Consider the following 44,758-nt stretch of genomic DNA (forward strand, 5'->3'; position numbering starts at 1 on the left):
ACTACGAGGGGCGCCAGTACGTCGGCCTGGTGCGCCACCTGGTGCTGAGCCTGGTGGTACTGGGGTTCGTGTCGGTCCACACGGATCGGCTGCGGGGGGAAAAACCCGCGGGTGACGATGGAGCAGGTCTGCCGGGCGCTGTCTACCCAGAGCGCTTCGGGGGTCGGCGGGGCACCGGCCTCGATCCGCACCTCCGCGCGAAGCGTGGCGTGGACCTTGTCCCACACCCCGGCCGGTCGCCAGTCGCGGAACAGGCCGTAGACCGCTTGCCAGGCCGGGAAGTCGTGCGGGATCATGCGCCACGACCCACCCGCCCGCAGGTGGTAGAAGATGGCGTCAACCACCTCGCGCCGATCAACGGTGACCGGGTGACCGCCCTTGGGCGTGCCGGACTTGGGCCGGGGCAGCAGTGGGTCCAAACGCTCCCACTGCTCGTCCGTCAGATCCGTCGGGTAGAGGCGGATCAACTGCCCGTCCTTCAATGTCTCCGGCGGTTCGACCGCCGGCGTCAGCCAGTCGAAGCCGGTCGAAGCCGGTCCGCTTGTGCTTGGCGGGCTGCGCCACGATTGACGACATGCATCGCGAGGGCGATAGCGAAGGATAGGCTGAGGCGGACCCGTGTGCAAATCGGTTCGGCCCTGTACCACTGGAGGGGAAAACGCGGTTCGGTTCGCCGGGTGCCGGCCTGGAGTCCTGCCGCGGTCGCCGTCCTCTTATGATGACCGCGGCCCGCCACGCTATTGGCTGCCGGCGCCGGTCACCCGGGCGCGGATGGAGTACAGCCCCTGGCGGGCTGTAATGAACAGGGTCTTGCCGTCCTTTCCCCCGAAGCAAAGGTTCGACGGGCGCTCCGGCACGGCCAGTTCGGCAACCTTCGCGCCCGATTTGTCGTGCACGTAGACCTTGTCGCTGCTGAGGTAAAGGTTCCCCTCCGAGTCGAGCGTCATGCCGTCCGACACGCCGTCGCAGAAGTGTTGGCACTTCACGAGGCTTCCGTCCGTCGCGATTTCGTAGGCGTAGATCTTGCGGCGTCGGACGTCGGAGACGTACATCTTTTTGCCGTCGGAGGTGCCGATGATGCCGTTCGGCTGGTCGAAGTCGCCGTCCACGAGCCGGACCTCCCCTTTGGGAGTGACGTAATACACGCCGTTCTTCTCCTGCTCTTGCGGCCCGCGCGTCCAATAGCTCCGCTTGTAGAACGGATCGGTGAAGTAGGCTCCCCCGTCGGGTCGCACCCAGACATCGTTCGGCCCGTTCAACAGCTTCCCCCCGTGGTCCTTCGCGGCGGTGACGTGCTCCTTGGTCGCGGTGTCGATTTTCCAAAGCTCGTTCTTCTCGTCGGCGCACGCCCAGAGCTTTCCGTCGGGGCCGAAGCAGAGACCGTTCGACCGGCCGGACTTTTCAAGGAAGGTGGAGAGCTTGCCATCAGTGGACCATTTCAGAATGCGGTCCGAAGGCTGGTCGGTGAAATAGATGTTGCCTTGGGCATCAGACGCTGGCCCCTCGGCGAACTTGAACCCGTCGGCGAGTTTCTCGACCTTGGCATTCGGCTCGAACGGGCTGGCGGCGGGATCGACAGCGAGTTTCAGTGCGGCGACCGCACGCGGCCTCCGCAAATTCACGTCTTTGTCGTTCGGAAAGACGTCGGCCGCGATTACCCGCATCGGGCTGGCCGAGTCGTCGCGGAACCCGCGGCGGTCGCCCTGGGCGATGACCTTCCCTTCGGCATCCTTGACGACGATCCAGACGTTCCCCTTGGCGACACAACAACTGACCTCGACGCACTCCTTTGTGTCGGTCCAGATGCGGTACCCGATGCCGATCATCGTGCCCTTGGAGTCCTCGCGGAAGTACGTGTCGTCGGAGCAGAGTGCGGCGATCAACCGGGCCGCGGTGGCCGGATCGACCTCGATCGCTTCGCCCTTGATGACACGCCCGCCCGCCGTGTCTTCCTTCCCGACTTTGGTGGCATCGACGGGGCCGACCCGGAACGCTTCGACTTTGGTGGCCCGCTGCAGGTACTCGGCCGTCTTGTCGCCGATGAACTTCCGAACTTTCTCGCTCGGGGCGGGCGGTTCGGCGGCAAGGGTGAGGGTGACGGCCCCCAGAGCGAACGCGCAGACCGCTGGCGTAAATCGGATCATGGGGTCGGTGTCCTTGGAGTGGTTCGGGCGACGCAATCACGCGAGGAGGTCGGGCAGCGGCCCGGATTGATCGACGCCCTTGAGACCGGGGTCGCTGACGCCGAACTTGTCGCGCGGCTTGCCCGCCGCGTGCAACAAGGTGCAATAGAGCGACGCCAGCGTGCGGTGCTCCTTCGCCTTGTACTGTGGGAACTGGAGGTGGCGGCCGTTGGTCTTGAGTTTGCCGCCGAGGTTGCCCAGGAGGATGACGGGCCACTCGTACAGCGCCGGGTGGTGGTCCTCGCCCGAGTCGCTGATGTACACGATCAGGGTGTTGTCGAGCATGGTGCCGTCCCCCTCCTTCACGCCTTCCAACTTCTTGGCGAGGCCCGCGATGAGTTTGACGTGGAACTGCCGCAGTTCCGTGAAGCAGTCCTCGGAGCTCGTGCGGCCGTAGGCGTTGCCGTGGCCGATGCCGTGGAGGTCGGGGATGTTGAACTCGGGGAACTTGCCGAACTGCTGGCCGCCGCCGCCGGAGGTGAGGGTGAGGCAGTTCGTCATCCCGGCGACGAGGGCCGCCGCGGCGATCTCGAACTGGGCTTCGAGGATGATGCTGGAAGTGGTCGAGGCCGCCTTCTCGCCGAGGTTCGGCGCGTTCTTCTTGAGCTCGCCCGCTTTCGCAAGGAGCTCCTTTTGCCGCCCGTGGAGCGATTCGAACGCTTCGAGGTACTGGTCGAACTTCTGCCTCTCCTCCCCGGCGAGGGCGTCGCGGGAGCGCTTGACGTCGGCCGCCATGAAGTCGAGCAGGTCGGTCTTCTGTTCGAACGCGACCCGACCCGCCCCTTCCGAAACACTGCCGAAGAGGGACTTGAACGCCAGCGACGGGGAGCAGACGATCGGGATCGCCTTGCCCGGCCCGGCCGCGGAGACGCGGTAGTTCAGAATGTTTTGGGCCCCGTCGGGCATGCCGATGGCGACGTGCGGGAAGATGCCCGGCAGGGCCTCGCTCATGGCCGAGTCGATCGTCTGGAGCATCGGGCCCTTGTTGGCGGGGCACGCACCGAGGCAGCCGTGGTTCGCCGAGTGGTCGCTGACGGCGATGCGGCCGGACAGCCCCTGGACCAGTGCGAGGCGCTCCTGGAACGGGGCGAATCCTGCAATGGCGGGGTGCAGGGTTCGACCCTTGAGGCTGGTCTCTTCGAGCCTCTCGTTCGTCGGGCGGCCGTGCTTCGGCCGGGTCACCCCTGACGGGACCAGGTGCTTCGGGCTCATGCCGTTGCTTTGGACCACGAAGACGACGCGCCTCGGTAGCTTCTTCGCGTCGGTCCCCGCCGCGTGAGCGGCGAGCTGGCTCAGCACGGGCGTGAGTACGGCGGCACTGGCCCCGTACCCGGCAAGTTTCAGGACGTCGCGTCGGGTGGTTTCCGCGTTCATTTCGACTCTTTCGTAGGGGGCGTGTTGGTGCGATACAGGAACGAATCGGAGGTCAAAAGTGAGACGAGCAGCGCCTTGAAGCTCCCGCCGCTCTGCAGGTACGCCCTGTCCGCCTCCTGCAACACCGCTGCGTCGCTCATCGTCTCGTTGCGGCCGAGGTAGAAGCGGAACACGTGGCGGATGAACACCTGGCGTGCCCGGTCCGAGGCCGCGAGTTTCCTCACCAGCTCGTGGGGGTCCTTCACCGGACCGTCGAGCTTGGGGTCGCCGCTGTCGGCGATGGCGCCAGCGGTACTCAGCGCCACCTGCTTGTACACGAGCCCGAGGGACTTGCCGCTCTTATCGACGTTCCTCTCCGTCGCCTCGACATCGACGACTTCCTCGGTCGTCTGGAACCGGCCGTAGTGGTCGAAGTTCTCGAACGGCAGGGCCAACTCGTCCATTTTGTTGTGGCACTTCCAGCACTCCGCGGCCTGCGTGACGCTCAAGCGGTCGCGGTACGTGCGGTGCGGGTCGTTCGGCACTTGGGCCACGACGCCAATGGGCAGGTCGGGCACAGTGCCGCCCAGGAGCCGCTCGCGGATCCACCGCCCCCGGCGCACCGGGTCGTTGTCGAAGTTCGTGCTCCACGCCGTCAGCCAACTCGGTTGCATCAGGATGCCGAGGCGGGTGCCGGGGGGCAGCGTCATCGGCTGCCGGGGGTCCCACTTCTCGACGCCGTAGACGTACTCCACACCGGGGATCGGCGTCAGGGCACCCGTCTTGCCGTCACGCTTCGGGGGGATCACCGCACCCGGCTTCGGCTCCTCGGCCTTCGTCACCTTGTTCTTGCCCGTGGAATAGTTCACGAACGACTTGTCGGTTGTGAGCAACTCGCGGAACACGTCCTTGTCGGCGGCGAGGATCGAGAGGACCAGCCGGTCGGTGTCGGACACGTACCAGTACGGCTCGTGGGCGAAGGTTCGCGGCTTGTCCTTGAACACGTAAAGTGCCTGGTCGTACTCGAAGTACTCGCGGAAGAACACCAGCACTCGGGGCTTGCTGAGTTTCGGGTCGTCGAGCATCCGCCGCACGTGGTTTGCGACCTGAGCTTTCGTCGCGAGTTCGCCCTTCGCGGCGGCGGTCACCAGGGACGAGTCGCGCCGGTTGCCCAGGGCCAGGCTCAACGCCACGGCGATTTCCTGGGGCGCGAGCATCCGGCGGCCGCTCCCCGCACCGAGTTCGCTGCGGAACAGGGCGTCGGTCCGCAGGAGGACGGCTTGCAGCATGGTGCGGATCGCGCCCGGACGATCGCCCCGTTGTTCGCACCGCTCGTACAACTCGATCAACCGCTTGACTTCCTCAGCCCCGGCGTTCCGGCCAACGGCCGTGCGGTACTGGAACTGGATCGCGGTCTCCAACTGTGCCTTCGTCGGCGGGGCGGTCGGGTCGAAGAGCGTCACGAACTCACGCACCGAGTTCCCGCCGCCGGTCACTTTACCTTCCTTGACCGTGTAGATCGTTTGGGCGGCGACGATCGCCTCGGCGTTCCGCACGAGGATCTCCGCACTCGGCTCGTCGATCGTGTACAGCCCGGCGAAGTCCTTGATGCCCCGCTCGGGGATCACGGTGAACGGCTGGACGACGCCCGCGGGCACCTTGCCCCGCGCGAGGTCGGCCACGAGGCCCATGTACGCGCCGGGGCTCAGCCGCCAGACGCGGGCGGCTGAGCCCCCCGCCTCGGCGACCGGTTGGCCGAACAGGAGTTCGTGCGGCACCAGGTTCCCGTGATTCGGCAGGCGCGGGCCGCGGCCGCCGCCGTGGCGCGCGACCCACGCCACGACCTTCCGCGCGGTCGCGGCGTCGGGGCGGGCTTCCTTGGGCGGGGGCATGAGCCCGTCGCGGATTTGTACCGCGACGGCCAACCACCGCTCGCCGCCGGTCGGGCCCGGGTCCGACGCCAGGTCGTCGAGCCGGACGTCTCCCAGCTGCTTCTTCGTGTTGTGGCACCGCACGCAATGTTCCCGGAGGAACGGGGCGACGGTTTCCACGAAGGTCGTGTCCGGTGCGGCCCCTGGCGGGGCCGCGCCCAGCGAGGGCGGGGCGGCTGCGGTCCAAGCGGCCAGAAGGAGCGGGATTCTGAGGTTCATGGCGCGGCACCCGAATCGGGAGTTTTCGGCTGGTTAGAGATCGGTGCAGCGGGGACAGACATCGTGCGCGAGCCGGACGTCGCCTCGGGTTTCGACTCTCGCGCAGGGACGGACCCAGCGAGCCGGTCTTGCAGCCTTGGCGTGTCGCACCGATACCGGCGGCCGTTTGTACGGTCGCCCGTGCCGTGAATTAGGCGCGGAAAATTTCGAAATTGGGGGGGGGGCGAACACCGTCCCCCTCGGGAGCGGTGGGCGGAGCACGCCGTACGAAACGGTCACGGGCTCGCTCGTCTCGATGATCCAGTCATGGGTCGAGCCGTTTCACGCCGCCCGAGTAAAGTGTGGGAACGCCAGTCGCCCGAGCGGGCCCGCACTCGTCCACATTCAGAACGCCAAAGGCCCACAGTCAGGATACCGCAAGCTCGGGTCAGCGAGTTCACAATCGAGGGGGCACCGCACACGAATCGCCCGCGGAGGTGATTTTTTTGGTAGTTCTCGCGCCTAATTCTCTCGATCTGCGACCGTACTGACTGTCCCGCTCTGCCCTCGGCAAGCACGGCGCACGTTGCCGCCCCCGCTGGAATTCCTCGCCGCAGTCTCGAGGCCAGTTGCAGCATGGCTGAGATGTCATCGCGTGCCGCCGCACTGCTCATGCGCCACTACGCGTCCCTGTACGGGTACGTGTTCGTGCTACTCGGCAACCACCTGGATGCCGAGGACGCCCTGCAGGAGGTCGCGGTGGTCGTGGCCCAAAAGTTCGGCGGACTTGATCACGAGGACAATTTCCTCCCGTGGGCCCGCGGCATCGCGCGGATCGAGGTGCTGTCCGCCAAGCGCCGCCGCTCTCGACTACCGCCGCTGGCCGACCCGGACGCGATCCAGGCGATGTCAGACGCCGCACGCGACGTGGACCGGGCGACCGTGTGGTCCGAGCGGCACGCGGTCCTCTTGAAGTGCCTGGGCTCCATTCCGGCCAAGAGCCAAGAACTCATCCGGTTGCGGTACAGCGACGAGTGCCCCGACATCGAAACCCTTGCCCGGCGCGTGAACCGGACCGTGTCGGCCACCTACGGACTGGTCAAGAGGATCCGCCAAGTGTTGCGCGAGTGCGTCGAACGAAAGCTCGCGGAGGGCAATAATGCTACCTGACCGCGGCGACGACCTGATTGCCGACTACTTGGACGGCCGACTCGAGCCGGAAGCGGCGGCCGCGTTCCGTGACCGAGTCGTCTCCGACCCCGAACTTGCTCGCGCGCTCTTCGTCGCGGCCGTCGATGAGGCGTTTCTCCGCATTCGGGCGCGGGGCGAGGGTGAGTCGCGGCCCAAGGCCGCGGGGCGGCGTCCCCCGTTGCGTGGTGCGGGGCGCGTCGCAGGCGTTGCGGCGATGGCGGCTTCGCTCCTCTTCGCCTGCTGGGCGATGTGGCCGTCGGCGGCCGTCGAACCCGTCGCGAACGTCGAACGCTTAACCGCCTGTGAATGGTCCGATGGGGTGGTCCCGAGCGGCCCCGTCTCGCGCGGGCAGTCCTTTAAACTTCGCACGGGTGTCGCCGAGTTCGTCACGCGGGGTGGCGTGCGCACCGTGTTCGAGGGGCCGGCCGCGTTCCAATTCGAGGGTGCGGGTGTCGTCCGGCTGACGTCGGGCCGGTTGTTCTGCGACGTGCCGAAAGGTGCTGAAGGGTTCAGCGTCCAGACCGCGAACGGGCGGGTGGTCGATCTCGGGACGCGGTTCGGCGTCGAGATCGACTCCGGCGGGGAGACGGAAGTTCACGTAACCGCGGGCCGGGTGCGAGCGGAAATCTCGGACTCGGTCACGCGGCAGGAACTCCACGCCGGCCAGGCGGGGCGGTTTCGTTCGGGTGGAGCGGCCGTCACGCTGGTCCCGTACCAACGGGCGAAGTTCGCGACCGCGAGCGGGCTGATCTACGAACCGTTCAACTACCCGCCTCGGTTGCCCCTCGTCGGCCAGGGCGGGTGGTTCGACCGCGACGCGACGCTGCCGCTCCCCAACATCGGGGCGCGGGACATCCGCCCTTACCCCCCGCTGCCGGAACCGCGGGGGCGGGGGTTGGAACTGAATCGCGCCGCGGGGCGCGCCAGCCGGCCCGTCGGACGACCGTGGCCGGCCCCGTTCGCGTCCTCGCTCGTGTGGATCGACGACGACTTCATCAGGGGCATGAGGCCGAGTCGGGGCGGTGCGGTGGGCCTCCTCGGGTTCGGGCAACCGGACCCGGCAGGGGCCGCGGTCCGCCTCGTTGTGAAGCCGGGCACAAGAGATGCGAACTTCGGCCTGCAAACTGGGGAACAAACTCTCTGGTGCCCGAGGGCGTGCAAGCACCACGAGACGCACTTCGTAGTACTCGAAACCGGTCGGTCCGCCGCGAGGCTTTGGGTCAACCCGTCGCCCGTGGCCTTTGAAGCGGACGGCCCCCCCCCCGCCGACGTCGAGGTTCCGTTCCCCGCGCCGCCGAAGGTCGGAACACTGTGGATCGGTCAACCCGGAACGCCGGCGTTCGCGTGGTGGCAGGTCGCTGAACTTCGCGGCGGCTACAGTTGGGCCGACGTCACGCCGCGGACCGCGGGCCAGTAACGGGATGCGCGGGACCGAACGGGGGCCGGTGCCGCTCCCGAGGAACCTGACCCCGGACGAGGTGGCACCCGAACCTGTAGTTTCCGCGATTACCTGAGCGTCAAGCCGCAAGGTTGAGTACCCATTCGGCGAGGTTGCGGATTTCCGTGCCGTCAGCCCCGGCTGGCAAAACCGCTTCGATCTCTTTCGTCAGCAACTCCCGCTGCCACGCGCGGGGCTTGTCGACGTGGCTCGGGCGACGCAACGTGTCGTCCCACGGACTGGCACTGCGGTGCGACACCAAGCCCTCCTTGTCGCGGCTCCAGCGTGCATACCTCCGTCATCGTGATCGTCCACAGGCACACGTGGAACGAACCCACGCGCGCCGCCCGGCACGCTTCGCCAGCGAGAGCCTGTCCTGAACGTACTTTCGGCGTCGGCCCGCCTGCCCGCTTCCGCCACCGGCACGGTCCACAACGCCGAGTCCTTCCGCAACCGGCTGTCGCTTGATAACTGTCCGTTGGAGATGGTGGGCCGCCCGCGGGCGGTGCCGGAGTACACAACCCTGGCAAAGAACCTGTGGAGCCACTTCGAGCATTGGTTCGCGTTCGTTCTCGATCCGCGGATCGAGCCCACCAACTGGAGGGCCAAGCAGGCGATCCGGCCGGCGGTGGTGAATCGTAAGGTTTGGGGCGGCAACGGGACCGACGTGGGCGCGCACGCCCAGAGCGTGTGGATGTCCGTGTTCGAGACGTGCTGCCGCCAGACACGGTCCGTGGTGGATCACCGCAGTCAGACGTTACGAGCCTTCGGCAACCAATTGCTACCCCCCGTGCTGCTCCCGACGCGCTAAACAAGTACGCCGGTCGTATCCAACTGGTGACGGTGCGTCGCCCGCGTGCGAGGATGGCTCCGAGGAACAGGCCAGCCAGCCGCGGAGCGGACCGGATGTCGAGCGGGGCGGCGAGGGCCAAAAACCAGTGGCAGAGGCGGCGTGCCGTGTGCGAGAATGTCATGGCCGAGTCCTCCGGGGCGATGGACGGGTGGTGAGGCCATCCTTCTCGGGCGGGCCGGCACTCGTCTACCTCCTCAAGGCCCAAGACTCGGACTCAGGGCATCGCGGGAACTACAATTGGCGCCCGTGAATCATGAGGATAAGACAACGATAGCTAGAAGTATTAATGTCGCTACCATATATAGTCAACGATCCATAGTCAGCGCAAACTCGAGATCATGCAATCCCGCCACCGGAACATTCGCTGTCATTGTTGATTTTGAGTGATAGCGTGCGGGGAGAGGTTCAGGAACGGATTCCGGTCGTTTCGCTGTGCGGAAGGAGACTTCATGGCGACCGGGTCTGGCCCCCGGTGCATCTGGCCACAATTGCCGAAGGACAAATCGCCCCTGAGAATCGGTCACGGCCGCGGAGGCGCTACCGGGCTCGCGGACTTGGGGATCGGGGGACGGCTGGAACGTTACTTCAATGTTCGCGGCGGGTTTGCCGTCCAAGGTGACTCGTCCCGAAACCGGCACCAAGACGGGAGCAGATTCGCATCCCGTGCCGGCCAACGCCAAGCCAATGAGGAGATGTCGCATTGTCAATGCTCCAGGAATCAGGGAATAGTTGGGCCATCATTTCCCGCAATACTACCCATTGCCGCGAAGGCATTCATATTGATTCCGAGTCCAAAAGCCCGGACGGACCCGTCACACAGAACGAAGTTCACCGAGCCGTTGGAGTGGTAGCTCCCATAGCCACGGTAACATTGCGGTGATGCCGCCGCATTTGGAGCCGAATAACAGGCGACCTGGTCGTTGATCAGTGTTTTGACGTTTGGGATCGCCGCTCCGATAGCGTACGGCCCGAAGCCGTCGGCCCAGAACACCCGTCGGCCAGGGTTGCTTCGGGTCGCGTACTCACCAACGAGTAAGGTATTTGAAGTGCCATCCGAGATGTCGACTAATTTCTCTGGTGGGAGACTGTAGTTGCAGGTGTTCACCACGATGTGCAGTGGTCCGCGAAAGTCACGCGGAGCCGCTGTGGCCCCGGTGGACCCGCTGTATGTCGCCGGTGTCGGCAAGCACGTCACGAAGTTCCCTGAGCCGGTGGCTGCCGAGATGGTGTCCCAGAAATAGTTATTGAGATCGGAACGGCCCCCCATTGCCTTGTAGTTTCCCGGCATGAACGCCGTGGTGACATTCGCGGGCGAGGCGGGAACAGTTGGTTGCGGTTGAGTACTTGCCGGGTCGGACGGGCAAAGATAGGCCTGGACTTTGGTTGCAACGAACCCCGCGTTGACTGGTGCCGTCACTCCGAGGTCCGGCACTTCAGTGTAGGAATTCAAGACGTTCTGCTGTTCAAGATACGGCAGGATCACTGCGGCCCAGTTTGGCTTATTTGGCACTGCGTTCGAGCCGGAAACGTAGGTGTCACCCCCGGGTGGGAGTGCGCCTCTCGCGTCGTGGTAGTTGTGGATCGCGAGCCCGATCTGTTTCAGATTGTTCTGACACTTCGCTCGCGCTGCCGCTTCCCGGATTCTGTGAACCGCAGGCAGGAGGAGCCCGATTAGGATCGCAATGATGGCAATTACCACCAATAGTTCAACGAGTGTGAATGCCTGGGAACGGATGTGCGTCATTTAATGCACCTCGGGTGGGGCTCGTTTTGGTGGTGACGCTTTCCCCTTGTCTCTGATGTTGCCTGCATTCGCGCGGATTGGACAACTTTCTCCGAGAACACTTTTTCCCGTCCAGTTCGTCCGGCATCCGGCAATAGACTGTGTGGCCGGGTGCAATCAGTCAGTTCGCACCTCATTCTGACGTGCTGCTGCGTGATTTGCTCTTGCCATCGCCCTGATTTGCGACGCGGAGCGGAGCGGCGTAATCGAATTGCTGGTCAGAGGTGACCTACCAACCCATTTCCAGGCAACAACAGTGTCGATCGGCAAACTGCCGCTGGTATTGAAAGGGAAGTACCGGCTGCTTTCCGAACTCGGGGTCGGAGGCACCGGTGCTGTCTACCTGGCTGAGCACATCGGTCTGCGGAGGAAGGTCGCGGTCAAGATCTTGCCCGCTGGGTTCGCCACAAACTCCGTCGAACTGGCCCGGTTCCAGCGGGAAGCCACGGCGTTGGCGGCCCTCGATCATCCCAATGTGGTCCGGGCCCACGACTGCGACGAGCACGATGGGGTGTATTTCTTGGTCATGGAGTATGCGGAAGGTGTGGATTTGTACCAATACGTCGCCCGACACGGCCCATTTTCTCCGGATGGGGCGGTGACGGTCATCGCGCAAGCGGCGGCGGGCCTGCTCCATGCTCATCGTGAGGGGTGGGTCCACCGTGACGTCAAACCGAACAACTTGTTCCTCGATGCGACCGGCCGGGTCAAGGTTCTCGACCTTGGACTCGCCCGAATCTTTTCGTTGGAGAGCGGCGACAATTTGACCGGCCGGTTTGATAGTGGCGCGGTGATGGGGACGGCCGACTACATTGCCCCTGAACAGGCCATCGACTCGACGACGGTTGATCACCGGGCCGACGTCTACTCGCTGGGTGCTTCGTTCTACTTTCTACTCACCGGTCAGCCGCCGTTCCCGAGTGGGACACTCGCCCAGAAACTTCTCGCGCACCAGATCCGTGAGCCCAGGCCGATCCGTGACATCCGGCCGGAAGTTCCGGAGGCGATGGCTCGCCTCGTTCATCGGATGCTGGCGAAGAACCCGATCCACCGGCCCCAGTCGCTGGAAGACGTAGTCGTCGAACTCCGCGCGCCTGTGTCTCCGGGTTCGCCGAGGGCCCAGCTCTCGGATCCCGTCCAGAGCACCCTTGTTGTCGCGGACTCGCCGGAAACCGTCCTTGACCTCGCCCGGCGGAACGCGTCGCCTGTTCCCGAAGTTGCGGTCCCGCTGGTCCCCGCCATGCCGCCGCCGCTCAGCAGGGTCCGCGGGCGTTCGGCGGGCCGGGTGTGGTGGGTCGCAGCGGCGGTGGGAGCGGCGGCCATCGCGGGGGGTTCCAGCGTCGTCGTGCCTGCCGACCTCGGGAGGCCCGCGTTGCTGGAAATGCCCCCGCCAACTCATACTGTCCCGCACTCGCCGCCGACTCGGGCTGTGATCGGAGCTGAGCCCGCGACCGCGCGCACCGTTTCGGGTGGTACTCAATTCGATCTGAAGGGTTCAGCGTTCGCCAAGTACGAGTCCGACTCGGAAACGGGCCGCCCGTTTCCTTGCGTCACGAACGTCCAGACGCCGGCTGGAACCATCGTCGTCGCGCGGGCCTGCTTCTCTCTCCAAGCCATAATTGAAGAGGAGAACAAGACGATCCAGGATGTTCGCGGGATAGGACCGATCGAGCGACTTGCTGAGCCCGCAGTCGGAGTGCGACACAAACTGGAACTGCAGAAGACCTCGAAGTCGATCGCGGTTGGCGTAACCGACATGCGAACCGTTCGAGTGACAAGCGTCGGCACGGGGCGGTTGCTGGTGATGGAGTCTGTGTTGATCGGGCCCGCCGGCAAGGGTGTAAAGAGCAGCCCATTAAATGGCTTGGTCGTCACTCTCGCTCCGACGGAGGGCAAACAATGGATGTTTCGACTCTGGCCGAACGGCACCTCGGACGTTTCGGACGTCGGCTGGGGCGTGGCTGGTCAATCCGTGATTGCCAAGGTCGGCGGTGACGACAACGGTTCCGGCGTGGCGATCTTCGTGCACCCGGACAACACACTGCGAACGCGGCTTACAACCAAGGTGGAATCAGCACAGATGGTGTTCAGGGGGAACCTGGGCCAGGCGTCCCCACCTCCCGTGAACGGGCTCTTCGGATTTGGGACCGCACCAATGAGGATGGCGTACGGCCTCTTCACGTTTGATCGGGCTACGAACGGTACCGGGGATATCCGTGCCGCGTATGACTCCTTTCTCTCGCTCGCGCGGGAGTAGTCAAGGCCTGCCACTTGCTCCTGAGCGCATTTCGCTGAACGCTGAACGTGCCCGATTTCCTTGTCCAATCGATCTGGTGAGCGGCAATACACTGCTGAGGCCGGCAACATCATTCTGTATCCTTCTTCCGGTACGACGCGATGCGATTCATGCTCCACTTCGCCCTACTCTTCGTCGCCGGGTCCTCGGGTGTGTCCGCTGCCGATCCGTCCGAGATCAGTCAGGCGCTCGCAAAACATTGTGGGGCGTGTCACGCGAGTGGAAAAAAGAAGGGACAGTTCTCGATCGAAGGGCTCAACCCGAACGCTGTCCAAAAGAACGCAGAGGCCTGGAAGCGAGTCGCGGAGCGGATGGATAGCGGGGAGATGCCCCCGGACGACGCCCCTCGCGTTGATCCGGGCGAAATCAAGAAGCTGGTCGCATCAGTTACCGCATCACTGAAGTCTGCCGGGTCGTCGGTTGAGGGACTCGGCGGTGGCCCAACCGGGAACCGCCTCGATCACGCCTTGCTTTTCAGCGGGAAGGCAACGGCACAACTCGACAACCCGCCGCGGCTCTGGCGACTGAGTCCGGGAATCTACGCGACTTGGGTTTTGAAGCATCACAACCCTGTGTCGGCTCCCGGCCAGGCGATGACACCGGCTGGCGGGGACGGCTTCCCGGACCGTTCCGGGTCACTGTCCATCGACGAGGGCACGTTGGCGGTTGTGCTGCGGAACGCTCAGCAGATCGCGAGCAAGTCGGCGGCGAGTGCCGCCGCCAAACCGAACTCGGCCTCGCGCCCTGCGGTTGAGTCCGCGATCCGAACGTTCGTGGCCGGTCGCCGCTTCGGGTCCGTTTCAGACGAGCAAATGAGCCGTTACTACGGACTCTACGAGAAGGCCACGGCGGTTGGTGGGCACGAGGCAGGGCTCAAAGCCGTCTTCGTCGCGGTCCAGCTCCAGCCCGAGGCACTGTTCCGCCTGGAGTTCGGACTCGGTTCGCCTGATGCTCGCGGCTATCGGATGCTTGGCAGCCGGGAACTTGCGTATGGAATCAGTTTCGCGTTTGGCGATGCCCCGCAGAAGTCGATCTTTGATGCGGCCGCAAAGGGCTCGCTCGCGACGCGCGACGATGTGGCCCGTGAAGTCCGGGCGATGCTGTCTCGTCCGCCCAAAGACAACCCCCGCGTCCTCCGCTTCTTTCGCGAGTATTTCGCCTACACGACCGCCACCGATGTGTTCAAGGAAAAGAACGAAGATCACAACCCTCAGCAACTCGTGACCGACACGGACAACCTGATCCTGTGGGTCCTGGACCGCGACCGCGACGTGCTCAAGGAACTGCTCACGACCAACACGGCATTCGTTGCCAGTGGGATGGCCCCCCACATGCGGGAGACCGCGGACAAGTTCAAACGGGGCCAGATCTACCGCTCGTACGGGCTGACGGCCTGGCCCGACAAGCAACCCGTGGTCCTTCCGGAAAACGAACGTGCTGGGATTCTCACTCAACCGAGTTGGCTCGTTGCCATGAGCGGCAACTTCGACAACCACCCGGTTCAACGGGGCAAGTGGATCCGCGAGAAGCTCCTGGGCGGCAGCGTTCCGCCTGTCCCGATCACGGTGAACGCCCAGGTGCCTGATGACCCGACCCACACCTTCCGGCATCGTTTAACGGCCGTAACCAAGTCCGAGTTCTGCTGGCAGTGCCACAAGAGGATGAACCCTCTGGGCCTGCCCTTCGAGCAGTACGACCACTTTGGGCGGTACCGTGTCGAGGAATTCGTCGTTGACCCCACCAAACCTGCGACACCAGCGAAGAACAAGAAACTTCCACCGATCCCGGTGCTGAAGGGCCTTCCAGCAGACACGACCGGGTCGATCGACGGGACCGGTGACGCGAGGCTCGACGGGCCGGTGGACACTCCGGTCGCGATGCTCAAGAAACTCGCCGACTCGCCCCGAGTGCGGCAGGTCTTCGTGAGACACGCCTTCCGGTACTGGATGGGTCGGGACGAAAACCTGGGCGACGCTCCAACCCTGATCGCCGCGGACCAGGCCTATGTCAAAAGTGGTGGCAGTCTGAAGGCCTTGTTGGAGTCCCTCCTGACAAGTGACTCGTTCTTGCTTCGCACCCCCCCACCCGGAGTCTCCCCATGATGCTCATCGTGCTCGCGATCGGGCTCGGAGCTCCACCTCCCGTCGTGCCAGACGAGTTGGTACCCTTGAAGGCGAGAGTAAGTGGGCACCTTTCGACACGGATGCAGACCTTGTCCTTCACGGCTCCGGAACCACTGACAGACGCTCAGTGGCGCGCTGTTTCAAGTGCTTCTGTCAAGGCTATCGCGGCCACCGGCCGCGGCGTCAATGACGATGCGCTTGCCCGCCTCGCAAAGCTGCCGATCGAAGCCCTCGCTCTGGAGCACGCTCGGCCGACCGACGAAGGGGCGGCCGCGTTTGCAAAGATGCCGAGTCTCAAAGTTCTCGTGATGTCCCACTGTACTTTGACCGCGAAGGCCGCTGAGCACCTCTCGAATCATCCCTCGCTGGAAGTGTTTTCCGACGACGGGAAGGTCGGTGGTGACGGGATGCGGCAGATCGCCACATGCAGGAAGCTTCGATCCGTTCGGCTCGTTCATGGGGCTGCGAACGACGCCAGCACAGCCGCACTCGTGAAGCACCCCGCACTCGAGACACTGATTCTGCAACCGTCGAACACCTACGGCGTGACGGACACTTCACTGGCATCGGTGGCGACGATACCAGGACTCACGGAACTGACAGTGACGCACACCGTCCTGACTTTTGAAGGGGGATTGAAGCACCTCCAAGCACTCCCGAAGCTTCGGAAGTTGACTCTAACAGATGTTGCCGTTTCCGCCGAGGATCTTGCAAAGTTGACGGCCGCGGTACCGAAACTGGTCGTCTCCCACACTCCGATGACTCCGAGCACGCGGAAGCAGTGGGACCATGCTGCCGCGAAACGCCTCAAGACGAACAAGTGACACCACCAACCCGTTCCGGAGAGCCCATGTTGCGCTCGCTTCCCATCCCCAGGCGGGACTTCCTCAAGGGCATTTCGCTCGGTGGCAGTGCCGCTGTCCTGGGCCCGATGCTGAACCAACTCCAAGCCGCTTCAAAGGGCGAGCCCCCACCACGACGGGTCGTGTTTGTGATGGTCGGGAACGGGATCCTGTCCCAGTCGATCACCCCGCCCGACATCGCCCGCCCCACTAAATTGTTGTCCGGCAAGCAGATCACGGATGCGGAGAAGTTCCGGAGCTTGCCCCTTGCGGACCTCAAACTCCCGGCGGACTTTGAGCCGTTGGCCGACTACAAGGACCGGTTGTCAATTTTGCTCGGGCTCTCCGGACGAGCGTGCCAGGGGGGGCACTCCAACAACTTCGGAGCACTCGGTGTCTACGGTGCGAACTCGGGACCGGCGGGCATCACGGTCGATTGCGCCCTCGCAAAATCGCTCCCGGCTCCGTTCCCACACCTCGGACTCGGCATTACACGCAATCCGGATGATGGCGTGGTGTACAACGTGTCCGCCTGGGATCGCGGGTCGGCCGCACCGATCCAGTGCAAGCCGACTGATGCGCATCACGCGCTGTTTGGGAGTGTGAGCCCCGCCGGGAAAGACGACTTCGCAACGCTCCCCTGTGTCCTCGATTTCATGACCGACGATCTGAAGCGTGTCGAATCGAACCTGGCGGGGCCGGAACGCGAGAAGTTGCAAGCCTACGTTCATGCCCTCGAGGGAATCGGCGGGCGGCACTCGGCGATCCGCGAGAAGGATCCGGTGTTGCGAAAGCTCGCCCCGGCCCTCGGTCCGAAGTACACTTCCGCGACGGAAACCGACAAGCTCGAAGCCCATGCTGAACTCGGGACCGCAGCCCTCATCGCCGGCCTGACGAACGTCCTGGTGATCGCGGCCGGTTGTGGGAACCCCTACTTCGAGGTCACCTACAAGGGCCTCGGGATTGGGGTGAACATGCACACGATCGGCCACGGCCAAGGGGAAAAGGACAAGTCCGCCGTTGCGTTGACGGGCATCATTCGGCGGTTCCAACTCGGGCTCGTGGCCCGCCTCGCGGATCGGCTGAAGGCCATCCCGGAAGGCACTGGGACGATGCTGGACAACACAGCGATTGTCATCCTCAGCGATGCCGGCGATGGTCACCATGCCGCGAACTGGGAATACCCGATGATGATTCTCGGCGACCTGGGCGGCCGGCTGAAAACCCGCGGCCGCTATATCGAGTTCCCCCACTACGGTCGCGCCGGGCACCGCACCATCGCAAGCCTCTACTGCACACTCTTGCACGCGGCCGGAACCCCGCGGGACAAGTTTGGCGTGATGGATTCCGAACTGGAGCCGGCGACTCAAACGGGTCCCATCTCAGAACTGCTGAACTGACCCGTCTGGTTCAGCTATCCGTGGTGAGCCGATTTCGTTGCACGGCGGAGTCGGTCACCCGCGCGACCGCCTCCCGCTTCGGGTCCGGCGGGTCGAACAGGCTCAGTTGGAACCCCCGCGCCCGCCGCAACTCCGGGGCGACGACGTGCATGTGGGTCGCCACCCCGCGGGGTCGGTACGCCCGCCGCAGCGCCGTCCGAGCGCCGTCGAGCAGCTCGTCGAACCGGTCGGACGGGACGGGCAGCTTGCACAGGCCGGCCGTGGACGCGCCGTCCCCCCACGCGAGGCGGACGCCGAGCGCGTCGGTGCGGACGTGGTGGAAGTGCAGCTCCTCGGTGTGCCGCACGCACCACGCCCCCAGCACCGCCGGGTCCTCGACGTTCCCCATGAGGCTCCCGCCGCGGGCCAACACCTGATGGGGCGCCCGCTCGGGGCGGATGGGTGTCACCGGGTGCCCGTTGAGTTCGAGCCACAGCTCGTGCCCGGTCTTCGTCAACAACTGCTTGATGAGTTTCCCGTCGGCGAGGGCGAAGTCGAGGCAGGTGTGGATGCCGTACGGCGCGAGCCGCGCGGCCCGCCGGCCGCCGATGCCGCTGATCTCGGTCGCCGGCATCGTGGCCAGGAGCGCCCGCTCGTGGTCCCGGTCGGTCACCGTGACCGCGCCGAACGGCTTGGCCGTGTCGCTGAACAACTTCGCGAGGGTCCGCGTCCGGGCCACGCCGATGGTCACCGGCAGCCCGCACGCTTCGAGGACGTGGTCCCGAACGGCGAGCGCCGCGTCGTGGAGGGACTGACCGGCCCGCGGGGCCTGGGCGCGGAAGAAGAACTCGTCGATGGAGTAGTATTCGAGCGGGCCGAAGTGCCGGCCCACCGCCTCCAGCATCTTCCGCGACAGGACCTCGTACCAGTAGAAGTCCCGCTTCACGTACACCCCGTGGGGGCACAGCTTCACCGCGTCCCAGATGGGCGTGCCGGTTTTGACGCCGGCGGCCCTCATCTCGTAGCTCTTGGCGATGACGCACGCCCCGTTGTTCCCCAGCACCCCGACCGGCTTGCCCACGAGGTCCGGGTGGACGCCTCCAACGGCACGGACGTCGGGGGCGCCGTCACGATGGAGTGCGGCGACGAGTGCCCGCTGGTGAGGGCGACCCGCCGGGTGGCCGGCAGATCCCCGACCCGCGGGACATGGCTCCCGAACAGTTCCGCGGCGTCCGGGACCTCATCGAGCAGAAGGTGAAGGAAGTGATCGCGACGCTGTGAGCCGCCGAGGTGAGCCGCCGTCGGCTCCCCTCGACGCACCGGCACGTCGGCACCCCCCGGTGTCGCCTCACCGGGGGCGCCGCCCGCCCCGGGACGGAATCAGAGGTCCAGTTCCTTCGGGCCGAACACGGCGAAGAACCCGTCGGACGTGCCGCCGCCGAACTGCGACTGGACGGGGTTGTCCGTCCAGATCGGGTTGGCGTCAGTCCGCCCGCCGTACACCAGCCGCGTCTGCGACTCGCCGGGCAGCGTGCGGGCCGCGACCGACAGGCCGCTCCCGCCGCCCACCCGCGTCACCAGCAGCCGCGTCTTGAAGTCCGCGGACATGACGTAGAGGAACGCGCCGCCCGTGTAGCTCCCCGGGGCCAGCGGCTCGAACGTCACGGGCATCCCGGAGGCCGACGCCCCGGTCAGGTACACGCGGCCCTGCTCGTCGGCCTGGATGTCGCCCCCGGCGTTCAAGTTGATCGAGTTCCCCCCGCCGGCGGTGAGCCGGTTCACCAGTTGCTGCTGGAGCAGGACGGCCCCGGTGGCCGGGTCGTACTTCGCGAACACGGTCTTGTGCTCCGACTTCGTGTTGTAGAACTGGTGGTACTTGTCGCCCCCGACGATCGGGGCGGGCTTGTTGATGTCGAACGGGTCGTACCGGAAGATGTGGTTGCCGCCGGCCGCCTGGTACGCGACGTACAGCTTCCCGTCGGCCCCCATGTCCAGCCGCAGGCCGCGGGTGTCGGCCATGTTGTTCGTCGGCCCGGTCCCGCCCTGCCGCGGGTCGTCCACCTGCGCCGCCGTCCAGTCGTACGCCTTCCACTTCTGGGTGCCGTCGTACCACTGCGACCGCAGGTACGAGATCTGGACCGGGTTGCCCGACGGGCCGTTCGTCTGCCGGAACCCGGTGGTGAACACGCTCCGGGTGGCGTCGTCGACGGCCACGTCGTAGGTGCCGCGGCCGCCGTGCGAGCCGAACGACCCGAGCACGGTGCCGGCCGGGTCGTACACGGTCACCGTGCCGGCGTTGGTGAACCCGGTGCCGTTGGCCGCGAACCCCGACCCGCCGAGGGCGGCGACGATCCCGGACGGGGCCGCGTCGATCCGGTCGGCCCGGCCGGCCTTGGTCCAGAGCACCACGCTGGCGGTCGGGTCGAGCTTGACCACCCCGCCGGCCCCGGTCGCCAGGTAGATGTTCCCCTGGGCGTCGGTGGACATGTCGGAGATGTTGGCCGCCACGCGGGTGACGGACAGCACGGTGCGGCCGTCGCCGCTGAGCCGGACGACCGCGCCGCGGCTCTGCGCCGTGGCGCCGTTCAGGAGGATCGGGGTGACGCCGCCGGGGTTCGCGTCGCCGATCACGGCGCCCAGGACGGTGGTGCCGTCGGCGCGGATCGCGGTCCCGCGGACGCCGTCGTCGGAGGCCGCGCCGCCGAGGTAGCTCGACGCGAGCGGGGTGAACGGGCCGGCCGGCACGGGCGTCGGCGGGGCGACGGTGACGGACACTTGCGCGGTGGCGGTGCCGCCCCTGCCGTCGGCCACGGCGTAGGTGAACGTGTCGGTGCCGCTGAACCCGGCCGTCGGGGTGTACACGACCTTCCCACTGCTGACGGCGGCGGTGCCGTTGGCCGGGGTGCCGACGGACGAGATGGTCAGGGCGTCCCCGTCCGGGTCCGAGTCGTTCTTGAGCACGTCGACGGTGACCGCGGTGCCGGCCGCGGTCGAGGCGGTGTCGTTGGCCGCCACCGGCGACCGGTTCGCGGGTGGCGGGGGCGGAGGGGGCGGAACCGGCGGTGCGACGGTGACGGTGACCTGGGCGGAGGCGGTGCCGCCCTTGCCGTCGGAGGCCGTGTAGGTGAACGTGTCGGTTCCCGAGAACCCGGCCTTGGGGGTGTACACCACCTTGCCGTTGCTGACGTCGGCGGTGCCGTTGGCCGGGGTGCCGACGGCAGAGACGTTGAGCGCGTCGCCGTCGGGGTCGGCGTCGTTCTTGAGCACATCGACGGTGACGGCCGCGCCCGCCGCGGTCGACGCCGCGTCGTTGGCCGCCACCGGCGGCCGGTTCGCCGGCGGGGGCGGCGGTGGCACCGCGTCGCTGTACAGGAACCGCTGGGGGACGCCCTCGAACGCGGCGTCCCCGGGCTTCCGCCACTCGAGCCGGGCCACCGCCTTGCCGCCGTTCTCGTAGTACTCGACCTCGATGCTCACCCGCTGGCCGACCGTGAGGGTGACGGGGGCACTCTGGTCGTACCGGGCGGCGTGGTTGTTCCACTGGTCGAGCACCACCCTGCCGTTCACCTTCACCCGGACGCCGTCGTCGGAGTACGTGCGGAACACGTAGTCGCCCGACACCGGAACCTGGATCGACCCGGCCCACCGGACGCTGAACGTGTCGGCCCCGATGCCCACCGCCGGCGACCCGTACCCCCAGTTGAAGTCGATCGCGGCGTCCGTGCGGGCGGCCGTCGGCCCGGTGAAGTCCTTGTTGTCGTAGTACGTCGCCCCCAGCCCGTTCCCTTCCGCCGTAACGGCCGGCGGGCCGTCCGTTACGGCGGGGGCGAGTTTGGCGGGTACGACCCGCTCCTCCAGAGAATTGAGGTTCAACCGCGTACCCTTGGCCATTTTGACGTCTTGGACTGACATGCTCGACGAACTCCGAACAAGGGAAAGGAATTGAGTACCGGGCGGCCGCCGGTCCCGCGCCCGACTTGTGGCCCCCGCAATCGCTGGGGGCGCAGAGCCGAACAAAGCGAGCGCCATCCGGGCGATTTGCACGCGGCCAGTTGACACCGAGGGCGATCAGACGTGAGAGGCACAGCGACGACACGAACTCAGCTCGGGAACTATTCGCCCGACTGTTGGATAGGGGGTGATGCCGATGCGCTGTGAAACTGAATTCATAAATACGGCACGCGATGCGACTTGGTCAACCAGAATTCAGAATTTTTGCAGCATTCCACGGCAAATATTCCGAGAGAGAGCACACGGACGTCGAATGGGCACAGCGGTCACCTCTCGGCCCGGGTCGCGGCTGTCGCTCCAGCGGAGGAAGGGCCGGACGCGGCCGCTGGGGTCGTCGTGTCCCGGACCGGAAACCCCACGGGGTCGATGACCCCCGATCTCACGAGACGATGACGTCCTTGCGGGAGAGCAGTCAGCGGACCGACTCGGGCTCGGCTGCGATGCCCCGCTTCTTTGCGGATGTGGGCCAGTGGAAGGTAAACGCGACTTGTCGTGGTCGGCGATCGTCTCCTGTAGGCCGCGGGCCTTCGCGTCGAACGGGACGGCTGGCCAGGACTCACGGTTCTGGCGAGCGCGCAGAGCGGTAACGTGGGGCTCGATCCGGGAAGTGTGCTCGGTTCGGCCCGTTCGGGTCACGGCAGGAGCCAGCGCTCGCCGAAGAGTCCGGCCCGGATCACCTCCTCGTCGAGCGCGTCGGACGGGTTCGCCGGGGCCCTCGCACCGACCTTGAGCACGGCCCAGTCGCCCAGCCGCGGGAACAGCAGATAGTTCAGCGACGCGAGTTCCTTCTCGCGGAACGTGTGCCCGCTGTTGATGACGACGTACCGCCCGGCGGCGAGCGGGTTCGGCTGAATCAGCAGCGGGGCGTGATCGGCTGCGGCGTACTTGTCCCGGCCGAACGCGAGTTCTTTCTCGGTCCACGTCAGCGGCAGCTTCGGCAGCACGCGGGCGATCAGCGCGTTGCTGCCGGGGTCGCCGAAGAGGATCAGATTGTACTTCTTCACGTCATCGTCGGTGACGGCGGTGTCGTCCTTCACCGGCAACTCGCCCCGGAAATAGCGGTGCCACTCGTGGGCGAACCGCTTCAGGCTCGCGTCGGCCCACGCCTGCACCGCCGGGTTCCACGCCCTGCCGGTCCCGCGGACGCACAGGAACGGCGTCGTGAAGGCGTCGTCGATCGGCCCCTGCACGCCGGGCCGCTTGCCGCCGAGGGTCGTCGCGTCGAGCGTGCCGAGGTACGCCCACGTCCCGTCCTTCTTGCCGATCACCTGTCGCGCAGGCGGCGCGTTCACTCCCCTCGACGGCAGCGCGACGTCCGTTCCGCCGACGCGCAGCTTCGGGTTCGCGCCTTGCAGCACCGGCGGGAGGAGCGCGAAGCGGGTCACGTTCTTCGGCTCCTTCACCGCCACGGAGCCGTCGTCCGCGACCGACGCCTCCAGTTCCGCCCGTGCGTAGTGCTCGCCGAGGCCCAACACGCGCAGCCAGTGGCAGTCCGCATACTTGAGCGTCCACGTCACGAACCGCAGGTGCTTCGGGGAACGGTCCACGCCCTTCTCGGCGAACTCCTTGATGCGCCGCATCTGCTCGGCGTGCGTCTTCGGGTCGACCACGTGCCCGGTGCCCGGCGAGATCAGGTTGACCATCTTCAGCCCCTCGCGCTCCATCGCCCGGCCCATCAGCACGTGCGCCCCGAAGAACACGTCCTTCTCGCCCACGCACGCGACCGCCGGCACGACGCCCGCGTTCGCGGCGTAGTCGACCGAGTCGAGCATGTGCAGCGCCTTCTCCTGGTGCGCCGGGAGCGGCCCGACCTTCACGAAGGTGGCGAGCGGCGTGTTGGAGAACGCGTGGGTGTCGACGTACCCGCAGTACGGACCGAGCGCGACGAACGCGTCCGGGCGCTTGAGGCCCAGGTGCCACGTGCCCGACGCGCCCATCGACATGCCGCGGAGTACGATCCGGTCGCGGTCGATCGCGTAGTTGCGGCACACGGCCTCGATCGCCTCGAACACGTCCGTCTCCCCGGCCCAGCGGTAGCCGTTCTCGACGCGGCCGAGCGGGTGCAGTTCGATGAAGTTCGCGTCCGGCGGGTTCCCGGCCGGCGCGTCGCCCTCGTCGAAGCGGGTCATGAACCGCAGTTCGCTCAGGCCGACCGGCGTCGTGCTGCCGTGGAGCACCACGTCGAGCCGCGAGGGCTTCGTGGGGTCGTACCCCGCGGGGACGACGAGGCCGAACGGCTGCACCGAGCCGTCCACCGCGGACACGTACCCGCGGACGACCTTCCCCTTCCGGCCGGGCCAGGCGGGTTTGCCCGCGGCCACCGCGTCGGCGCGCTCGGCGCAGCGGGCGAGCGCCTTCTTGACGAGCGCGACGTCCGCCGGTTCGAGTTTGGTCTCGTACTTCAGCGCCCACTCGACGCCCTTGCGGAACACGTCCGCGTCGGCGTAGAGGTCGGCGTTCCCCGGCTTCCGCAGGGAGCGGAGCCGCTCGTCCAGTTTCTTCAGGTCGCGGGCGATGAGCCCCGCGTCCCCCGCGGAGAGGCCCGCGGGCGGTTCGGCGGGTGCCGGAACCGCGCCCAGACCGGCGAGGAGCACCAGGGCCGCGGGGGTCACTCGAACGAACTGGGACATCACACGCCCTCCGGCGGAAGCAAGGCGGTTGGGGATCGAGTTGCTGTTCCTGCCGTCGTACTCGCCGAACCTGAACCTGATCGAGCGCCTGTGGAAGTTCACCAAGAGGAAGGCGCTGCGAGGAAAGCACTACCCTGACTTCGCGACCTTCTTGGGAGCGATTGATGACTGCCTCAATCGCATCCACACCGACCGCCGTGAGGCTCTTGCCTCGCTGAGGACCCTCAAGTTCCAGACGTTCGACAACGCCTCATTCCTGGCCGCGTAGAGAATAACGAGCGAGTCCGGCGAGGAGTCGCGGGAGACGAGGCCCGCCCGCTCCCGTCGGCCGCGCCCACGCGGGACGTCCTGACCGCCCTCCGCGGTCGGCTGGCCGCCGACGCCCGGATGGCGGAGGTGGGCCGTCGGGACGGCTCCGGGGGGCCGACGTTGTGGAAGTTGAGATGCACGTGCGGGGCGGGCGGGTCGTCCGCGGGGCTCGGAAACCCCTCACCGGCTCGACCTTCAGGGACGGGACCGCCCGGACAGGTCCTGGTCCGCGGCCCGCTCGTTCGTCACCCGGCCCGCAGCCCGGTCAGCGTCCCGGTGCTCGACGCGAACTTCTCGGCGGGGATGCCCATTCGCTGGAGCATCGACACGTACAGGTTCGGCAGCGGGTAGTTCTTCTTCGCGTCGAACTTGAGGTGCCCGGCGTGCTTGAACCCGCCTCCGGCGAGCAGGACCGGCAGGTTCCGGTTGTCGTGGCTCGCGGCGTTCCCCATCGGCGTGCCGTACAGCACCATCGTGCGGTCGAGCAGCGTCTCCCCGCCCTCGGCCACGCCGGCCAGCCCGCCCAGGAACTGTGCGAGCACCTTGAACTGGGCGGCCTCGATGGTGAACAGTTGGTCGAGCGCTTCCTTTCGGCCGCCGTGGTGGGTGATGCTGTGCGTCTCGTCCTTCACGCCCGGCAGGTCGGCGACGATGCTGAAGGTGTTGACGAACAGCGTCACCACGCGCGTGCTGTCGGACTCGAACCCGAGGCGGGCGATGTCGAGCATGAGGCGGATCTTGTCGATGAGCTTCTTGTTCTCGGTGACGTCGGTCGGGGCCGGGGCGGTCGACTTCGGCTTCGGCTTCCGCTCCCATTCCTGGCCGAGTTCGAGTTGCCGCTCCAGATCGCGGACGGCGGAGAAGTACTGGTCGAGGCGGTCCTTGTCCGCGGGGCCGAGCTTCTTGCCGAGCCGCTTCGCGTCGTCGGAGACGAAGTCGAGCGCGCTGCGGCCGCGGCCCAGGTCGGCGACGCGGGCCTCGACTTCGGCCGGGTTCCCCTGAACGAACATCTTCTTGTACAGCGCGGCGGGGCTCTTCTCGCTCGGGACCTTCACGCCGCTGCGCGAGAAGACCATCCCCTGCGTCCCCTCGGCGTTCACGTCGAGCACGAAGGACGGGAACCGCGTCACCGGCCCGAGTTGCTCGGCCGCGTACTGGTCGAGCGAGATCGAGTTGCGGAACCCGGCCCCGCCGGGGTGCGGGGCCGCCGACAGGAACGACCGCTCGGCCTCGTGTGCGCCGTCCACGTCCGGGTGCGACACACCGCTGAAAACCGTGAGCTTGTCCCTGTACTCCTTCAGCAGTTCGAGGTACGCGGTCGGCTCGTAGTCGGTGCCCGTTTCGGCGGGGAAGAAGTTCTGCGGCAGGATGCCCATGTTCGTCTGGATCGCGATCATCCGCCGCGGGACGGCCGGCTTTTCGGCGGCGAAGGCGGGCCGCATCGCGTCGAGCATCGGCAGGGACACGGCGACGCCGGCTCCGCGGAGGAACGCGCGACGGGACAGTGCGGGCATGGGGAACTCCGGTGGAGGTCACTTCGTGAGGAAGAGCGGGCTCTGGATCACTTCCGAAATCAACGTGCGGACCCGCGGGTTGTTGCCACCGGCCTTAATCAGAATCGCGTCGACGGCGTCCCGGTCCGCGAACCCGACCTGGGCTCCGGTGGCGTACGCGACCAACTGGTTCGCCAGGTTCCGCGACACGGTCTTCGGGTCGGCGAGGATCAACGCCTGGTACTCGCGGAGGTCCGCGAACTTCTTACCGTCCGCGAGTTCGCCCGTCGGGTCAACGGGCGGGCCGGCCCGGAACGAGAAGTGAGCGTGCGCGCCGAACTTGCCCTCCGGCCCCAGCAACCCGGGGAACAGCTTCGCGAACTCGGGCGACTTCTTCCCCTCGGTCGCGCGGTACTCGCCGCGGAAGCCGCCGATCACGTCGTAGCTCTCGAGCGCGAAGCCGGGCGGGTCGAACCGCGCGTGGCAGCCGGCACACGCGGCGTGGTCGCGGTGCTTCGCGAGTTGCTCGCGGATCGTCGTCGCGCCCTTCACGTCGGGCTCGACGGCCGGCACGTCGGGCGGCGGCGGCTGCGGCGGAGTGCCGACGACTTTCTTCATCACCCACGCGCCGCGCTTCACCGGGCTCGTCGTTGTCCCGTTCGCGGTGACCTTGCACACTGCGGCCATCGTCAGCAGCCCGCCGCGCGGGTTGGCCCTCTGGTCCACGTCGATCCGCCGGAACCGGGTGCCGGACACGCCCGCGATGCCGTAGTGCTCCGCGAGCCGCTGGCTGACGACGTTCACGCTCGTGCGGAACAACTCGGAAGCGGCCATGTCGCGATGGAGCACTTCGCGGAAGAACTCGGCCGGCTCGCGGCGCATCGCGTCTTCGAGGTACGGGTGGAACTCGGGGTAGAGTTGCTTGTCCGGGCTGGTCGCGTCGAAGTCCCGCAGGTCGAGCCACTGGTCGAGGAAGTCCTGCCGGAACCGCTCCGCTTTCGGGTCGGCGAGGAGGCGGTCGGTCGCGGCCTTCAGCCCAGCGGGGTCGCCGAGTTTGCCGGCCTTCGCGGCGGCGAGCAGAGCGTCGTCGGGGCAGGAACTCCACAGGAAGTACGACAGCCGGGACGCGAGGGCGTAATCGTCGAGCTTCCCGGTCGGTTCGTTCAAGAACAGGAAATCAGGGCTGAGCAGGGCGGTCTTGTAAGCCGACTTCAGCGCGTCCTCAAAGCAGACGCCGTCCCTGGTCCGGGCGTCGGCGATGCCCGCGTAGCGCTCGATCTCGGCCTGTGTCACCGGTCGGCGGAACGCTCGCGGGAGGAACCGCCCCAGCATGCGCCGAGTGTCCGCGGGCGCGTCCTCGGCCACCGTCGTACCGGGGACGAGCCGACCGGGGCCGTTCGCGGCCGACGGGGTCGATTGCCGCGGCAGTTCCCGCTTCGGCCGCGGCTGATCCGCGGGGAGTTTCGCGAGCGGCACGATCGGCAGCGTGCCGAACAGGACGCGGTGGCTCGGCGGCGGCCACTCGTCGTAGAGCGGGCCTTCGATGGTGAGCTTGTCGATTGCGACGCCGTGGCCGGTGTACCCCTTGATCTGCCCCTGCCCGAAGTAGACGTGTGCGTCGAGGAACGAGGCACCGGCCGCCCGCAGGAAGTTCTGCGGCGTCGGCTCGATGTCGATGACCGCTTCCGAGAACGTGGGCTTCAGCGAGGGCGCGTCGAAGAACCCGACAACCCGGCTGCCGATGTACACTCCGACGGCCCCGGTGCGCGGGGCGGGTTTGACCTCGCCCTTGTCCCACCAGTACGACCACGCGGAAACGCCGACGCGGTAGCGGCCGGGGTGAACGGGGGCGAAGTTGAACCGGCCGCCGAACGACTCGCCGAACGTCCGGGTCATGCCGACGGTGGCCGGTTCCTTGAACGCGCCGTCCTTCTCCGCCTCGCCGAGCCCCTTGTACTTCCCGCCGAACGACCACTTCCCGCCCGGGTACGGGCCGTCTTCCTTGGTCGCCGACGGCATCGGGAACCGGGACTCGTCGTACTTCTGGTCCGGGGTCAGCATGATCGCGTCGCCGCCGCTCATCAGGATCTTGTAGTCGTACTGGTGGTTCGCGTAGAGCGTCCGCCGCTCCACTTCCGGCGGAACGGCGTACTTCGCGGTGGCGGCTTCGAGGGCCTTGTCGATGGCCTCGCTGTACTTCGCCAGCAGGATGGGGAACACGTCGAGGGCCGCGGCCAGTTTCGTGTACCCGCCCACGCGGCCGTCTTCCGGCAGCAGGTCCTTCACCTGAAGCCAGGGCAGTTCGAGCAGGTCGCGCAGGGTGTTCTCGAACTCGGTGCGGTTCAGCCGGCGGACCGTGGACCGGCCCTCCGCCTCGTACCGCTTCCGCTCCCGGGCGACGACGCCCTCCGACACCGAAGAGAGGAACTTCTCAACGTCCGCCTTCTCCGGTTGCGCCTTCTTCGGCGGCGGCATCTCCCCGGCTCGAACGCGATCGTGCGCCCGCACCCAGGCGGACACGGCGATCGGGTCGCGGGGGTCGGCGGCGAGTTTCGTCGCGTCGAAGCCGCCGCTGGTGTTCGCCCCGCTGTGGCACCCGGCGCAGTGCGTCTCAACGAACTCGCGAACATCAATCGGCGGCGCGTCGGCGGCACCCGCGACGGGGGCGGTCGCGGCGACCACGAGGAGCGGGAAAAGCACAGACCGCATTGAGGGGCTCCGGACAGCAGCGCGGGTCGGGTTCAGTTCGGCAGCACCTTCGCTTGCCCACAGTCGCGGATCGCGAGGTACTTGAACAGGGTCGTGTCGAGTCCCTCGTTCAGGAACCGGACGCTCCCGTCGGCGAAGACGATCAGGCACCCACCGGGGTGCGCCGAGCGGACCGGCGTGTTGACCGCGGCGTTCTCGATCCCGGCGTAGTCGGAGTCGCCCGCCGGGCAGATGCGTGTCCCGAGTGGGGCGGTGATTGTCGTGGTGTTCGTGGCCAGCGTGCGCGTCTGGATGTTCACCCCGTCCTGGCCGACCCACCCCTGTGTGCCCATCCACTGCCCCTGGTGCCCGCAGGCCCGGCACGGCGACTTGTACCCGGGGGCCGGGGAGAGGGTGATCGCGTAGTCGGACTGCTCGCCGAGGAGCATGACGTTCGTGGTCCCGTCGGTGATCTCGGTGATCTTGATCCTGCTGTTCATCGTGAGCACGCCGTTCGTCGCGGCCTGGCCGAACGGGTTGGGTGACGTTGCCGCTCGCTTGGGCGTCCGCCCCGGGTCGATGTCCGCGCCCGCGATCGCGACGTAGCTGTTCTGGAGCAGGAAGTCGCGGTAGATGACCGGCACGGGGTTCGACGGGCAGATGTACGTCCTGGGGTAGAACTTGTTCATCACGGTGCCGACGGCCCCCGCCCCGCCCACCTGCCACCACCCGTAGGAGTCGATGGTCGGGTCGAGCTTGCGGTACACGGTTTCGTACTCGACGTAGGGCAGCACGCGGGTCGCCCACGAGATCCCGATCCCCTTCCCACTGTCGTAGACCGGCCCCTTCGCGTCGCTCGTCGGCGGCACCTTCAGCGGCGCGTTCCCGTCGGCCCCGGCCGGGAAGTACCCGACCGAGTCGTGGTGGTTGTGCAACGCGAGCCCGAGTTGCTTGAGGTTGTTCTGGCACCGCGCCCGGGCGGCAGCCTCCCGCACCTTCTGGACCGCGGGGAGGAGCAGCCCGATCAGGATCGCGATGATCGCGATCACGACCAGGAGTTCGATCAGCGTGAACGCGCGTCGGGGGGTGCGGCACATGGGCGGGGACCTTTCGGGCGGGACGGGACCACCGGCGGGTTACTTCTCGGGAATGTCGAAGTCGAACACGTTCGGGCCCCTCCGGACGTCGGCGGCCAGGCCGCTCTGCTCGGGGTCCGTGTACTTCGCGGGGATCGCGAGCGGCTTGTTCAGTGGGTCCGCGGCGAGCACCGCCACCTTGCAGGGGCCGATCCGCGCCCCGTCCCCCAGCGCCCTCGAGGTGAGCTCGTAGGTGCCGTCCTGGTTCGTCGCGCCCCCGGCCGCGACCCCGGACTGCGGGACGAACATCACGATCGCGTTCGCAACGGGCTTCCCCTTGTGCGTCACCCGGCCGGTGACCGTGCCGTTGACGTCCTGGGCGCACCCGAGGGCGGAGAGAATCAAGCCTGCGAACAGGAGTCGCGAGAGGGGGGGCACGACGGGCCTCCGGTGGGTACTACCGACTGTACCGCGGGCCGGGGCGGGGTGCCATCGCACGAACGTGCGAGGCAGGCGAATTCAACCGAGGTTCTCGCGCACGGCCCTTGCGACCGCCTGGGACCGGGTGTGGACGCCGAGCTTGTCGTAGACGCTGCGGATGTGCGTGTGAACCGTGTGCTCGCTCAGGCCGAGGTCGGCCGCGACCTGCTTCTTGGACAACCCGCGAACGAGCCGGGCCAGAACCGCCCGTTCGCGGTCGGTCAGCCCGTAGTCGACCGCGGCCGGGGGCGCGCCCGGGGCGGCGAGCATCCCCAGCACCCGCTCGGTGACCTTCGCGTCGAGGGTCGCCCCGCCGGCCCGGACCGCCCGGATGCGGGCGGTGATCTCGTCCACCGGGGCCAGTTTCAACAGGTAGCCGCTCGCCCCGGCCCGGACCGCACTCGCGATCTTCTGGTCGTCCTCGAAGACCGTCAGCACCACGACGCGGGTCGCCGGGGCGACGGTCCGAATCTTCGGAATCGCGTCGAGCCCGTTCATTCCGGGCAGCCCGATGTCGAGCAACAGGATCTCCGGCACCGGTCCCGTGGCGCCCGCCGCGATCGCCTCCTCGGCCGTGGCGAACGCCGCGGTACACACGAGGCCCGGGGTCGCGTTCAGTTCCCGTGCCAGCGCGCGCCGGTAAGCCGGGTTGTCCTCGACGATCCACACGGTCGTCGAGTCAGTGGGAAGAGTCACGGCCGCCTCCGGTCGATCAGTTGCCCTTGGTGGGGCAGGCATTCTTGCCTGCCTCCAGCCGCCCCCGGAAGCAGGCAAGAATGCCTGCCCCACCGGACAGAGACCAAACCACGCGATTCGGAGTCACGTTCGCCCCCCGTCGGGTACGCTGAGCCGCACCGTCGTCCCGCGGCCGGGTTCGGACTGGATGTCCGCGCGCCCGCCCGCGGCGACCGCTCGTGCCCGGATCCCGGCGAGCCCGGAACCCTCGGTCGATGCGCTCGGGTCAAATCCCCGACCCTGATCGGCGACTTCCAGCGACACGACCCCATCGGCGCGCCACAGTGTGACCGCGAGCGCGGCCGTTCCGGAGTGGCGGACGGCGTTGTGAACCATCTCCTTGAACGCGAGGAGGAGCGTCCGCTGGGTCGTCAGCGGCAGGTCCGCGAGGGCGGCAGCCGGGGGCAAACTGAAGGTCACCTTGAGGCCGGACGTGAGCCCGGCAACCGCTTCTCGAAGGCGGGTAGGGAAGTCGCGGTTGGCCCCGCCGGGCCGGTTCAGCAGCCAGACCAGGTCGCGCAGGCTGGCGGCGGTTTCTTCCGCGATCCGCGTGACTTCCTGGAGGTCCTCGCGGGTCTGGGCCGGGTCGTCGCGCCACGCCGACCGGCCGAGGAGGATGATGCTCCCGAGGTTGCTCCCGACCTCGTCGTGGAGGTCCCGGGCGATCTGGAACCGGAGCCGCTCGGCCTCCCGCCGGCGGGCGAGCCGGGCACGAGCGGCGAGTCCAACGGCGAACAACGCGATCGCCCCGCACCCCGCAACCGCTGTGGCGATCACCCGGTCGTAGGCCGCGATTCGCGCCGCCTCCCACGCCGCATCGACGGCCCTCGCCCGGACTTCCCGTTCGGTCCCCCGGGCGACGCGGTCGGCCCACTCGGGCCAGTCGAGCAGTTCGTACTCGCTCGCGAACCCGTCGGTCAGGGCGGCCGCGGACCACCCGCCGTCCTCGATCGAATCCGACGCCGAGACGGGTGCCCCGCGGGCGACGTTCTCCCCGCCGCTGGCAACCTGAAGTTCGGCGAGCGCGAAGATGTAGTCGTCGCGGTCCCGCCTCCAGAGTTCCGTCGCCGTGATCCGGACGTACCGCCCACTCACCGTCCCGCCGGCGGGAACCACGACGAGCCCGTCGCCGGGGTTCGGGACGCGGGTCGTGGTCGCGTCCCGGAGCACCACGGGGTCGGCAAAGTCCGGGGTCGCCGCCGCCTCGACCCGGTAGTGTTGCGGGAACCCGACGCCCCCGCGCCCGGGCAGGTCCGGCGGGCGGGCGGGGACCAATCGAACTTCGTCGATGGGTTTCACCGCACCCAGGTCGACCTGGACCCACGCCGCCTCCGTGGCCCTCCGCCGGGGGCGACAGGAGTACCCGAACGAGCCGGTCCGGTTCGTGCCGAGCGGCAACCCGAACGGGCTCTGACCGTCGACCAGCGCCCGGGCCGCCCAGTAATCGCCGGTCTCGCAGGAATCGAACGCCGTGACCGGCCGCACGGCCGCGACGTTCCGCTTCCCGGACACGACGACGAGTTCCGCAAGGGACAGGCAGTGCCAGCCGTCCTGCTCGACGAGTTGGGTCGCGGTGAACCGAACCTTTCGGGCGATCACCCCACGGGCGGGCAGCACGACGGGCCGGTCGACCGGGAACGGGTAATCGGCGGCCGTGTGGTCGGCGATCGTGACCGGTTCCGACCAGTCCCCGAGGGCGGACAGTTCGACCCGGAAGCGCCTGGGGAAGAAGAAGCCCGGGTTCGGGTAGAGCGGCGGAGAGGCGGCCGGGAACACGATGACGGTGTCGACCGGCCACGGGCCGCCGAGGTCGACCTCGACCCAGCGCCACTGGCTCGCCGACCCCGCGACGCCACTGTGGTAGCCGAGGGAATTCGGGCTCCCCGCGGTTAACCGCAAGCCCGTCGGCTCGCGATTGAGTTCGGCGCGGCGGTCGTCGAGGACCCGAAACTCCGGACTGACGACCCGGGCCATCGAGTCGATCCACCCCGCCGACAGGCCGGTCGCCGGGTGGAGCAGGCCGCAACCGAGAACGAGTCCCATCCGAAGGGCACCGGACATGGGCTGTCCCTTGGGTGTGAAGGCGAACCCTGGCAACCTATCCGGACCGCCCGCATTCGACAGGGCGTCACGAGAGAAGGTTGTGCGAACGCCCTGCGGTCCGGCGCGCCCGTCCCGGAGGGCCGGCCCCCAAGGGGGCCCACAGCCGGCCGAGCGGCGGTCCCGGGAGGGGTACGGGTCGGCGGGTCAGGGCCGGACGTCCGCGAGCTTCACCCCGCTGCGGTACGGGTTGGTCTTCCACACGGGGCTGACGTCGGCCCTCTCGGGGATCATGGGTTCTCCGGGCGGGTGACCGGCCGGCGTCAGGGGGCGGGGGGGGGCACGTCGGCGACCGTCAGCGCAGCGTCGTCAAACACCACCGCCCCCGTGGGGCGGCGGGCGGCGTAAAGGATCAGTTGCACGGAGACGGCGGCGGTGCCGGGCGGGACGACGGCCGCCAGTCGGGCGTGCTCGAACCGGCCGGGGACGGGGCGGCCCGTGAGCAGGTGCTGCTTGACGAACCCGAACTCGCGGTCGCGGGCGTCCAGGAACACCACCTTCAGCCCGGCGAACTGTCCGGGCGAGATGGGGTCGTCGGCCGGGGTGGCGGCCCAGACCGAGGCCACCACCAACTTGCCGCCGAGGTCGCCGGTCCGGACCCACTGCCGGCAGAGTGGAAAGGTGGCGAACCCGCGGGCGGACACGCGGAGCCCGGGACCGGCCCGGCCCCCCGTGTCGGGGGCCAGGTGGCCCTCGGTCCCGCCCCAGGTGTCGGCGGCCAGGCCGCGGTCGAACCCCGGGTCGCTCAGCCGGTTCTCCCCGGCCGGACCAGGGGCCTCGGCCGAAGGGCCGGCCCCGCCGAGATCGGCCAACTCGGCCGCCGTCAGCGCGCGAACGACCAGTTGCCCGTCGGCCCGGACCTCGGCGGACTGGCCCTTCCGCAGCGACGGCCCGGAGGCCGACCCGACCCGCACCTCGCCACTGACCACGGCGACGCGGGCGGTCCGGTCCGGCCGGGTCTCGACGGCGAACTCGGTCCCCAGGTCGATCACCTCGCCGGCGGGCGTCTCGACCACCACCCGCGACGCGGGCGTCGGGCACCGGCAGAACACCCGGCCGAGGTCCACGGCCACCCGGCCGCGGGCCGGGAACCGCACGGCCGCAGGCCCGCGGGCGACGACGGTCGCCCCGTCGGCGAGGAGGAACTCGGCGGTCCCGGCGTCGAGTTTGAGCGCGACCCCCGGGAGCTGTCCGGCGGACAGGGCGAGGTCCACGTTCGGGTCGGCCCAGACCGCTCCGTGGGCGGCCACCAGGGTCGCGTACGGAGCGGGCGCCGTCTCGGCCGAGGTGTCAGGACCGGGGCCGGGGGGCGGGCGGAGCAACATCACCAGGGCCACAGTGGCCGCCAGCGCGGCGACCCCTGCGATCGCCCGTTGCCAGCCCCGGCGGGCAGTTCGGGGAACGGCCGCCGGAGTCGGGGCCTCCGCCCAGCGGCGTTCCAGCGAGGCGTGCAGTTCGATGTACCGCGCGTACAGTCGTCGGGCCTCGGGATCGACTTCGAGGCGGGCGTTCAGCTCCGCGAACCGCTCGTCGGTGATGGTGCCCTCGACCACTTCCGAAAACAGCGCGGCCAGGTCGTGCGGGAGCGGGTCCACCTCGGCCATCAGTTATCGCTCCTCTGCCAGGGTGCGTGTTACGCAATCCATCAGGCTCTTGCGGATGCGCTGGAGCGACTTGTAAAGGGCGTTCGCGGTCTGCCCGGTCCGCCCGGCCAGCGCCGTGACGTCGTCCTCGGCGGCGTACCGGAGGCGGACGAGGTCGCGGTCCCCCGGGGGGAGCTTCCCGAGGCACCCGTCGAGGGCCTCGCGCCGGGCGTCGGCCCCCTCGGAGTCCGCCGGCCACTCGACCGCCAGCGCCTCGACCACCGCGTCCGAGAAGAGGCGGCGGTGCGTCCTCTGCCGGCGGCGGAAGTTCAGCACCTGGTGGTACGCGAACCGGCACGCCCACGGGAGGAACGGGCGGCCGGGGTCGAAGCCCCCGAAGTTCTGCCACAGCGCCGCGGCCGCCTCCTGGACCACGTCCTCGGCATCGGCCGGGGACGGCAGGAGCGTGAGGACGTACCGGTACAGGTCGCGCTCGTGCCGCGCGAACAACATCACGAACCGTCGGGAGCCGTCGTCGTCCACGGGCGCCTCCGGGCCGCGGCGCGGGGCCGCACCTCTACATGGTTACGACGCGACCGCACCTGCCGGGAAATCTCGCCCCGCCGGTCACTTCTTTGCCGGCCGAAGGGTCAGCACCCACACGTCGCGCCCCTCGGCGTCGAGCCTGGGCGGGTCGAACGACTTCGGCCGGTCGGGGCCGAGGGCCACGACGAGTTCGCCCTTGTCGAACTTGAAGATCCCCTTCCGCGACACGGTCTTCCCCCTTTGTCGAGCAGATCCAACTCCCGCCCGCTCACCCGGAACTTCCCCACCTCCTCGTACCCCCCCGCGTCCGTCACGCCCATCGCCGTGACACTCACCTTGCGGAAGACCAGCCGGTACCCGCCGTCCTGATCGAAGGTCACGAGGGTGAGGTGGGTGCCGCCGCCGACCAGGGGCACGCCCCCCTCCGCGGCCTTCACGACCGCCCAGCTCCCGTCCAGCTTCGGTTCCGGGTCGGGCTTCTCGGCCCGGGCGTGAATGACTCCGGCGGCGGCAACGAGCACGAGGGGCAACGCGGTTCGCATGGAGAACTCCTGTGGGCGGCGGATGAGCGCCGCGGGTGTCCACACATTCTGGTCGCACGGGGGGACGATCCGCCGCGTTCCCCGCCGGCCGTTACATTCCGCCCCGCGTGAAAAATGGCAACGTCGCGGCAGGTCCGCCCGCCCGGTGACCAATTCAAGAAGCCGGCATCGCACCCCCTACCCCGCCCCACCTCCCCACCGGAGTCCGCGACCATGCCCGACCTGCTCCGCCGGGCCGACGACCTGACCCGTCGTCGGCTCCTCGCCCGCGCCGCCCACTCCTTCCTGGGCGTCGGCCTGCTCCCCGGTGCCCTGACCGCCGCCGAACCGGCCCCCGCCGCGCGGCCCGGCGCCCCGGCCCGGCGCGCCAAGAACGTGATCTACCTGTACATGGACGGCGGGATGAGCCACGTCGACACGTGGGACCCGAAGACCGGGGACGTCGCCGGCCCGACGAAGACCATCCGCACCAGCGCCGAGGGCGTCCAGCTCGGCGAGTACCTGCCCCGCACGGCGAAGGTCATGCACCGCGGAGCGGTCGTCCGCTCGCTCACCTCCACCCAGGGGGCGCACGAGCAGGGCAACTACTTCATGCACACCAGCTACCAGCTCCGCGGCACGATCAGCCACCCGGCGATGGGGGCGTGGCTGAGCCACTTCCAGGGGGCGGGCAACCCGGCGCTCCCGGCGATGGTGTACGTCGGCAACGCGAGCCGCCACCCCGGCGCGGGGTTCCTGCCGCCCGCGCACGGCCCGCTGTTCGTGAACAACCCCGCCAACGGCCTCCGGGACATCGAGCGCCAGAAGGGCCTCACGGCCGACGGCCTCCGGGAGCGGCTGCGGCTGGCGGCCGACCTCGACGCCGAGTTCGTGAAGGAGTTCCCGAAGCAGAGCGGGGTCGCGGCCCACGCCGGGGCGTACGACGGCGCGGTGAAGATGATGGCGTGCAAGGACGTCGCGGCGTTCGACCTTACGCAGGAGGCGGCGGCGACCCGCGACGCCTACGGGAAGGAGCCGTTCGGCCAGGGGTGCCTGCTCGCCCGACGGCTGGTGGAGCGCGGCGTCCGGTTCGTCGAGGTGAGTCTGCACGGGTGGGACACGCACGCCGGGAACTTCGTCGCCACCCCGGACCTGAGCCGGCAACTCGACGGCGGTCTCGCGAGCCTCGTCGGCGACCTCCACGACCGCGGGATGCTGAGGGACACGCTCGTCGTCGTGGCGACGGAGTTCGGGCGGACCCCGAAGATCAACACGAGCCTCGGCCGCGACCACTACCCCAAGGCGTTCTCGGCGGCGCTGTTCGGCGGCGGGGTCGCCCCCGGGGCCGCGTACGGCCGCACCGACGCGACGGGCGAGGAGGTCGCCGACGACGCGCTGACTATCCCCGACTTCAACGCGACCATCGAGCACGCCCTCGGGCTGCCGCTCGACGAGGTCGTCATGTCCCCGACCCGGCGGCCGTTCAAGGTCGCCGACAAGGGCAAGCCGGCCGTGAAGCTGTTCTCCTGACCCCCACACCCCGAGGCTGCCATGAAGACGATTCCCGGCGGTGTGACCGCCTGCCTGCTCCTCCTCGCGGCCGCGGCCGCCCCCGCACCGGCCGCCGAGGCCGCCCTTCCGGCCCGGTCCGCCCGCGCGGCCGCCGCCGAGATCGACGCGCTCCTCGAAGCCCACTGGAAGGCGAACGGGGTCGCCCGGAACGAGCCGATTTCCGACGAGGTGTTCGTCCGCCGCGTCTACCTCGACCTCGCGGGCCGCGTCCCGACCGGCGACGAGGCGACCGCGTTCCTCCGCGCCGCGCCCCCGGACAAGCGGGCCGCCCTGATCGACGACCTCCTCGCCCGCGAGAGCTACGCCGCCCGGTTCTTCCACCTGTGGGCCGACGTGCTGCGGTACAAGTCGCGGTCGGTCAACCAGGCGAACGTGATCGAGGCCGTGTACGGGACGTACATCCGCGAGAGCCTGCGCGCGAACAAGCCGTACGACCGGTTCGTCCGCGACATGCTCGGGGCGAAGGGGTACGCCTGGGACAACGCCGCGGTCGGGTACTACCACCGCGACCCGGACATGCCGCTGGACAACATGGCGATCACGTCCCGGATCTTCCTCGGCACCCGCATCGAGTGCGCCCAGTGCCACGACCACCCGTTCGACAAGTGGAAGCAGACCGAGTTCTACCACCTGGCCGCGTACACCTACGGCACCAGGTCGGTGAACGAGCCGTTCGCCGTGGCGCGGGCGGCCATCCGGGCGCGGGAGCAGGCGATCCAGGCCGACTTCCTCAAGGAGAAGGCCGGGGCCGCGGACGGCGGGGCGGCCGCGGCCGAGAAGAAGAGGACCCGGCTCGACGCGATCGAGACCCGGGGCATCGCGGGGGTCATCAAGGGGTGCGTCGGGCAACTGTTCAGCCCGGTGGGTCTCGACCGCGACGCGGGCCGGGTGCTCAAGCTCCCGCACGACTTCAAGGAGAAGGACGGCAAGCCGTTCGAGGCGATGAAGCCCGCGACGCCGATGGGGGCGGCGGCCGAGGTCGCCCCGGGGCAGGACCCGGCCGCGGCGTTCGCCGACTGGGTGGCGTCGCCGAAGAACCCGCGGTTCACCCGCGTGGTCGTGAACCGCCTGTGGCGGGAGCTGTTCGGCGTCCCGCTGACCGAGGCGTTCGACGACCTCCGCGACGACACGAAGGCGATGGTCCCCGAGGTGGAGGCGCGCCTCGAGCGGCTCATGGTCGCGAGCGGCTACGACATGAAGTTCTTCCTCGCCGCCGTCGCCAACACGAGGGCGTACCAGTCGGCCGCGGGCCGCGACGAGTTCGCCCGGGGCGGCGTGTACCACTTCACCGGGCCGGTGCTGCGGCGGATGTCGGCCGAGCAGGTTTGGGACTCGGTCGTCGCCCTGGCGAGCCACGACCCGGACGCCCGCGACCGCGACCGCGAGGCCCGCGACGAGCGGCGGGTCAACGTCTCGAAGATGGCGTTCGAGGCGTACCTGGAGTTCGACGGCGAGAAGCTGCTGGAGATGGCGGCCGCCCGGCTGGTCCGGGAGCGGGAACTGGCGAAGCGCGAGCTGGCGATCCGCGAGGCGATGGTGGTCGCGAAGCGGAACGGCGAGACGGAGAAGTTCCGCGACCTCGCCCACCAGGAGGGCGACATCTCGCGGCAGCGCGGCGAGGCGCTGGCCCGCGGGTTCATCATGCCGCTGCTCGACAACCTCGCGAAGAAGAAGGGCGGCCCCGACGCCGCACCCGTCCCCGACCCGACGTACCAGGTCCACCCGAACGCCCGCGTCCTGACGAGCGAGACTTGGCGGCGGATGCACGTCCCGGGGTACGGCCCGGCCCCGAAGACCCAGGCGGAGAAGGACGCCGAGGCGAAGGCCGAGCGGGATCGGCTCGGGAGCCTCGCCGCAAAGCTCGGGTTCACCGGGGCCGACCGGGTCGGGTTCGTCGCGTACTGCGAGCGGGGCCGGGGCGAGTGGGTCCGCGCGTCGGAACTGGAGAGCCCGGCCCCGCGCGGCCACTTCCTGCGGACGATGGGGCAGAGCGACCGCGACTTCGTGGAGAACTCGAACCGCACGGCGACGATCCCCCAGGCGCTCCTGCTCCTGAACAGCGACCTGATGACGGACCGGGGCGTGCTGTCGCGGTACTCGCCGCTGATGGCGTTCGTCAACCGCGCCGGCACCCCGGAGGCCCGGGGCGACGCGGTGTTCCTCGCGGTGCTGTCGCGGAGGCCGACGGCCGGTGAGCGGGCCGCGTGGGGGGCTGCCGCGGCCCGCGGCCTGACCGTCGCCGACCTGGCCCACGCGCTCCTGAACACCAAACAGTTCGTGTTCGTGCAGTAGCCGGCGGGCGTCCGCCGTGGCGATCACAATGTGTGCCCCCCGTGCGCACGCGCACCGGCGGCAGATGAGGTGCCCACGGCGGACCCGCGCTCGGCGGGCATGCTCGGCTTCTTGGGTGCGCTTCGCGGGCGCGGCCGACGTCCCGGTCGCGGCGGGCTACTCGGGCACCGAAACCTTGAGCGATGCACGAGCTCACGCGGACGGCGGCCCGCTCGCACCGGTGACGTGCGGGCTGGCCAGTACGGCTGGCTCCGCTCGACTTCCGCCTCTCTCACTTTCTCGGCAGCGTCCGCACGAACGTCGCCGCCCGCTCGACCCACGCCTTCAACTGGTCGTCGTCCTCGACGCCCTCCGGCTCGACCGCCACCCAGTTCCGCATCGGCCTGCCGGTGATGTCGAACGCCCGGACGTGCGGCTCCCGGAGCGCCGCCTCCCCATCGTCGGGGCCGAGGCGGGCGATGAGCCGGTCCTTCCAGACCCCCGCCAGCACGTTGCCGTCGAGGAAGAAGCAGAAGCAGCCGAACAGCGTCCGTTCTTCGACGCCCCTCGTGCGGGCCAGGGCGTCCCGGATGCGGGCGGCGAGGGACTCGTCGTAGGCCATCGGCAACCCCGTTCGCCCGGTGCCCCGGGACGTCTCTTGACTCTGTAGTATACTCCAGGCTGTAAGATGGGGCTACCGTCGCTCGCTGCGGGGGCGTACTCGATGAAGGCCATGAAGATCGGCGAGGTCGCCCGGCTCTCCGGGACCGGGATCGAGACGATCCGCTTCTACGAGCGGGAGGGGCTGCTGCCGGTGCCGCAGCGCCGGCCGTCCGGCTACCGGCAGTACGACGGGTCCACGGTCGAGCGGCTGGACTACATCCGGCGGGCCAAGGAACTCGGCTTCACCCTCGCCGAGATTCGGGACCTGCTGGAGTTGTCGACCGCCGCCACCGACTGCGAACACGTTCGCGGCCGGGCCGAGGCCAAGATCGTCGACATCGAGGCGAAAATCCACGCCCTGCGGCGGATGAAGCGGGCGCTCGGCAGGGTCGTGGAGCGCTGCCGGGCGAAGGGTTCGACCGACAACTGCCCGCTGGTCCACAAGACCCGGAAGCGGGCGGCGGAATGACCGAGAGGACGGCATGAAACGACTCTGGATCGCCTTCACCCTGGTCATGGTCCTGTCGTTCCTCGTGCTGGGGTGGATCGGCACCCGCATCCACCAGGAGATGCCGCCGCTGCCCGCCCGGGTCGTCACGACCGACGGCACGGTCCTGATTGCCGAGGGCGAGGTTCAGGCGGGCCAGAACGTCTGGCAAGCCCTCGGCGGCATGGAAGTCGGCTCGATTTGGGGCCACGGCAGCTACGTCGCCCCCGACTGGACCGCCGACTGGCTGCACCGGGAGGCCACCTTCATCCTCGACCGCTGGGCGAAGGCCGAGTTCGGAACCGAATACGCCACGCTGGACGGCGAGCGGCAGGCGCAACTCCAGGGCCGGTTGGCGAAGGTCATGCGGACGAACACCTACGACCCCGCCACCGGGACCGTCACCGTCGCACCCGTCCGTGCGGAAGCCTTTCAGGCGAATCTCAAGCACTACAGCGACGTGTTCGCCAACGGCAAGTCCGAGTACGCCATCCCCAGGGGGGCGGTGACCGACCCCGACCGCTTGAAGAAACTGTCGGCCTTCTTCTTCTGGACCGCATGGGCGGCGAGCACGAACCGGCCCAGCGAAGGGGCCACGTTCACGAACAACTGGCCCTACGAGCCACTGGTCGGCAACCGGCCCACGGGCGATACGGTGGTGTGGACCGGGGTGAGCATCATCGTGCTGTTGGCGGGCATCTCGGCGATGGTGTGGTGGTACGCCGCCCGCCGGAGCGAGGAGGAAGTGAAGCCCCTGCCGGAAACCGACCCGCTGGGCCGGTGGGTCGCTACGCCGTCGCAGCAAGCGACCGTCAAGTACTTTTGGGTCGTGTCGGCCCTGATCCTGGTGCAGATGTTGCTCGGCGTGGTGACGGCCCACTACGGCGTCGAGGGGAACGGGTTCTACGGCATCCCGCTGGCCGACTGGCTGCCGTACAGTGTGACCCGGACGTGGCACATCCAGATGGGGCTGTTCTGGATTGCGACGGCGTGGCTGGCGGCGGGGCTGTTCATCGGCCCGCTGGTCAGCGAACACGAACCCAGGGGACAGCGGCTCGGCGTGAACGTCCTGTTCGTGGCACTATTGGTGGTGGTCGTCGGGTCGCTCACCGGGGAGTTGTTGAGCGTCCACAACACGATGTCGGACACGGCGTCGTTCTACTTCGGCCACCAGGGGTACGAGTACGTCGACCTCGGGCGGGTGTGGCAGATCGGCCTCTTCGTGGGCCTGCTGCTGTGGTTCTTCCTGATGGTCCGGGCGCTGCTCCCGGCGCTGCGGAAGCCGGGCGAGCAGAAGCAACTGGTGGCGCTACTGGCCGTGGCGAGCGCCGCCATCGCCCTGTTCTACGGGGCCGGCCTGACCTGGGGCCACCACACGCACCTGTCGATGGTCGAGTACTGGCGGTGGTGGGTCGTCCACCTGTGGGTGGAGGGCTTCTTCGAGGTCTTCGCCACCACGGTCATCGCCTTCTTCTTCATGCGACTGGGCCTCGTCCGCCCCGGCGTGGCGGCGGCGGCGGCGCTGCTGTCGGCCACCATCTTCCTGTCGGGCGGGATCATCGGCACCTGCCACCACCTGTACTTCTCGGGGACGCCCACGGTCGCCCTGGCGTGGGGGTCGGTGTTCAGCGCCCTGGAGGTCGTGCCGCTGGTGCTGCTGGGGTTCGACGCTATGGAAGACCTGCGGCGGTCCCGGCTGACGCCGTGGGTGAAGCAGTACAAGTGGCCGATCTACTTCTTCGTGGCCGTCGCCTTCTGGAACATGATCGGGGCGGGGCTGTTCGGGTTCATGATCAACCCGCCCGTCGCCCTGTACTACATGCAGGGGTTGAACACGACGCCGCTGCACGGCCACGCCGCCCTGTTCGGGGTGTACGGGATGCTCGGCATTGGGCTGATGCTGGTGTGCCTGCGGGCGCTGATTCCGGGCCGGGAGTGGAAGGACGGGGTGCTCCGGTTCTCGTTCTGGTCGCTCAACGGCGGCCTGATGATGATGTGCGTCCTGAGCCTGCTCCCCGTGGGCCTGATGCAGACGTGGGCCTCGGTCGATCACGGGTACTGGTACGCCCGCAGTTCGGAGTTCCTGCAGACGCCCACGATGCAGTGGCTCCGCTGGATGCGGGTGCCGGGCGACACGGTGTTCTTCCTGGGGGCGGTCGCCCTGGTCGTCTTCGTGGCCGGGCTCAAGACGGGCCACTCGTTCCGCAAGGCAGACGCGCCATGACCTCGTGCGACCTCGACACGTCCGTCCCCGATTGGGTCATCGAACACCCCGAGACCCTGGCGGTGTTTCAGCAGTTGGGCATCGACTACTGCTGCGGGGGAAAGTCGCTGGGGTACGCGTGTCGGGAGCAGGGACTGGCCGCCGAGGCGGTCCTGGCGAAGCTGCTCCGCTGCATTGAAGACGAGAAGCACCCCTGACGGGTGCGGTTCTTTGAAGGAGGCGAAGGATGGCAGTTGCTCACGCGCGGCCCGGCGAGGTCATTGACGTTCGCCCCCTGGGACCGGCCCTGGCGACGGCCAGCACCGGCACGCTGCTCAAGACCGAGAAGGTCGAGGTCATCCGCCTCGTGATGGCCGCGGGCAAGGCGCTGGCCGAACACAAGGCCCGTGGCGAGATCACCGTGCAGTGCCTCGAAGGGAAGATCGCCTTCACCGCCCTCGGCCGGACGCACGACCTCGCGGCGGGCCAAATGCTGTACCTGCCAGCCGGGGAACCGCACTCGGTCCGGTGCCTTGAAGACGCATCCCTGCTGCTGACGGTCGTGCTGGGGACATCGGCCCACCGGGAGCCCGCTACGGTCCTCCCGGGAAGTCCCTCCGCGTAGGTCCGCAACGTGGAACTCGAACCCACGCGACGTGGCATCAGAACCCGTTCGGGTCGATGACCTGGCCGTCGCGGCGGTCGCCCAGGGCGTTGAGGACCGCGGTCGTGGTGCCGTACTTGACCCCGCGGACGGACCCGTCGGCGAACGCGGCCGTGACCCCCGAGATGTGCGCCGACCCGATCTGGTGCTGGTTCGCAGAGGTGCCGTCGCGGTCGAACGGGTAGCTCGTCAGGCAGACGTTGTCGTTGTCCCACCCGACCGCGTACCCGGTGTCGTCGTAGCTCGAACCGGTCGCGTACTGGGTCGGGTTCAGCCGCTTCTCGGCGAACACCATCGTGTTCGAGGTGCCGTCGGAGACCATGTCCATGCGGCACAGACCGGTGAGCGCGACGCCCGGCCCCTGCTCGCCGAGGTAGTTTCGCACGATCACACCGTAGTACGGGCCGCTGCCGTGGTACTCGCCCCCGGGGCCGGTGACGGCGCAGTAGTCGATGACTCCGCGGGTGCCGTGGCCCGTTGTGATGGTGGTCGGGGCGCGGCGGCTCGGGCAGAAGTACCCGGAAATCACCTGGGCCTTCAGGGTGGTGTCGTTGGTGATGCGGTAGACGTTCTCCTGCTCGAGGTGCGGCAGGATCTGGAACGCCCAGCCGAGTTGCTGCGCCGGCGGGGCCGCGGGCGCGCCGCCGACGAGCGTGAGCGGATCCGCCCACCGGTTCCCGCCGGTCGGGAAGTAGCCCCGCGCGTCGTGGTGCGAGTGCGTGGCGAGAGCGATTTGCTTCAGGTTGTTCTGGCACTTCGTGCGGGCGGCGGCCTCGCGGACCTTCTGGACGGCGGGGAGGAGCAACCCGATGAGGATCGCGATGATGGCAATCACGACGAGCAATTCGATGAGCGTGAACGCACCGCGGCAGGCACGGGAGAGGGACATGAGACACCTCGGGCGGACGTGGGGCGATTGAGCAGGTCGTGTGGAGTACCGGACCTCGCGGTTGATTCGAACCGGTTCGCGCGGGCGGCAACCATCACACCTGTGTAATTATGCCCGAATCTCCCAGCGGTTCAACTCGAATCCCGTGGGGATCGAAACCGGAACCGCACGCCGGGGCGGTTGACCAGACGGGGTGTACCTGTGGATTTGGTCCGCTGGCCCGGCGAACCCTGAGCGCCAGCGAGGGGGTGAGGCGCACCCCCTCGC

At 68.3% G+C, this 44,758-nt stretch carries 34 protein-coding genes and 2 pseudogenes; 16 read left to right on the plus strand and 20 right to left on the minus strand.

Annotated elements, in window-relative coordinates:
• Positions 1-137, plus strand: a pseudogene (locus ACTIGN_RS26020) (IS701 family transposase); the annotation flags it as partial.
• Between the two features lie 132 nt (positions 138-269).
• Here ACTIGN_RS26020 and ACTIGN_RS26025 read toward each other — a convergent pair.
• The 4 genes and pseudogenes from ACTIGN_RS26025 to ACTIGN_RS26040 all read right to left on the minus strand — a co-directional run.
• A pseudogene (locus ACTIGN_RS26025) lies at positions 270-647 on the minus strand (transposase); the annotation flags it as partial.
• A 90-nt stretch (positions 648-737) separates the two neighbouring features.
• A complete protein-coding gene (locus tag ACTIGN_RS26030; RefSeq protein WP_439629359.1) occupies positions 738-2,144 on the minus strand; it encodes an SMP-30/gluconolactonase/LRE family protein in 1,407 nt (468 codons plus the stop codon).
• Between the two features lie 36 nt (positions 2,145-2,180).
• On the minus strand, positions 2,181-3,557 hold the full coding sequence (locus tag ACTIGN_RS26035; protein WP_439629361.1) for a DUF1552 domain-containing protein: 1,377 nt from the start codon (positions 3,555-3,557) through the stop codon (positions 2,181-2,183).
• The gene (locus ACTIGN_RS26040; protein WP_439629363.1) at positions 3,554-5,686 is read right to left on the minus strand and encodes a DUF1588 domain-containing protein; all 2,133 of its coding nucleotides are present in this window, start codon (positions 5,684-5,686) and stop codon (positions 3,554-3,556) included. The genes ACTIGN_RS26035 and ACTIGN_RS26040 overlap by 4 nt, the downstream gene beginning before the upstream one ends.
• Positions 5,687-6,301: 615 nt before the next feature.
• On the opposite strand from ACTIGN_RS26040, the gene ACTIGN_RS26045 reads away from it, so the two are divergent.
• Both ACTIGN_RS26045 and ACTIGN_RS26050 read left to right on the plus strand, forming a co-directional pair.
• On the plus strand, positions 6,302-6,835 hold the full coding sequence (locus ACTIGN_RS26045; RefSeq protein ID WP_439629365.1) for a sigma-70 family RNA polymerase sigma factor: 534 nt from the start codon (positions 6,302-6,304) through the stop codon (positions 6,833-6,835).
• Between the two features lie 421 nt (positions 6,836-7,256).
• Complete coding sequence (locus tag ACTIGN_RS26050) at positions 7,257-8,273, plus strand: FecR domain-containing protein (protein ID WP_439629367.1); 1,017 nt, start codon at positions 7,257-7,259, stop codon at positions 8,271-8,273.
• Positions 8,274-8,373: 100 nt separating this feature from the next.
• On the opposite strand, the gene ACTIGN_RS26055 is transcribed toward ACTIGN_RS26050, so the two are convergent.
• The gene (locus ACTIGN_RS26055) at positions 8,374-8,553 is read right to left on the minus strand and encodes a hypothetical protein (protein ID WP_439629369.1); all 180 of its coding nucleotides are present in this window, start codon (positions 8,551-8,553) and stop codon (positions 8,374-8,376) included.
• Between the two features lie 225 nt (positions 8,554-8,778).
• Here ACTIGN_RS26055 and ACTIGN_RS26060 point away from each other — a divergent pair, with 225 nt between their 5' ends.
• Positions 8,779-9,105: an IS66 family transposase gene (locus ACTIGN_RS26060; protein ID WP_439629423.1), complete on the plus strand. Its 327-nt coding sequence runs from the start codon at positions 8,779-8,781 to the stop codon at positions 9,103-9,105.
• A gap of 760 nt (positions 9,106-9,865) precedes the next feature.
• Here ACTIGN_RS26060 and ACTIGN_RS26065 read toward each other — a convergent pair.
• Positions 9,866-10,891, minus strand: a complete 1,026-nt coding sequence (locus tag ACTIGN_RS26065; protein ID WP_439629371.1) for a DUF1559 domain-containing protein — start codon at positions 10,889-10,891, stop codon at positions 9,866-9,868.
• Between the two features lie 295 nt (positions 10,892-11,186).
• Between ACTIGN_RS26065 and ACTIGN_RS26070 the strand changes: the two genes are divergently transcribed.
• From ACTIGN_RS26070 to ACTIGN_RS26085, 4 genes are all read left to right on the plus strand, one after another.
• Positions 11,187-13,187, plus strand: coding sequence for a serine/threonine-protein kinase (locus ACTIGN_RS26070; RefSeq protein WP_439629373.1), 2,001 nt, complete (start codon positions 11,187-11,189; stop codon positions 13,185-13,187).
• 149 nt (positions 13,188-13,336) lie between these two features.
• Positions 13,337-15,328 (plus strand): DUF1588 domain-containing protein, encoded by a 1,992-nt coding sequence (locus ACTIGN_RS26075; RefSeq protein ID WP_439629375.1) that lies wholly within the window; start codon positions 13,337-13,339, stop codon positions 15,326-15,328.
• Positions 15,325-16,173: a hypothetical protein gene (locus tag ACTIGN_RS26080; RefSeq protein ID WP_439629377.1), complete on the plus strand. Its 849-nt coding sequence runs from the start codon at positions 15,325-15,327 to the stop codon at positions 16,171-16,173. The genes ACTIGN_RS26075 and ACTIGN_RS26080 overlap by 4 nt, the downstream gene beginning before the upstream one ends.
• Positions 16,174-16,199: 26 nt before the next feature.
• Complete coding sequence (locus tag ACTIGN_RS26085) at positions 16,200-17,591, plus strand: DUF1552 domain-containing protein (protein ID WP_439629379.1); 1,392 nt, start codon at positions 16,200-16,202, stop codon at positions 17,589-17,591.
• A gap of 10 nt (positions 17,592-17,601) precedes the next feature.
• Here the strand turns inward: ACTIGN_RS26085 and ACTIGN_RS26090 are convergent, their stop codons facing one another.
• On the minus strand, positions 17,602-18,651 hold the full coding sequence (locus ACTIGN_RS26090; protein ID WP_439629381.1) for a DNA polymerase Y family protein: 1,050 nt from the start codon (positions 18,649-18,651) through the stop codon (positions 17,602-17,604).
• Positions 18,652-18,719: 68 nt separating this feature from the next.
• On the opposite strand from ACTIGN_RS26090, the gene ACTIGN_RS26095 reads away from it, so the two are divergent.
• Positions 18,720-18,851 carry a hypothetical protein gene (locus tag ACTIGN_RS26095; protein WP_439629383.1) on the plus strand — a complete coding sequence of 44 codons (132 nt, stop codon included), beginning with the start codon at positions 18,720-18,722 and terminating at the stop codon, positions 18,849-18,851.
• Between the two features lie 99 nt (positions 18,852-18,950).
• On the opposite strand, the gene ACTIGN_RS26100 is transcribed toward ACTIGN_RS26095, so the two are convergent.
• Complete coding sequence (locus ACTIGN_RS26100) at positions 18,951-21,482, minus strand: Ig-like domain-containing protein (protein ID WP_439629385.1); 2,532 nt, start codon at positions 21,480-21,482, stop codon at positions 18,951-18,953.
• A 731-nt stretch (positions 21,483-22,213) separates the two neighbouring features.
• On the minus strand, positions 22,214-24,211 hold the full coding sequence (locus ACTIGN_RS26105; RefSeq protein ID WP_439629387.1) for a prolyl oligopeptidase family serine peptidase: 1,998 nt from the start codon (positions 24,209-24,211) through the stop codon (positions 22,214-22,216).
• 28 nt (positions 24,212-24,239) lie between these two features.
• Between ACTIGN_RS26105 and ACTIGN_RS26110 the strand changes: the two genes are divergently transcribed.
• On the plus strand, positions 24,240-24,479 hold the full coding sequence (locus ACTIGN_RS26110) for a transposase (RefSeq protein WP_439629389.1): 240 nt from the start codon (positions 24,240-24,242) through the stop codon (positions 24,477-24,479).
• A gap of 286 nt (positions 24,480-24,765) precedes the next feature.
• On the opposite strand, the gene ACTIGN_RS26115 is transcribed toward ACTIGN_RS26110, so the two are convergent.
• The 9 genes from ACTIGN_RS26115 to ACTIGN_RS26155 form a co-directional block, all read right to left on the minus strand.
• Positions 24,766-26,034 (minus strand): DUF1552 domain-containing protein, encoded by a 1,269-nt coding sequence (locus ACTIGN_RS26115; RefSeq protein ID WP_439629391.1) that lies wholly within the window; start codon positions 26,032-26,034, stop codon positions 24,766-24,768.
• Positions 26,035-26,052: 18 nt separating this feature from the next.
• Entirely contained in the window at positions 26,053-28,722 is a 2,670-nt protein-coding gene (locus tag ACTIGN_RS26120; RefSeq protein ID WP_439629393.1) for a DUF1592 domain-containing protein, read from the minus strand.
• Between the two features lie 32 nt (positions 28,723-28,754).
• A complete protein-coding gene (locus ACTIGN_RS26125) occupies positions 28,755-29,798 on the minus strand; it encodes a DUF1559 domain-containing protein (protein WP_439629395.1) in 1,044 nt (347 codons plus the stop codon).
• 39 nt (positions 29,799-29,837) lie between these two features.
• A complete protein-coding gene (locus ACTIGN_RS26130; protein ID WP_439629396.1) occupies positions 29,838-30,215 on the minus strand; it encodes a carboxypeptidase-like regulatory domain-containing protein in 378 nt (125 codons plus the stop codon).
• 81 nt (positions 30,216-30,296) lie between these two features.
• Positions 30,297-30,953, minus strand: a complete 657-nt coding sequence (locus tag ACTIGN_RS26135; protein ID WP_439629398.1) for a response regulator — start codon at positions 30,951-30,953, stop codon at positions 30,297-30,299.
• Between the two features lie 123 nt (positions 30,954-31,076).
• Complete coding sequence (locus ACTIGN_RS26140) at positions 31,077-33,035, minus strand: ATP-binding protein (protein ID WP_439629400.1); 1,959 nt, start codon at positions 33,033-33,035, stop codon at positions 31,077-31,079.
• Positions 33,036-33,355: 320 nt separating this feature from the next.
• Positions 33,356-34,696, minus strand: a complete 1,341-nt coding sequence (locus ACTIGN_RS26145; protein ID WP_439629402.1) for a hypothetical protein — start codon at positions 34,694-34,696, stop codon at positions 33,356-33,358.
• 3 nt (positions 34,697-34,699) lie between these two features.
• Positions 34,700-35,218, minus strand: coding sequence for a sigma-70 family RNA polymerase sigma factor (locus tag ACTIGN_RS26150; protein ID WP_439629404.1), 519 nt, complete (start codon positions 35,216-35,218; stop codon positions 34,700-34,702).
• Between the two features lie 84 nt (positions 35,219-35,302).
• Positions 35,303-35,449, minus strand: coding sequence for a hypothetical protein (locus ACTIGN_RS26155; RefSeq protein WP_439629406.1), 147 nt, complete (start codon positions 35,447-35,449; stop codon positions 35,303-35,305).
• A gap of 527 nt (positions 35,450-35,976) precedes the next feature.
• On the opposite strand from ACTIGN_RS26155, the gene ACTIGN_RS26160 reads away from it, so the two are divergent.
• Positions 35,977-37,272, plus strand: coding sequence for a DUF1501 domain-containing protein (locus ACTIGN_RS26160; protein ID WP_439629408.1), 1,296 nt, complete (start codon positions 35,977-35,979; stop codon positions 37,270-37,272).
• 21 nt (positions 37,273-37,293) lie between these two features.
• Entirely contained in the window at positions 37,294-39,606 is a 2,313-nt protein-coding gene (locus tag ACTIGN_RS26165) for a DUF1549 domain-containing protein (RefSeq protein ID WP_439629410.1), read from the plus strand.
• 271 nt (positions 39,607-39,877) lie between these two features.
• Here the strand turns inward: ACTIGN_RS26165 and ACTIGN_RS26170 are convergent, their stop codons facing one another.
• Entirely contained in the window at positions 39,878-40,207 is a 330-nt protein-coding gene (locus ACTIGN_RS26170) for a TfoX/Sxy family protein (protein WP_439629412.1), read from the minus strand.
• A 66-nt stretch (positions 40,208-40,273) separates the two neighbouring features.
• Here ACTIGN_RS26170 and ACTIGN_RS26175 point away from each other — a divergent pair, with 66 nt between their 5' ends.
• From ACTIGN_RS26175 to ACTIGN_RS26190, 4 genes are read left to right on the plus strand one after another with little or no spacing between them, the layout of a single operon-like run.
• Positions 40,274-40,717 (plus strand): MerR family transcriptional regulator, encoded by a 444-nt coding sequence (locus tag ACTIGN_RS26175; protein ID WP_439629414.1) that lies wholly within the window; start codon positions 40,274-40,276, stop codon positions 40,715-40,717.
• Positions 40,718-40,730: 13 nt separating this feature from the next.
• Positions 40,731-42,959: a nitric-oxide reductase large subunit gene (locus tag ACTIGN_RS26180; RefSeq protein ID WP_439629416.1), complete on the plus strand. Its 2,229-nt coding sequence runs from the start codon at positions 40,731-40,733 to the stop codon at positions 42,957-42,959.
• Entirely contained in the window at positions 42,956-43,156 is a 201-nt protein-coding gene (locus tag ACTIGN_RS26185; RefSeq protein ID WP_439629418.1) for a DUF542 domain-containing protein, read from the plus strand. The genes ACTIGN_RS26180 and ACTIGN_RS26185 overlap by 4 nt, the downstream gene beginning before the upstream one ends.
• 29 nt (positions 43,157-43,185) lie before the next feature.
• The gene (locus ACTIGN_RS26190; RefSeq protein WP_439629420.1) at positions 43,186-43,563 is read left to right on the plus strand and encodes a cupin domain-containing protein; all 378 of its coding nucleotides are present in this window, start codon (positions 43,186-43,188) and stop codon (positions 43,561-43,563) included.
• Between the two features lie 37 nt (positions 43,564-43,600).
• On the opposite strand, the gene ACTIGN_RS26195 is transcribed toward ACTIGN_RS26190, so the two are convergent.
• Positions 43,601-44,491: a DUF1559 family PulG-like putative transporter gene (locus tag ACTIGN_RS26195; RefSeq protein ID WP_439629421.1), complete on the minus strand. Its 891-nt coding sequence runs from the start codon at positions 44,489-44,491 to the stop codon at positions 43,601-43,603.
• Positions 44,492-44,758 lie beyond the last annotated feature (267 nt).

The sequence above is a fragment of the Gemmata sp. genome, assembly GCF_051859125.1.
Classification (GTDB): domain Bacteria; phylum Planctomycetota; class Planctomycetia; order Gemmatales; family Gemmataceae; genus Gemmata.

Bases quoted from the DNA above. Each gene is read 5' to 3' on its own strand.
- ACTIGN_RS26030 (WP_439629359.1), bottom strand. From the start codon at position 2,144: ATGATCCGATTTACGCCAGCGGTCTGCGCGTTCGCTCTGGGGGCCGTC.
- ACTIGN_RS26080 (WP_439629377.1), top strand. From the start codon at position 15,325: ATGATGCTCATCGTGCTCGCGATCGGGCTCGGAGCTCCACCTCCCGTC.
- ACTIGN_RS26085 (WP_439629379.1), top strand. From the start codon at position 16,200: ATGTTGCGCTCGCTTCCCATCCCCAGGCGGGACTTCCTCAAGGGCATT.
- ACTIGN_RS26170 (WP_439629412.1), bottom strand. From the start codon at position 40,207: ATGGCCTACGACGAGTCCCTCGCCGCCCGCATCCGGGACGCCCTGGCC.
- ACTIGN_RS26145 (WP_439629402.1), bottom strand. From the start codon at position 34,696: ATGGCCGAGGTGGACCCGCTCCCGCACGACCTGGCCGCGCTGTTTTCG.
- ACTIGN_RS26100 (WP_439629385.1), bottom strand. From the start codon at position 21,482: ATGTCAGTCCAAGACGTCAAAATGGCCAAGGGTACGCGGTTGAACCTC.
- ACTIGN_RS26190 (WP_439629420.1), top strand. From the start codon at position 43,186: ATGGCAGTTGCTCACGCGCGGCCCGGCGAGGTCATTGACGTTCGCCCC.
- ACTIGN_RS26075 (WP_439629375.1), top strand. From the start codon at position 13,337: ATGCTCCACTTCGCCCTACTCTTCGTCGCCGGGTCCTCGGGTGTGTCC.
- ACTIGN_RS26035 (WP_439629361.1), bottom strand. From the start codon at position 3,557: ATGAACGCGGAAACCACCCGACGCGACGTCCTGAAACTTGCCGGGTAC.
- ACTIGN_RS26160 (WP_439629408.1), top strand. From the start codon at position 35,977: ATGCCCGACCTGCTCCGCCGGGCCGACGACCTGACCCGTCGTCGGCTC.
- ACTIGN_RS26065 (WP_439629371.1), bottom strand. From the start codon at position 10,891: ATGACGCACATCCGTTCCCAGGCATTCACACTCGTTGAACTATTGGTG.
- ACTIGN_RS26185 (WP_439629418.1), top strand. From the start codon at position 42,956: ATGACCTCGTGCGACCTCGACACGTCCGTCCCCGATTGGGTCATCGAA.
- ACTIGN_RS26180 (WP_439629416.1), top strand. From the start codon at position 40,731: ATGAAACGACTCTGGATCGCCTTCACCCTGGTCATGGTCCTGTCGTTC.
- ACTIGN_RS26040 (WP_439629363.1), bottom strand. From the start codon at position 5,686: ATGAACCTCAGAATCCCGCTCCTTCTGGCCGCTTGGACCGCAGCCGCC.
- ACTIGN_RS26105 (WP_439629387.1), bottom strand. From the start codon at position 24,211: ATGTCCCAGTTCGTTCGAGTGACCCCCGCGGCCCTGGTGCTCCTCGCC.
- ACTIGN_RS26175 (WP_439629414.1), top strand. From the start codon at position 40,274: ATGGGGCTACCGTCGCTCGCTGCGGGGGCGTACTCGATGAAGGCCATG.
- ACTIGN_RS26045 (WP_439629365.1), top strand. From the start codon at position 6,302: ATGGCTGAGATGTCATCGCGTGCCGCCGCACTGCTCATGCGCCACTAC.
- ACTIGN_RS26115 (WP_439629391.1), bottom strand. From the start codon at position 26,034: ATGCCCGCACTGTCCCGTCGCGCGTTCCTCCGCGGAGCCGGCGTCGCC.
- ACTIGN_RS26125 (WP_439629395.1), bottom strand. From the start codon at position 29,798: ATGTGCCGCACCCCCCGACGCGCGTTCACGCTGATCGAACTCCTGGTC.
- ACTIGN_RS26195 (WP_439629421.1), bottom strand. From the start codon at position 44,491: ATGTCCCTCTCCCGTGCCTGCCGCGGTGCGTTCACGCTCATCGAATTG.
- ACTIGN_RS26140 (WP_439629400.1), bottom strand. From the start codon at position 33,035: ATGGGACTCGTTCTCGGTTGCGGCCTGCTCCACCCGGCGACCGGCCTG.
- ACTIGN_RS26165 (WP_439629410.1), top strand. From the start codon at position 37,294: ATGAAGACGATTCCCGGCGGTGTGACCGCCTGCCTGCTCCTCCTCGCG.
- ACTIGN_RS26120 (WP_439629393.1), bottom strand. From the start codon at position 28,722: ATGCGGTCTGTGCTTTTCCCGCTCCTCGTGGTCGCCGCGACCGCCCCC.
- ACTIGN_RS26060 (WP_439629423.1), top strand. From the start codon at position 8,779: ATGGTGGGCCGCCCGCGGGCGGTGCCGGAGTACACAACCCTGGCAAAG.